Origin of the sequence: Mesorhizobium sp. M0621 (assembly GCF_040320745.1) — a bacterium.
Classification (GTDB): Bacteria; Pseudomonadota; Alphaproteobacteria; order Rhizobiales; family Rhizobiaceae; genus Mesorhizobium.
In genome coordinates this window covers 54,534-112,204 of record NZ_JAMYQF010000017.1, presented here as the reverse complement: position 1 = coordinate 112,204, position 57,671 = coordinate 54,534, and the positions used below count along the sequence as shown (strand labels likewise).

Annotated in this window: 51 protein-coding genes, 1 tRNA gene and 1 riboswitch (2 of these 53 cut by a window edge); of the genes, 25 read left to right on the top strand and 27 right to left on the bottom strand. The window is 63.5% G+C overall.

All coding sequences use genetic code 11. The features are described 5' to 3' along the window. The 5 genes from NKI38_RS14690 to NKI38_RS14670 all read left to right on the top strand — a co-directional run. Positions 1-731: the 3' portion of an ABC transporter substrate-binding protein gene (locus NKI38_RS14690; protein ID WP_352658685.1), read on the top strand. The gene continues 541 nt to the left of window position 1, outside the view; only the last 731 of its 1,272 coding nucleotides appear in the window; its start codon lies beyond the left edge, outside the window; the stop codon is at positions 729-731. 122 nt (positions 732-853) lie between these two features. Beyond that, entirely contained in the window at positions 854-1,738 is an 885-nt protein-coding gene (locus NKI38_RS14685) for a carbohydrate ABC transporter permease (RefSeq protein ID WP_352658683.1), read from the top strand. Continuing rightward, on the top strand, positions 1,738-2,589 hold the full coding sequence (locus NKI38_RS14680) for a carbohydrate ABC transporter permease (protein WP_352658681.1): 852 nt from the start codon (positions 1,738-1,740) through the stop codon (positions 2,587-2,589). The genes NKI38_RS14685 and NKI38_RS14680 overlap by 1 nt, the downstream gene beginning before the upstream one ends. Positions 2,590-2,638: 49 nt before the next feature. Next, positions 2,639-3,784 carry an ABC transporter ATP-binding protein gene (locus NKI38_RS14675; RefSeq protein WP_352658679.1) on the top strand — a complete coding sequence of 382 codons (1,146 nt, stop codon included), beginning with the start codon at positions 2,639-2,641 and terminating at the stop codon, positions 3,782-3,784. A gap of 25 nt (positions 3,785-3,809) precedes the next feature. Then, positions 3,810-5,954 carry a beta-galactosidase gene (locus NKI38_RS14670; protein ID WP_352658677.1) on the top strand — a complete coding sequence of 715 codons (2,145 nt, stop codon included), beginning with the start codon at positions 3,810-3,812 and terminating at the stop codon, positions 5,952-5,954. Positions 5,955-5,996: 42 nt separating this feature from the next. On the opposite strand, the gene NKI38_RS14665 is transcribed toward NKI38_RS14670, so the two are convergent. Together NKI38_RS14665 and mgtE are read right to left on the bottom strand one after the other, a co-directional pair. Further along, positions 5,997-6,383 (bottom strand): MerR family transcriptional regulator, encoded by a 387-nt coding sequence (locus NKI38_RS14665; protein ID WP_006203215.1) that lies wholly within the window; start codon positions 6,381-6,383, stop codon positions 5,997-5,999. A gap of 153 nt (positions 6,384-6,536) precedes the next feature. Further along, the gene (gene mgtE, locus NKI38_RS14660) at positions 6,537-7,955 is read right to left on the bottom strand and encodes a magnesium transporter (protein WP_352658675.1); all 1,419 of its coding nucleotides are present in this window, start codon (positions 7,953-7,955) and stop codon (positions 6,537-6,539) included. A 394-nt stretch (positions 7,956-8,349) separates the two neighbouring features. On the opposite strand from mgtE, the gene NKI38_RS14655 reads away from it, so the two are divergent. The 6 genes from NKI38_RS14655 (at position 8,350) to NKI38_RS14630 (ending at position 15,997) form a co-directional block, all read left to right on the top strand. Next, positions 8,350-9,021 carry a LuxR C-terminal-related transcriptional regulator gene (locus NKI38_RS14655; RefSeq protein WP_352658674.1) on the top strand — a complete coding sequence of 224 codons (672 nt, stop codon included), beginning with the start codon at positions 8,350-8,352 and terminating at the stop codon, positions 9,019-9,021. A gap of 127 nt (positions 9,022-9,148) precedes the next feature. After that, positions 9,149-10,339 (top strand): aminotransferase class V-fold PLP-dependent enzyme, encoded by a 1,191-nt coding sequence (locus NKI38_RS14650; protein ID WP_352658672.1) that lies wholly within the window; start codon positions 9,149-9,151, stop codon positions 10,337-10,339. 13 nt (positions 10,340-10,352) lie between these two features. After that, a complete protein-coding gene (locus tag NKI38_RS14645; RefSeq protein ID WP_352658670.1) occupies positions 10,353-11,315 on the top strand; it encodes an HpcH/HpaI aldolase/citrate lyase family protein in 963 nt (320 codons plus the stop codon). Between the two features lie 19 nt (positions 11,316-11,334). Continuing rightward, entirely contained in the window at positions 11,335-12,519 is a 1,185-nt protein-coding gene (locus NKI38_RS14640; protein WP_352632444.1) for a malate--CoA ligase subunit beta, read from the top strand. A gap of 11 nt (positions 12,520-12,530) precedes the next feature. After that, positions 12,531-13,427, top strand: coding sequence for a succinate--CoA ligase subunit alpha (sucD, locus tag NKI38_RS14635; RefSeq protein WP_352632446.1), 897 nt, complete (start codon positions 12,531-12,533; stop codon positions 13,425-13,427). Between the two features lie 545 nt (positions 13,428-13,972). Next, entirely contained in the window at positions 13,973-15,997 is a 2,025-nt protein-coding gene (locus NKI38_RS14630) for a BTAD domain-containing putative transcriptional regulator (protein WP_352632448.1), read from the top strand. Between the two features lie 54 nt (positions 15,998-16,051). On the opposite strand, the gene NKI38_RS14625 is transcribed toward NKI38_RS14630, so the two are convergent. Continuing rightward, a tRNA-Leu gene (locus tag NKI38_RS14625) sits at positions 16,052-16,136 on the bottom strand. A gap of 274 nt (positions 16,137-16,410) precedes the next feature. On the opposite strand from NKI38_RS14625, the gene lipB reads away from it, so the two are divergent. Beyond that, entirely contained in the window at positions 16,411-17,154 is a 744-nt protein-coding gene (gene lipB, locus NKI38_RS14620; protein ID WP_352632450.1) for a lipoyl(octanoyl) transferase LipB, read from the top strand. Positions 17,155-17,175: 21 nt separating this feature from the next. On the opposite strand, the gene NKI38_RS14615 is transcribed toward lipB, so the two are convergent. From NKI38_RS14615 to NKI38_RS14505, 23 genes are all read right to left on the bottom strand, one after another. Then, positions 17,176-18,426, bottom strand: a complete 1,251-nt coding sequence (locus tag NKI38_RS14615; RefSeq protein ID WP_352658668.1) for a site-2 protease family protein — start codon at positions 18,424-18,426, stop codon at positions 17,176-17,178. A gap of 386 nt (positions 18,427-18,812) precedes the next feature. Beyond that, a complete protein-coding gene (locus NKI38_RS14610) occupies positions 18,813-19,496 on the bottom strand; it encodes an ABC transporter ATP-binding protein (RefSeq protein ID WP_181956525.1) in 684 nt (227 codons plus the stop codon). Beyond that, positions 19,493-20,773, bottom strand: a complete 1,281-nt coding sequence (locus tag NKI38_RS14605) for a lipoprotein-releasing ABC transporter permease subunit (RefSeq protein WP_352658666.1) — start codon at positions 20,771-20,773, stop codon at positions 19,493-19,495. The genes NKI38_RS14610 and NKI38_RS14605 overlap by 4 nt, the downstream gene beginning before the upstream one ends. After that, entirely contained in the window at positions 20,770-22,098 is a 1,329-nt protein-coding gene (proS, locus tag NKI38_RS14600; protein ID WP_352658664.1) for a proline--tRNA ligase, read from the bottom strand. The genes NKI38_RS14605 and proS overlap by 4 nt, the downstream gene beginning before the upstream one ends. 635 nt (positions 22,099-22,733) lie before the next feature. Beyond that, positions 22,734-23,018 (bottom strand): DUF1467 family protein, encoded by a 285-nt coding sequence (locus NKI38_RS14595; protein ID WP_352658662.1) that lies wholly within the window; start codon positions 23,016-23,018, stop codon positions 22,734-22,736. Continuing rightward, entirely contained in the window at positions 23,015-23,419 is a 405-nt protein-coding gene (gene mce, locus NKI38_RS14590; protein ID WP_352658660.1) for a methylmalonyl-CoA epimerase, read from the bottom strand. The genes NKI38_RS14595 and mce overlap by 4 nt, the downstream gene beginning before the upstream one ends. Before the next feature lie 131 nt (positions 23,420-23,550). After that, a complete protein-coding gene (locus tag NKI38_RS14585) occupies positions 23,551-25,221 on the bottom strand; it encodes a ribonuclease J (protein ID WP_352658658.1) in 1,671 nt (556 codons plus the stop codon). Between the two features lie 118 nt (positions 25,222-25,339). Then, positions 25,340-26,161 carry a biotin--[acetyl-CoA-carboxylase] ligase gene (locus tag NKI38_RS14580; protein WP_352658656.1) on the bottom strand — a complete coding sequence of 274 codons (822 nt, stop codon included), beginning with the start codon at positions 26,159-26,161 and terminating at the stop codon, positions 25,340-25,342. 5 nt (positions 26,162-26,166) lie between these two features. Further along, positions 26,167-27,603 carry an NADH-quinone oxidoreductase subunit NuoN gene (nuoN, locus tag NKI38_RS14575; protein WP_352658654.1) on the bottom strand — a complete coding sequence of 479 codons (1,437 nt, stop codon included), beginning with the start codon at positions 27,601-27,603 and terminating at the stop codon, positions 26,167-26,169. An 18-nt stretch (positions 27,604-27,621) separates the two neighbouring features. Further along, positions 27,622-29,127 carry an NADH-quinone oxidoreductase subunit M gene (locus tag NKI38_RS14570; RefSeq protein WP_352658652.1) on the bottom strand — a complete coding sequence of 502 codons (1,506 nt, stop codon included), beginning with the start codon at positions 29,125-29,127 and terminating at the stop codon, positions 27,622-27,624. Continuing rightward, on the bottom strand, positions 29,127-31,100 hold the full coding sequence (gene nuoL, locus NKI38_RS14565) for an NADH-quinone oxidoreductase subunit L (RefSeq protein WP_352658650.1): 1,974 nt from the start codon (positions 31,098-31,100) through the stop codon (positions 29,127-29,129). Before nuoL ends, NKI38_RS14570 begins: the two co-directional genes overlap by 1 nt. A gap of 10 nt (positions 31,101-31,110) precedes the next feature. Further along, entirely contained in the window at positions 31,111-31,419 is a 309-nt protein-coding gene (gene nuoK / locus NKI38_RS14560; protein ID WP_010910101.1) for an NADH-quinone oxidoreductase subunit NuoK, read from the bottom strand. A 1-nt stretch (position 31,420) separates the two neighbouring features. Continuing rightward, positions 31,421-32,041 carry an NADH-quinone oxidoreductase subunit J gene (locus NKI38_RS14555; RefSeq protein WP_352632470.1) on the bottom strand — a complete coding sequence of 207 codons (621 nt, stop codon included), beginning with the start codon at positions 32,039-32,041 and terminating at the stop codon, positions 31,421-31,423. Between the two features lie 240 nt (positions 32,042-32,281). Beyond that, positions 32,282-32,773: an NADH-quinone oxidoreductase subunit NuoI gene (gene nuoI, locus NKI38_RS14550; RefSeq protein ID WP_352632472.1), complete on the bottom strand. Its 492-nt coding sequence runs from the start codon at positions 32,771-32,773 to the stop codon at positions 32,282-32,284. Further along, complete coding sequence (nuoH, locus tag NKI38_RS14545; protein WP_352632474.1) at positions 32,773-33,816, bottom strand: NADH-quinone oxidoreductase subunit NuoH; 1,044 nt, start codon at positions 33,814-33,816, stop codon at positions 32,773-32,775. Before nuoH ends, nuoI begins: the two co-directional genes overlap by 1 nt. 2 nt (positions 33,817-33,818) lie before the next feature. Then, complete coding sequence (gene nuoG / locus NKI38_RS14540) at positions 33,819-35,900, bottom strand: NADH-quinone oxidoreductase subunit NuoG (RefSeq protein WP_352658648.1); 2,082 nt, start codon at positions 35,898-35,900, stop codon at positions 33,819-33,821. 73 nt (positions 35,901-35,973) lie between these two features. After that, positions 35,974-36,669 (bottom strand): helix-hairpin-helix domain-containing protein, encoded by a 696-nt coding sequence (locus NKI38_RS14535; RefSeq protein WP_352658646.1) that lies wholly within the window; start codon positions 36,667-36,669, stop codon positions 35,974-35,976. A gap of 103 nt (positions 36,670-36,772) precedes the next feature. Further along, positions 36,773-38,077: an NADH-quinone oxidoreductase subunit NuoF gene (gene nuoF / locus NKI38_RS14530; RefSeq protein WP_352658644.1), complete on the bottom strand. Its 1,305-nt coding sequence runs from the start codon at positions 38,075-38,077 to the stop codon at positions 36,773-36,775. A 10-nt stretch (positions 38,078-38,087) separates the two neighbouring features. After that, a complete protein-coding gene (locus NKI38_RS14525) occupies positions 38,088-39,377 on the bottom strand; it encodes an NADH-quinone oxidoreductase subunit E (protein ID WP_352658642.1) in 1,290 nt (429 codons plus the stop codon). Further along, entirely contained in the window at positions 39,378-40,568 is a 1,191-nt protein-coding gene (locus tag NKI38_RS14520) for an NADH-quinone oxidoreductase subunit D (RefSeq protein WP_352658640.1), read from the bottom strand. Next, positions 40,569-41,171 carry an NADH-quinone oxidoreductase subunit C gene (locus NKI38_RS14515; protein ID WP_352658638.1) on the bottom strand — a complete coding sequence of 201 codons (603 nt, stop codon included), beginning with the start codon at positions 41,169-41,171 and terminating at the stop codon, positions 40,569-40,571. A gap of 4 nt (positions 41,172-41,175) precedes the next feature. Next, positions 41,176-41,757: a NuoB/complex I 20 kDa subunit family protein gene (locus tag NKI38_RS14510; protein WP_352632488.1), complete on the bottom strand. Its 582-nt coding sequence runs from the start codon at positions 41,755-41,757 to the stop codon at positions 41,176-41,178. Then, positions 41,748-42,113, bottom strand: coding sequence for an NADH-quinone oxidoreductase subunit A (locus NKI38_RS14505; protein WP_010910112.1), 366 nt, complete (start codon positions 42,111-42,113; stop codon positions 41,748-41,750). The genes NKI38_RS14510 and NKI38_RS14505 overlap by 10 nt, the downstream gene beginning before the upstream one ends. 321 nt (positions 42,114-42,434) lie before the next feature. Between NKI38_RS14505 and NKI38_RS14500 the strand changes: the two genes are divergently transcribed. From NKI38_RS14500 to NKI38_RS14465, 8 genes are all read left to right on the top strand, one after another. Continuing rightward, positions 42,435-43,634, top strand: coding sequence for a winged helix-turn-helix domain-containing protein (locus NKI38_RS14500; RefSeq protein ID WP_352658636.1), 1,200 nt, complete (start codon positions 42,435-42,437; stop codon positions 43,632-43,634). A gap of 29 nt (positions 43,635-43,663) precedes the next feature. Further along, a riboswitch (cobalamin riboswitch) is annotated at positions 43,664-43,868 on the top strand. Between the two features lie 39 nt (positions 43,869-43,907). Next, the gene (locus tag NKI38_RS14495) at positions 43,908-44,342 is read left to right on the top strand and encodes a DUF1636 family protein (protein WP_352658634.1); all 435 of its coding nucleotides are present in this window, start codon (positions 43,908-43,910) and stop codon (positions 44,340-44,342) included. Beyond that, positions 44,339-45,391, top strand: a complete 1,053-nt coding sequence (gene cobW, locus NKI38_RS14490; RefSeq protein ID WP_352658632.1) for a cobalamin biosynthesis protein CobW — start codon at positions 44,339-44,341, stop codon at positions 45,389-45,391. The genes NKI38_RS14495 and cobW overlap by 4 nt, the downstream gene beginning before the upstream one ends. Positions 45,392-45,409: 18 nt before the next feature. Then, on the top strand, positions 45,410-49,141 hold the full coding sequence (gene cobN / locus NKI38_RS14485) for a cobaltochelatase subunit CobN (RefSeq protein WP_352658630.1): 3,732 nt from the start codon (positions 45,410-45,412) through the stop codon (positions 49,139-49,141). Then, on the top strand, positions 49,138-50,655 hold the full coding sequence (gene cobG / locus NKI38_RS14480) for a precorrin-3B synthase (RefSeq protein WP_352658628.1): 1,518 nt from the start codon (positions 49,138-49,140) through the stop codon (positions 50,653-50,655). Before cobN ends, cobG begins: the two co-directional genes overlap by 4 nt. Before the next feature lie 2 nt (positions 50,656-50,657). Further along, on the top strand, positions 50,658-51,290 hold the full coding sequence (locus NKI38_RS14475) for a precorrin-8X methylmutase (RefSeq protein WP_352658626.1): 633 nt from the start codon (positions 50,658-50,660) through the stop codon (positions 51,288-51,290). Further along, positions 51,287-52,045 (top strand): precorrin-2 C(20)-methyltransferase, encoded by a 759-nt coding sequence (locus NKI38_RS14470; RefSeq protein WP_352658624.1) that lies wholly within the window; start codon positions 51,287-51,289, stop codon positions 52,043-52,045. Before NKI38_RS14475 ends, NKI38_RS14470 begins: the two co-directional genes overlap by 4 nt. Beyond that, the gene (locus tag NKI38_RS14465) at positions 52,042-52,806 is read left to right on the top strand and encodes a precorrin-3B C(17)-methyltransferase (RefSeq protein ID WP_352658622.1); all 765 of its coding nucleotides are present in this window, start codon (positions 52,042-52,044) and stop codon (positions 52,804-52,806) included. Before NKI38_RS14470 ends, NKI38_RS14465 begins: the two co-directional genes overlap by 4 nt. On the opposite strand, the gene NKI38_RS14460 is transcribed toward NKI38_RS14465, so the two are convergent. After that, positions 52,770-53,552 (bottom strand): cobalt-precorrin-6A reductase, encoded by a 783-nt coding sequence (locus NKI38_RS14460; RefSeq protein WP_352658702.1) that lies wholly within the window; start codon positions 53,550-53,552, stop codon positions 52,770-52,772. The genes NKI38_RS14465 and NKI38_RS14460 overlap by 37 nt on opposite strands. A 1-nt stretch (position 53,553) precedes the next feature. Between NKI38_RS14460 and cbiE the strand changes: the two genes are divergently transcribed. The 5 genes in view from cbiE to NKI38_RS14435 are tightly spaced (each overlapping or abutting the next) and all read left to right on the top strand, a layout consistent with a single transcriptional unit that may run on beyond the window. After that, the gene (cbiE, locus tag NKI38_RS14455; RefSeq protein WP_352658619.1) at positions 53,554-54,795 is read left to right on the top strand and encodes a precorrin-6y C5,15-methyltransferase (decarboxylating) subunit CbiE; all 1,242 of its coding nucleotides are present in this window, start codon (positions 53,554-53,556) and stop codon (positions 54,793-54,795) included. Then, positions 54,792-55,178, top strand: a complete 387-nt coding sequence (locus tag NKI38_RS14450; protein ID WP_352658617.1) for a cobalamin biosynthesis protein — start codon at positions 54,792-54,794, stop codon at positions 55,176-55,178. Before cbiE ends, NKI38_RS14450 begins: the two co-directional genes overlap by 4 nt. Beyond that, positions 55,175-55,939, top strand: a complete 765-nt coding sequence (cobM, locus tag NKI38_RS14445) for a precorrin-4 C(11)-methyltransferase (protein WP_352658615.1) — start codon at positions 55,175-55,177, stop codon at positions 55,937-55,939. The genes NKI38_RS14450 and cobM overlap by 4 nt, the downstream gene beginning before the upstream one ends. Next, positions 55,936-56,754: a uroporphyrinogen-III C-methyltransferase gene (gene cobA, locus NKI38_RS14440; RefSeq protein WP_352658613.1), complete on the top strand. Its 819-nt coding sequence runs from the start codon at positions 55,936-55,938 to the stop codon at positions 56,752-56,754. The genes cobM and cobA overlap by 4 nt, the downstream gene beginning before the upstream one ends. After that, a protein-coding gene (locus NKI38_RS14435) for a cobyrinic acid a,c-diamide synthase CobB (protein ID WP_352658611.1) crosses the window boundary here: on the top strand, positions 56,751-57,671 show its 5' portion. 393 nt of this gene lie beyond the right edge of the window; the window shows 921 of its 1,314 coding nt (coding positions 1-921); its start codon is at positions 56,751-56,753; its stop codon lies off the right edge, out of view. Before cobA ends, NKI38_RS14435 begins: the two co-directional genes overlap by 4 nt.

Here is a 57,671-nt window from a genome sequence, read left to right as displayed (position 1 = left end):
GCGAGGCCGCCAAATCCGCGAGCATGATCCCGATGAGCATGGGCACCAAGGAACTTTGGCCGGCGGGCGGCTGGTTCGACCATATGAACCTGCGCATCAATGGTCTCGACAAGCACATCGCGCTGATGGACGGCAAGGTCCAGTACACCGATCCGATGCTGACGCCCGTCTTCGACAAATGGAACGATCTGATCAAGGCCGGTTTCTTCTCGCCGAACCACAGTTCCTTTGGTTGGGAGCAGGCCGGCGCCGCCCTGGCGCAAAAGAAAGCCGCCATGATGGACCTCGGCGGCTTCGTCAGGTCGGCCTTCTCCGAAGCAGACCTGCCGCAGCTCGCCTACGCGCCATTTCCCGAAATCGTCCCCGGCGTCGCTCGATATGAGGATTTTTCGGTCAACTCCGTCCATGTTCCCGCCAATGCGAAAAACAAGCAAGGCGCGCGCGACTTCCTGGCCTATTTCTACAAGTCGGAAAATCTGGGAGCCTTCCTGGCCGCCGAGGGAGCCATTCCGCCGCGCAACGACTGCCCGCCTAGTAGCGACCCGCTGGTCAACGCCGCCGTCGAAGAGCTGAAGAAGGTGGTCGGCACGTCGCAATACTACGATCGAGACACCGATCCGGACATGGCCCAGGAAGGCATGACCGGGCTTCAGGAGTTCATGGTCAAGCCCGAACGGCGCGATCAGATCCTCGAACGGCTGGAAAAGACCCGAAAGAGAATTTTCGGCTGACATGCCCGAAGCACGCGGCGGCTTTGGGACAACGCGATACATTCGAACGCCGCTTTGGTCCTCCCGGACTTGACGGGACGCCGCCCTGCCCGGCGGCTCCCGTCCCTTTTGGATGAATTTTCATGTCCCGCTTCTGGCGCCGAAATCGTCACTGGTTGACACCGGTTTTGTTCCTTCTGCCGGGCCTCATCCTGTTCAGCGCGGTGATCCTCGCCGCCTCTGTCGAGACGATCTGGATCTCGCTGCACGAATGGGATGGAATGGGCGCCAAGACCTGGGTCGGTATCGCCAACTATGTCGAACTGGCTGAAGACCCGCAATTCTACGTCTCGCTGAAGAACAACGTCATCTGGTTGCTGATGTTCATGCTGGCACCGCCGGCCGGCCTCGCGCTTGCGCTGATCGTCAACCAGCAGATCCGCGGCATGCGCATCCTGAAGTCGCTGTTCTTCGTCCCCCTGGTGCTGGCGACAGTGACAGTGGGCGTCGTCTTCGGCTGGGTCTACGATCCCAATTATGGCCTGCTGCAGCTCATTTTCGGCCTTTTCGGCGGGACCGCGCCAGCGCTGCTTTCCGACGAGAATTTCGTCACTTTCGCGGTTGCGGCCGCGGGCCTTTGGCCGCAGATCGCCTTTTGCATGGTGCTGTTCCTGGCGGGGCTGAACAACCTCGACGAGGACCTGATCGGAGCCGGCCGCGTCGACGGCGCCCGCGGTTGGCGCATGCTGCGCCACGTCATCCTGCCGCAACTCTCGCAAGTCGGGTTCATAGCGGTCGCGGTGACGGTGATCGGCGCGCTGCGCTCCTTCGACATGGTCGCGGTGATGACCACCGGCGGCCCCTATGGCTCCTCAACGGTGCTCGCCTACCAGATGTACGAGGAATCGATCTTTTCCTATCGCTTCGGCTATGGCGCTGCGATCGCCACGGTTCTCTTCGTGATCATGACCGCCTTTATCGCCTGGTATCTGCGTGGCCTCATCAAAGCCGAACGGAGCAACGCCTGATGTATCCGCGCCCCATTCCGGAAGACGCCAAGATCAAGCGTGCGCTTTATGTCGGCGGCGTGATCCTTGTCGTCGCACTTTGGCTGCTGCCACTGCTTGCCGTCATGCTGACGTCGATCCGCTCCAGTGAGGAATTGATGGCGGGCAATTACTGGGGCTGGCCGCAGAAATTCAGCCTGATCGAGAACTACACGGCGGTGTTCCAGCAGACCGCGATGCTGCGCTTCTTCTTCAACAGCCTGCTGATCACCATTCCGGCGGTCATCGGTGTCCTTGTCATGTCGACGTTGACCGGCTTCGTGCTGTCACGGTATCCGTTTCGCGGTTCCAACCTTGTCTTCGCACTTTTCGTCGGCGGCAATTTCCTGCCGGCTCAGATCATGATGATCCCGGTGCGCGACCTGATGGTGAGGCTCGGCCTCTACGACACCATCTATGCGCTGATCGTATTCCACATTGCCTTCCAGACCGGCTTCGCGACGCTTTTCATGCGCAATTTCATCGCCGCCTTGCCCAGCGAACTGTTCCAGGCAGCGCGTGCCGAAGGCGCATCGCCATTCCAGATATTACGCCATGTCGTGGTTCCTCTGGTGCGGCCGGCGCTGGCGGCATTGGCAATCCTCACCTTCACTTTCGTCTGGAACGACTATTTCTGGGCGATCGTCCTGACCCAGAGCGACGCGGTCAAACCTGTCACGGCCGGACTGAACAATCTGCGCGGCGAATGGACGTCCGCCTGGAACATCGTTGCAGCGGCAACGATCTTCGTCGCGTTGCCGCCGGTCGTCATGTTCTTCCTGATGCAGAAGCATTTCATCACCGGCCTCACCATGGGAGCGGTCAAGGGATGATGTCTCAAGCACCTGGACGCATCCAGAAAACATCGAAAGGCGCCTCGTCATGAGCAGCGTGGAATTGCGCAAGGTCGACAAGCACTATGCCGGCTACCACGCCCTGAAGACGATCGACCTTCAGATCGAAAAGGGCGAGTTCGTCGTCATGGTCGGGCCTTCCGGATGCGGAAAATCGACCTTGCTGAAGACGATCGCCGGCCTTGAGAGCATCAACTCCGGCCAGATCGTCATCAACGGCCGCGATGTCACCAGGGAAGAGCCCGGCGACCGCGGCATTGCGATGGTGTTCCAGTCCTATGCGCTCTATCCGCATATGACGGTGGCGGAAAACATGGGTTTCGGCCTGCGCATGGCCAACCGGCCAAAGGCCGAGATCGATGCTGCCGTCAAGCGCGCCGCGCAGATCCTTCGCCTCGAAGAGCAACTCGCAAAGCGTCCAAAACAGCTGTCGGGCGGCCAGCGCCAGCGCGTCGCGATCGGCCGTGCCATCACACGCTCGCCCGAAGTCTTTCTGTTCGACGAACCCTTGTCCAACCTCGACGCCGCGTTGCGCACCCAGATGCGGGTGGAGCTTTCAGGTCTTCACGCGCAGCTCGGATCAACCATGATCTATGTCACCCACGACCAGGTCGAAGCCATGACCATGGCGGATCGCATCGTCGTGCTGAACAAGGGCCAGGTCGAACAGGTCGGCTCCCCTCTCGAACTCTACGCCAACCCAGCGAACATTTTCGTCGCTGGCTTTCTCGGCGCGCCACGCATGAACTTCATCGAAATGACGGTGGAGACAGCCGACGCGACCGGCGTCACGCTGGCAGCCACCGGCATGCCGGCGTTTGCCATGACCGGCATCGACGTGTCCCGGCTCTCCGCCGGAGATACGGCGACAGTCGGCGTCCGGCCGGAACATCTTCATGTTGTCGAGGCAGAGGGTACCGGCCTGATATCCTTTCCAGGCCAGGTGCGGCTCGCCGAACATCTCGGGCGGGAGACCGTTCTCTACCTCGACGCATCCCCGCTTCAGACGACCAATTCCGACAGTGGCACCGGCAATTTCGCGGTCCAGCTCAACAAGATTTCTCCAGCTGGCATCGGCACCCGGTTGAACATCGGCTTCGACATCGGTGACGCCTACCTCTTCGGGCCGGATGGCCAGACGATCACGCCGAAGAAGCCTGTCATCTCGATCTGACCTTCAATCCGAAAGTATCATTCGCATGCATCGCAAGACGCCCGCCCCACTTTCCGTATGGCGACCACTCAATCTCGACCGCTTCCTGATGGGTGCGCCGCATTATCCCGAACATGTCGATGAAAGCAGCTGGCGGCGCGATGCCGAGCGCATGGTTGCGGCCGGCGTCAACACGGTGCGGCTGGGTGAATTCGCCTGGCATATTTTCGAACCATACGAGGGCAAGTTCGACTTCGCGCTTTTCGACAGGGCGATCGATGTCCTTGGCGCGGCAGGGATCGACACCATCCTGTGCACGCCAACCGCGACACCGCCGCGCTGGCTGACAGTCAATTATCCGGAGGTGTTGCGGGTCGACGTCAACGGCCGCCCGACAAGCCACGGATCGCGTCAGCACGCCGACACGACCAGTCCGGTGTTTCGGGCTCACAGCCGGCGCATCACGCGAGCCATGGCCGAGCATTACAGGAACAATCCTCGCATCATTGGCTGGCAGACCGACAACGAGCTCAACACGACCGTTTCAGAATCGTTCGCGCCGGCGACACGGCTGGAATTCCAGAAATTCCTCCAGCACAAATACGGTGCGATCGGCGCGCTGAATTTCGCCTGGGGCGGCCATTTCTGGGCGACAGCCTACGACGATTTCTCGCAGATCGACCTGCCGCGCCCGCTGATGCCGTCCTATCCTAGCCCTGGGCATGTGCAGGACTATCACCGGTTCCTGGCCGCCGCGACAGCGGCGTTCCAGCACGACCAGGTCCAGATCCTGCGTGCCACCAATCCGGACTGGTTCATCTTTCACAATCTTGGCCAGCTCGCCGACATCGATTTCCGCGGCCAGTTCGGACAGGATCTCGACTTCATCGGCTTCGACATCTACCCGATGCTGTATGACGAAATGCGGCGCACGGGCGGCCATGCGGCCACACAGGCGCTCCACCTCGACATCTGCCGCTCCTATACCGGCAATTTCATTGTGCCCGAGCAGGCCTCCGGCTTCGGCAGCCAGCCGGGTTTTTCAACGATGACGCCCGAGCCGGGAGAGATGCGCCGCATGGCGATGACATCCGTGGCGCGCGGCGCCGACGGCATCATGTTTTTCCGCTGGCGTCCTGCCCATTTCGGCGCTGAGATCTACTGGATGGGTGTCATCGATCACGACGATGTGCCGCGCCGCCGCTATGACGAGGCGAGCCGTTTCTTCCATGAGATCGCCGACATCAAGGACCAGATCCTTGGCACGGTCGTGCGCATGGACATCGGCATTGCCGGCGCCGACTTCGACAACCAGGAAGCGCACAAGACCTATCCTATAGGCTTGCCAAGCCCGCTCGACGACGCCACGCTTCTGCACCGCTACTGCTACCAGAAAGGCATAGCCTGCGGCTTCATTCACCCCGAGGACGATCTGTCACGGCTCAAGGCGCTCTATGTTCCGCACTGGGTGATGTGGAAGGATCAATGGAACGACGCCGTCGAAGCGTTTGTCCGCAATGGCGGCACGCTGATCCTGTCGGCGCTGAGCGGGACCAGGGACGATAACAACCACATTATCCCCGAGCAGGCGCCTGGAAGCGCCCTGTCGGCGTTGAGCGGCGTCGGGGTTGTTGAATTCGGCCGCCTGGTTCCGGAGGGCGGCACCGGGCTGTTCCCCCTGTTCCGGCAGGCCGCGATGGGCGCCTACGTGCCTCCGTCACCATTGCCGTCCTCGTCGGCGGAGCGCAAATATCGCTTCACCCTGGGCAACAGGCAGTTCGAGGCAGCCCACCTCTACGAACTGCTCGAGGTCGCGCCGGACGCCGAGGTGCTGGGCACATGGTCGAACCGTTTTTGCGCCGGACAGCCGGCCATCACCTCTCGCCAACTCGGCCAGGGTCGCGTCGTCTATGTCGGCACCTATCTGACGCCCGAGCTTGCCGAAGCAATCGCCGATGTCGTGCTGGCCAAGGCCGGCGTGGTGCCCTTGCTGCCCGAACTGCCGGCCGGGGTGGAGGTGTCCATGCGCGAAACCGACGACCGTCAACTGATGTTCGTTTTGAATACCAGGGATACTTCCATCACCGTCCCGAACGTACCGCCGGGCATCGATCTCTTGACGGGCCGGCCGGTTGGCGGCGCGATTGAACTCGAAGCCTATGGCTGCGCGGTTGTTTCGCTCGCCCTGTGAGAAGACGCAGACTTGCCTGGAACGGCCGCGATCATCGGCCGTTCAGGTGTTGACGCCGAGTTCCACCAGCCGCTCGACGCAGGATTCTTCGGCCTGGTCGAGCTCGGCCAGCGTCTCTTCGAGGTCGCGGCGCTTCTGCCTGAGATCCTCGCGCTTTTCCTCGATGCGCTTGATCATCAGCTTGAGTTGACCGACCTCGCCGGGCGGCTCCTTGTACATCTGGATGATTTCGCGGATCTCGTTGATCGAGAAGCCGAGCCTCTTGCCACGCATGATCTGCCGGATGAGGTGGCGATCGGACGGGCGAAACAGCCGCGTGCGGCCACGCCGCACCGGCTGCACCAGCCCCTCATCCTCATAGAAGCGCAGCGTCCGCGTCGATACGTCGAACTCGCGAGTCAACTCGGTGATCGAATAATATTCCCGCATAGTCACTCCCGCACGCCGGAATCCCGAGCGATCGCCCTGCGGCGTCGCCCTTCTGTCCCGAACCAAACCCATGCCATGCCGGAATCGACAAGGCGCCCCGCCCAAGCCTCGCACGGCGTTTACGTAAAAGTCAATTGAGGCACGACTGTACCTTTAGGGTACACCGAACCACCATGTGGCAATGCCGAGAAACGCAAAGAAGCCGACGACATCCGTGACCGTGGTGACGAAGACAGCCGAAGCAACCGCCGGGTCGACCTTGAAACGGTCGAGCAGCAGCGGGATCAGGATGCCGGCGAGCGCAGCCACGAACATGTTGATGATCATCGCCGCTGCGATGATGCCGCCCAGATTGGGATCACGGAACCAGGCTGCCGCAACGATGCCGATCAGGATGGCGAAGATAATGCCGTTGATGAAGCCAACCCCCATCTCGCGGCGAATGATGCGGCTGGCGTTGTAGATGTCGAGATCCTTGGTCGCCAGCGCCCGCACGGTGACGGTCATGGTCTGCGAGCCGGCATTGCCGCCCATGCCGGCGACGATCGGCATCAGCACCGCCAGTGCCACGATATGTTCGATCGTGCGGTCGAACAGGCTGATCACCGACGCCGCCAGGAACGCGGTCAAAAGGTTGATCAGCAACCACGGAACGCGCGAGCGCGAGGTCGAAAAGATACTGTCGGAGAGCTCTTCGTCGCCGACGCCGCCCATGCGCATCAGATCTTCCTCGGCCTCCTGCTGGATGACGTCGACGACATCGTCGATGGTCAGCACGCCGACCAGCCGTTCGTTCTCGTCGACGACGGCGGCCGACAAAAGGTCGTACTGCTCGAATTCCCGCGCCGCCTCTTCCTGGTCCATGGTGGCGGGAATGGCGTGCCGTGTCTCGTGCATGACCTCCTCGACCTTGACCGAGCGCTTGGTGCGCAGGATCTGATCGAGGTCGATGGCGCCGAGCAGCTTGAAGCTCGGATCGATGACGAAGATCTGGCTGAAGCGGTCGGGAAGGTTGTTGTCCTCGCGCATGTAGTCGATGGTCTGGCCGATCGTCCAGAACGGCGGCACCGCGACGAACTCCGTCTGCATGCGGCGGCCGGCCGTCTCTTCCGGGTAATCGAGCGAGCGGCGCAGCCTGATCCGCTCGGTGAACGGCAGTTGCGACAGGATCTCGTCCTGGTCTTCCTGGTCGAGATCCTCGAGAATGTAGACCGCGTCGTCGGAATCGAGTTCCTGCACCGCCTGGGCAATCTGCGCATTGGGCAGATTGTCCACGATCTCCATGCGGATCGCCTCATCGACCTCGGTCAGCGCTGAGAAGTCGAAATCGGCGCCCAAGAGGTCTACCAGCGCACGGCGCTGGTCGGGGTGCAGCGCCTCGAGCAGGTCGCCGAGTTCCGATTGGTGCAGGTCGTCGACTTCACGCTTCAGCGTGAGCGTGTCGCGATCGGCGATCGCGGCACCGATCTGGGCAAGGAAGGACGAAAGGACGGCGCCGTCCTCGCCATAGATGTCGGCGTGGTGCTCTTCGGCGGCCCTGGCGCCGGTCGTCCGTTCGTCCTGGCCTTCCACCAGCGCCTCCCGCCATCGCAATCCCGGAAAAGGTGCAAATCAGGTCTAGAGCATCGAACCCAAAAGTGGAAACCGGTTTTGGGAAATCCGGCGTCCTGACGGAGATGGACGTCGGCACGATTCGATTTGAGAACTTATCGCTCTAACGCTCGGAATATCAAACGAAATGGGTGCTTTTCCATCTCACCTGCTTCACCAGGAAAAGTATCGCGTATGCTCAACCTGACAATGCCTATCCTGTCAGAAACCAGCAGGGTTCCGTTCAGGACACGCGACAGCGCATGTCGCTGGGGAAAGAGCACCCCAGCGCGATTGGGTCAGAATTGTCCTGGTACAGGCTCCAAGGCGAACACTTGGATCCGCCTGTCTCCGCAACCAGAGCAACCAGACGCCCTTGAAGATAAAGCTGGAGACAACGAAAAAGGCAATCGAAGCGAGGCGCGTCCGCGTCGTCGTCGCCGAACGCAATCCGCTCGTCATTTCGGCGCTTCGCGAAATGCTGGAATGCGACGGGCGTTTCGAGCTTGTGGCCTCCGTACAAAGCGGCAAGCATTTCCTGGACCTGGCGGCGGAGGCCGAGTTCGATGTCGCCATCATCGGCTGGAAGCTCGCCGACATGGATGGCGCCGATGTCCTTGCCGAGGTCCAGAGCCGCAAGTTCGATGTGCGCATCACGGTGTTTTCCAATGACCACGACATCGGCATCCTGAAGCAATGCGTGCGGCTCGGCGCCCAGGGCTACTGCTTCCAGTTCGACGATCCGCCGATCATCTTCGACACGATCCTGGCCGTCGCGCACGGCCGCATCTGCATCCCCTATATCGACATCAACAAGGTCAACGACACGCCGCTATCGCAGCTCACTGTTCGTGAGCGCGAACTGCTGGCGGTGCTGTCCGACGGGTGGACCAATCTTCAGATCGCGACACGGACCGGTATCTCGGAAAATACCGTGAAGTACCACCTCAAGAATCTTTACGACAAGCTGGATGTCCGCAACCGGGCGATGGCCGTCGCGCTCTATTCGAGCGAGAGGCGCCGCAGTCCCAGGCAGCCTTTCGGGTAGGTCGAGCCCACCCGCGCGCGGCGACAATTTACCCGGCAAGGTGTTGTTGCCCAGCGCCGCCGAAACGACACTCACTCCACAAATTCTGGCACTCGCCACGAATTCTGGCACTCGGAGGAGTTCGCGCATGGCTGGGTTCACTCATCTTTTCATTCCAGGACCCACCAACATCCCGGAGCAGGTCCGGCAAGCGATGAACCTCCCGATGGAGGATATGCGCGCCGGATCATTCCCTGATTTCACGTTGCCGCTGTTTGAAGACATCCGACGGGTCTTCAAGAACGAGACCGGCCGCGTCTTCATCTATCCGTCGTCCGGCACCGGCGCCTGGGAAGCGGCGATGACCAATGTTCTCAGCCCCGGCGACCGCGTGCTGATGTCGCGCTTCGGCCAGTTCTCGCATCTGTGGGTCGACATGGCCGAGCGACTCGGTTTCGAGGTGGACGTGATCGACTGCGAATGGGGAACCGGCGTACCGCTCGACCTCTATGCGGAAAAGTTGAATGCGGACAAGGCGCATCGCATCAAAGCGGTCTTCTGCACGCAAAACGAGACCGCGACTGGCGTCACCAGCGACGTCGCCGGCTGTCGCGCCGTGCTCGACGCCGCTGATCACCCTGCCCTGCTCTTTGTCGACGGTGTGTCGTCGATCGGCTCGATCGATTTTCGGCAGGAGGAATGGGGCGTCGACTGCGCCGTCAGCGGTTCGCAGAAAGGCTTCATGCTGCCTGCCGGCCTCGGCTTCCTGTCGGTCAGCAAGAAGGCCCTTGTCGCTTCGAGGAGCGCCACCCACCAGCGCTGCTTCTTCTCCTTCGAGGACATGATCCGCGCCAACGACGCCGGCTATTTCCCCTACACGCCGGCAACACAACTGCTGCGCGGCCTGCGCACCTCGCTCGATCTGATCGCCGACGAAGGGCTCGACAACATCTTCGTCCGTCACCATCGCCTCGCCGAAGGCGTGCGCAAGGCGGTCGACGCCTGGGGCCTGAAGCTTTGCGCGAAGGCGCCGAAATGGCACTCCGACACCGTCAGCGCCATCCTCGTGCCGGAAGGCATCGACAGCGCCGAAATCGTCAAGCGCGCCTACCAGACGTACCGGACGTCGCTCGGCGGCGGTCTCAACAAGGTGTTCGGCAAGGTCTTCCGCATCGGCCATCTCGGTTGGCTGAACGAAGTCATGGTGCTCGCCTCGCTGTCGGCGGCGGAAATGGCGCTCCTCGATTGCGGTGTGCGGCTGGCGCCGGGCTCCGGCGTCGGCGCCGCCATCCAGCATTTTCGGGCCTCGGCCGTAGTGCCGGTCGCCGAAGCCGCATGAGGGGGAGCCGACCATGAGCCACACCATCAACCATCTGAAGAAACTGAGACTGCAGCGCAGCGAACTCGCGGTTCCCGGTTCAAGTCCGGAGATGATCGACAAGGCGGCGAACAGCGCCGCCGACTTCGTCTTCCTCGACATCGAGGACGCGGTGGCTCCGCCGGACAAGGAACGCGCCCGCAAGAACATCATTCAGGCGCTCAACGACATCGACTGGCGCGCCAAGGGCAAGACCGTTTCGGTGCGCATCAACGGCCTCGACACACACTACATGTACCGCGACGTGGTCGACGTGATGGAACAGGCCGGCGATCGGCTGGACACGATCCTCGTGCCGAAGGTCGGTGTACCGGCCGACCTCTACATGGTCGAGGCCATGGTCAACCAGATCGAGATGGCCAAGGGTTTCAAAACACGCGTCGGCCTGGAAGCGCTCATCGAGACGGCACTCGGCATGGCCAATGTCGAGGCGATCGCCGCGACACCAGGCCGCCTGGAGGCAATGCATTTCGGCGTCGCCGACTATGCCGCGAGCTGCAAGGCGCGCACCGTCAACATTGGCGGGCTCAACCCGGACTATCCCGGCGACCAGTGGCATTTCGCTTTGTCGCGGATGACCGTAGCCTGCAGGGCCTACGGCCTGCGCGCCATTGACGGACCATTCGGCGATTTCTCCGATCCGGAAGGTTACATCGCCGGCGCCAAGCGCGCGGCTGCCCTTGGCATCGAAGGCAAATGGGCGATCCACCCCTCGCAGATCGAGCTTGCCAACAGCGTCTTCTCCCCGCCGGAAAAGGAGGTCACCCGCGCCAGGCGCATCCTCGAAGTGCTGAAGGAGGCCGAGGCGCAAGGCAAGGGAGCGGCCGCACTCGACGGCAAGATGATCGATGCCGCGTCGGAGCGCATGGCGAGGAACGTATTGGTGGTCAACGAAGCAATCGAACGCGCCGGCCAATCACGCGTCGCTACGCATTGACTGCTTAGGGAGGACAAAAATGGACATCCACGAGTATCAGGCCAAGGAACTGCTCGCCCGCCACGGGGTTCACGTCCCGCGCGGCGGCCTCGCCTACAGCCCCGAGCAGGCGACCTATCGCGCCCGCGAGATAGGCGGCGGCAAATGGGTGCTGAAGGCGCAGGTCCATTCCGGCGCCCGCGGCAAGGCCGGCGGCATCAAGCTCTGCGCCAATGACGAGGAAATCTCCGACGCGGCCGAAGCCATGCTCGGCCGCAAGCTGGTGACCCAGCAGACCGGCCCGCGCGGCAAGCTGATTTCGCGGCTCTATCTCGAGGAAGCCGTCGACATCGCCCAGGAACTGTATGTCGGCTTCGTCCTCGACCGGAAGGAGGAGCGCGTCATGATTGTGGCGTCGGCCGCCGGCGGCATGGAGATCGAGGATATCGTCGAGAGGGCGCCGGATTCCATCATCCGGACCACGGTCGATCCCGGCGTCGGCATGCAGCGCTTCCAGGCGCGAGAGATCGCCTTCGGGCTTGGCCTGGATCAGAGCCTGATCGGCAAGGCGACCGAAACCATCTTCAGCTGCTACCAGGTGTTCCGCGACTACGATGCCTCGATGCTGGAGATCAATCCGCTGGTGGTGACTCGCGATGGCAACCTCGTCGCGCTCGACGCCAAGATGTCGTTCGACGAGAACGCGTTGTACCGGCGGCCGGAAATCTCCGAACTGCGCGACAAGAGCCAGGAAGACCCGCGCGAAACCTTCGCCAGCGACCGCGGCCTCTCCTATGTCGGCCTCGATGGCAATATCGGCTGCATCATCAACGGCGCCGGCCTCGCCATGGCAACGATGGACATGATCAAGATCGCCGGCGGCGAGCCGGCGAACTTCCTGGACATCGGCGGCGGCGCCTCGCCGGAGCGGGTGGCGAAATCGTTCCGTGCCGTGCTTGGTGACAAGAATGTCGAGACCATCCTGGTCAACATCTTCGCCGGCATCAACCGATGCGACTGGGTCGCCGAGGGCGTCATCAAGGCGATCCGCGAAGTCGGCGTCAACGTACCATTGGTGGTGCGGCTTGCCGGCACCAAGGTCGAGGAAGGGCGCCGCATCCTGGCCGATTCCGGCGAGGCGGTGATCGTTGCCGAAACGCTGGCGGAAGCCGCCGAAAAGGCCGTCGCCGCCTGGCGCGCGGTGTCGCTCAAGAAAGCAAACTGAGGGAGTTCGAAATGGCAATCCTGCTCAACCGCGGTACGCGGGTCATCGTCCAGGGCTTCACCGGCAAGATCGGCAGCTTCCATGCCGAGGACATGAAGCGCTATGGCACCAAGCTCGTCGGCGGCGTGACGCCCGGCAAGGGCGGGCAGACGCATCTCGGCCTGCCCGTTTTCAACACCGTCAAGGGAGCCGTTCGCGAAACCCGCGCCGAGGCCAGCATCGTCTTCGTGCCGCCGCCTTTCGCCGCCGACTCCATCATGGAAGCCGCAGATGCTGGCATTAAGCTGTGCGTCTGCATCACCGACGGCATTCCCTCGCAGGACATGATGCAGGTCAAGCGCTATATGCGCCGCTACCGTTTTGAGGACCGCATGCGGCTGATCGGGCCTAACTGCGCCGGGGTGATTACGCCCGGACAGGCACTGATGGGCATCATGCCGGGCAGCATCTATCTCCCCGGCCGCGTCGGCATCGTCGGGCGCTCGGGCACGCTCGGCTATGAGGCCGCCTCGCAGATGAAGGCGCTTGGCATCGGCGTCTCGACCAGCGTCGGCATCGGCGGCGATCCGATCAACGGCTCGTCTTTCAAGGACATTCTGAAGCTGTTCGAGCAGGACGACGAAACCGACGCCGTGGTGATGATCGGCGAGATCGGCGGACCGCAGGAAGCGGAAGCAGCGATCTGGGCGCGCGACAACATGCGCAAGCCGCTGATCGCCTATATCGCCGGGCTTTCCGCGCCAAAAGGCCGGCGCATGGGCCATGCCGGCGCCATCATCTCGGCCTTCGGCGAATCGGCGCAGGAAAAGGTCGAAATCCTGAAAGAGGCCGGCGTCGCCATTGTGCCGACGCCATCGTCCTTCGGCGAGGTCGTGGCCGATACCCTGGCCCGGAAGAAGGCTGCCTGATTCCGATCGAGCCGGCTTTCGGGCTTACAGCTTAGTCAACAAACGAAACGGCGGCGTGGTCTGAATGACGCGCCGCCGCTGCCGTTTCGAGCCTCGAGAAGGCCGACCGCCGTGACGTGTCGCACCCGATCTCACCTCATCGACATCAAGTTCGTGATCAGACCCGCTTTGATTTCGAGCGTAGGCGCATCGACCACTGGATGGCCGATGTCCCTCAACTGATCGACGGTCAGACCTGCGATTGCTCTGCGTCGTGCAGCGGTACGCCGCCAGTTTCTGAAAGCTGCGATCGTTACTGCTATGCTTTCCGGCAGTGCCCTAAGGAGGCGACCTTTCCTCGGATAGCGACTGGCGCGAGTTCCCGTATGAGCCATTTTGGCCCTCCCATTTCCAGATTACGGCCAGAGCTTGCCATGCCTGTGCTTTGCGGCTGTTCGGCCGCGCGCGAAAAAAAGAGAAAAACCGGCCCGCCGCTGCTAAATCTGCGTTAAATCGACCGACGGAAATGCTATCCAGCCCACTGGGGTCGAAGTCTGGAGCCAATCGTGCGCATTCGGTTGCTTGGCGGTCTCGAAGTTATTTCCCTTGACGACCAGCCCGTCCGCTTCAGCACGCGCAAGTCCTCGCTTCTTTTTGCTGCTCTGGTCTTGGCAGGCCGCCGAGGACTCAGTCGAGAGCCGCTCTCCGAGGTCTTTTGGCCGGGACGGGACGGCGCGCAGGCACGCAACAGTCTACGGCAGGCGCTTGTCGACATCAGGCGGCCGTTTCCAACGCGCAGCGATGCAGCCATCTACATCGAGGGAGACCAGGAATCCGTCGCGCTGACAGCTGGTTCCGACGAAGCGGATATCTGGGTCTTCGAGCAGAAGCTCAAGCAAGGCCAAGTCATTGATCTTGCCGCCGCTGCCGACCTCTATCGCGGCGACGTCCTTGCCGGCGAAGTCATCCCGGACGAACTGGGCGAGTGGTTTGGATCGCATCAGAGCAGATATCAACGCAAAGCACGGCAATTGGTGGAACGGCTGAGCCTCGCGCCGCTCGCACCCGACTCGGCGGAAGAGGCAGCCTGCGAAGGACTTGCGGAAAGGCTGCTCGCTTCGGACCCAACCGCGGAAGAGGCCCATCGGGCGCTGATCCGGATCTATGTACATCGGGGTCACGAAAATGCAGCCCTGCGCCAGTTCGACCTTTGCCGAGCAGCCTTGACAAAGCATCTGGGCGTGGAACCCGAGGCGCAGACAGGTTCCCTTGCAGCTTCGCTGCGATCAAGGGAACGAGTCGAGTATCAGCAGACCAAGGCGGATCTTGAGGTTGCGTCGGTGCTGCAGTCCAACGGCGAGGCCGCGATAACGCTGCCGCCGCTTCCGATGAAACCGTCAGTCGCCGTGCTGCCCTTTCAGAACCTGAGCGGCGACCCCGAGCAAGACTATTTCGCGGACGGTGTCGTGGAGGACATCACCACTGCGCTGGCTCGCTTCCGCCATCTCTTTGTCATCGCGCGGAATTCGAGCTTCGCCTACAAGGGTCGAACCGCGGACGTGAAGCAGATCGGGCGCGAACTCGGCGTGCGCTACGTGGTTGAGGGCAGCGTGCGCCGAGCGGGCGATCGCCTGCGCATTGCCGGGCAGCTCATCGACACTTCGACAGGTGCCCACCTCTGGGCAGATCGCTTCGACGGAACTCTGGCGGATGTGTTCGATCTCCAGGATCAGGTCACGTCCAGCATAGTGGGCGCAATAACACCGAAAGTGGAAGAGGCTGAGATCGAGCGTGCCAAACGCAAGCCGACGGAGAGCCTCGACGCTTACGACTACTATCTCCGCGGGCTATCTGCCTTTGACCGCACGATCACCGACAGATTGGTCATCGACGATGCCTTGCGGCTCTTCATGAAGGCGATCGAGCGTGACCCGGAGTTCGCTCTGGCCCATGCCCGGGCGGCGCGGTGCTACGCCACGCGAAAGAGTAACGGCTGGATGGTCAACCGCGCGGAAGAGATTGCCGAAGCCACTCGACTGGCCAGAAGAGCAGTCGAATTCGGGAGGGACGATGCGATTGTGCTCTCCTACGCTGGATACGTCCTCGGCTACGTAGGCGGCGATCTGGAGGACAGTGCCGCCTGCATCGACCGTGCGCTCACTCTCAGCCCGAACTCGGCCATTGCCTTGGGCGTCAGCAGCTGGGTGAAGGCTTGCTTGGGCGAGCCAGACGAGGCCATCGAGCACGCCGCGCTTGCCATGCGCCTAAGCCCGCTGGATCCACGCCTGTTCGCCTGGCAGTTCAACACCGGGCTCGCTCATTTCTGTGCTGGCCACTACGATGACGCCGTCGCATGGGCGGGAAAATCGTTGCGCCTGCAGCCGAACTACCCGAGCGCTATGCGCGTGGTGGCAGCAGGTCATGCGCTTGCGGGGCGGCTTGCGGAAGCACGGGAAATGACCGCTCGCCTGTGCGAATTCGATGCTGCGCTCCGCCTTTCGAATCTCGCGGATGTGTTGCCGCCATTTCGTCGACAGGACGATCGCGCCAGGTATGTCGAAGCACTTCGGAAAGCAGGACTGCCGGAGTAATCCGGTATCACCGGCAGGCGTGTCGAGTTTGGCGTTGCCCTTGGGGCATCAAATTGGTGCGGTCGAGAAGACTCGAACTTCCACGGGTTGCCCCACAGCGACCTCAACGCTGCGCGTCTACCAATTCCGCCACGACCGCACGTGGTAGAGCCGGAACCGACCGGCTCGCGGCGTGTAGCAAATCGTTTCCGGCGAAACAAGTGCGCGACACGTAATAATCACCAGCCATTTTGGCATAACGGTCAAGAAGCTTGAAACGCCCCTCGAACTGGACGTTTTGCCCGATTGCCGCCATATGAAGGACCAGGCATGTCGTCCAAAAAGGCGCCGAGCGGTTTCGGGACTACGACATGAACAAGACAACACCCGGGGCATGTCGCATTTGAAATGACGCGCCGTGGACGAGAGCCGTGATGACAGAACGCAGCCAGATAGCCACGTCGTTCCTGCCCCTGCCCGGCTCAGCGCCGGTCGAGTGGCTGATCGAGCCCGGCCTCACCGCCTATCCCGATGCGCTTGCCTTCATGGAGGCGCGCGCCGAGGCGGTCCGCAGCGGGGCTGCCGGCGAAATGGTCTGGCTGGTCGAACATCCGCCGCTCTACACGGCCGGCACCAGCGCCCGGAGCGAGGACCTGATCGACGCCAACCGCTTCCCGGTCTTCGCGGCCGGACGCGGCGGCGAATACACCTATCATGGGCCGGGCCAGCGGGTCGCTTATGTCATGCTCGACCTGAAACGGCGGCGCGAGGATGTCCGCGCCTTTGTCGCCGCGCTCGAACAGTGGATCATCGGCACGCTCGCCGCTTTCAACGTGCAAGGCGAGCGTCGCGAGGACCGGGTCGGCGTCTGGGTGGTGCGGCCGGATCGCCCTTCACTGCCGGACGGCTCGCCGGCCGAGGACAAGATCGCGGCAATAGGCATCCGGCTGCGGCGCTGGGTGAGCTTTCACGGCATCGCCATCAATGTCGAGCCGGACCTCGACCATTTCAGCGGCATCGTGCCTTGCGGTGTGCAGGACCACGGCGTCACCAGCCTCGTCGACCTCGGCCTTCCCCTGACAATGGCCGACCTTGATCTCGCGCTGAAATCCGCCTTCGAGGACGTCTTCGGTCCCGCCACGGCCTTGCCTGCCGAAGCCGCGCGTAAGGCCGGTTGATTTCTGCTGATCCGGTACGGCTCAAATTAGCTGAGCGGAGGCCCACAGAACGCCGTAGCCGTGGATGGCGAACACCGCCAGCAACGCTGCCGCCATGGCGAAGCGGTCGACGGTGCGGATCGGCTTCAGCTCATGACGCGGCTTGACCCCGCTGCTCATCGTCAGCAGGCTGAGAATTGAAAACACCGCTCCTGTAGCGAGCAGGAAGTTGGAGGAAAAGCCGGCCTGCCAACCCACCGCCAGGAAGGCCGAGAGCAGGAAGAACGAGGCCAGCGCCAGCGCGACCGGCCCCGGACAGATCTGGCGCAGCACCTGGCCGCCGTCGAACTTCCACACCGGCACCAGATTGGCGATGTTGAACAGGGCGGCGAAGCCCGCCAGTGTCGCCAGCAGCGCCGCCGCCAGCCGATGTCCTTCAGCGCCGGCAAAGGTGCTGGCGGCGATAGTGATCGGCACCAGGAAGGCGGAAAAGCCGGCGCCCATCAGCGCCACGAAGGCGACCTCGAAGCGGCTGTCATAGGGCCGCCCGCCAATGGCGATACCACCGAGCAATGGAATGAAGATCATCCGTGCCCTGTTGTGGCCCATCAGCCGAAATGCGGCCATGTGACCAAGCTCGTGCAGGGCCACAACCGATGTCAGGATCGCGGCCAATGCCAGCCCGCCGAAATGAAGCCCGAAGAACGGCCACAGGATCAGTGCGGAAAGACCAGCGAAGCCGACCTGGCTGAGCGGATGCTCGAACCAGCCGCCCTTGCGATACTGCCCGGTCCGCGCCCAGCGCTGCAGCTTGGAGAGTTCGCGGCGCATGGCGAAATAGCGGAACACCAGGAAGGCAACGCCGCGGTAGCGATCGGTCTGGCTGAGCGTCACCCGCGTACCGTTGCCCTCGGAAACGAGTTCGGTGGTTTCGCCAAAATCCTTCCAGAACGAAGCGTCGAGCGCGGTGTCCTCGAGGACACGCATCGAGAAGCGGCTGCCCTCGACAATGTCTTCAAACCGCGACTTGCGCTCGATCGGCTTGCCGTCGCGTCCTTCCCAGGACAGCATGATGCGGGCCACGCCCTCGCCGTCCGGCGCCTCGGCGGAAAGGATCTCACCGGACCAGCCGGCATCGCTGCCAAGCGGCCACAGCGCCTGCCAGAGGCGCTGTCGGTCCATCGCCACCACACGGGTCAACCGGATCGTGCGCAAACCAAGCGGCACGGTCATCAAGAGAAAGATCAGCCCGAGATTGCTGGCCACGAGAATGGCCGTGACGATGGGCGACACTTGGACGTCGCTCCCTGTCTTCTATGCACCCTAACGTCGCGGCGGCAAGAAAAGCTTAACGCGGGAACGACTTTCGACCGCCAGTCCCCGCAGCGGCGAACGCCGCCAAATCACATGGCTCCGATCCAGATCGCCATGGAAACGAGAAACGTGCTCATGCAAACCAGTGAGATGACATCCTGAACCAGATCGGTCATAACTCTCTCCTGTTGTTGATATGTTCGTATTTTGTTCTAATTTTGTTCAAATGTCAAGGCGCGCAATACGGCTACGTCCGGAATTTTCGGGCGATCAAATCGGCAGGGTTAAGGAAAGGTTGACGGGCGTGCGACGGTTGCCCATCGCCCGTTGAGACTCAGGTCAGACCGGCTGAATATCGGCGTGCGTTAAAGCGGGACGACCTTGCCGTCGGCCAGCGTGACGCGCCGGTCCATGCGCGACGCCAGTTCGTGATTGTGGGTGGCGATCAGCGCCGCGAGGCCCGATTGCTTGACCAGCGCCGCCAGCGCCTCGAACACATAGGAGGCGGTGACCGGGTCGAGATTGCCGGTCGGCTCATCCGCCAGCAGCACCAGCGGCGCGTTGGCGACCGCACGGGCAATGGCGACGCGCTGCTGCTCGCCGCCGGAAAGCTCGGACGGCCGGTGCGACGCGCGCTTGCCGATCTGCATGTAGTCGAGCAGCTGTGCCGCGCGCTCGGCCGCGTCCTTGCGGCTCAGCCCTTTGATGAGCTGCGGCATCATGATGTTTTCCAGCGCCGAGAATTCCGGCAGCAGATGATGGAACTGGTAGACGAAGCCGACATCGTTGCGGCGGATCGCGGTGCGCTCGTCGTCGGAGAGCCGTCCGCAGGCACGGCCGGCGAGGATGACGTCGCCGGCGTCGGGACGCTCCAGCAGGCCGGCAGTGTGCAGCAGCGTCGACTTGCCGGTGCCCGACGGCGCCACCAGCGCCACCATCTCGCCGCGCTTCAGCGAGAAATCCGCGCCGTTGAGAATGGTGAGCTTGCGCGGCCCCTGCACATAGTGCCGCTCGACGCTCTTCAACTCGATAATGGCCTCGGCCATCACTCGTACCTCAAGGCTTCGACCGGATCGAGGCGCGCGGCCCGCCATGCTGGAAACACCGTTGCCAGGAACGACAGGCCGAGCGCCATCAGGATGACATAGGTCGTCTCGCGCGGATCCATCTTCGCCGGCAACTGGCTGAGGAAATAGAGCTCCGGGTTGAACAGCACCTTGCCGGTCATCCAGGAGAAGAACTGGCGGATGGATTCGATGTTGGTGCAGATCAGCACGCCGAGCAGCACGCCGGCGAGCGTGCCGGTCACGCCGATCGCCGCCCCCGTCATCAGGAAGATGCGCAGGATGGCGCCGCGCGACGCGCCCATGGTGCGCAGGATGGCGATGTCGTGGCCCTTGTCCTTCACCAGCATGATCAGGCCGGAGATGATGTTGAGCGCCGCCACCAGCACGATCAGGGTCAGGATCATGAACATGACATTGCGCTCGACCTGCAGGGCGGAGAAGAACGTCTCGTTGCGCTGGCGCCAGTCGACCATGTCGATCGGCCGCTGCGCCGCCGCCTCCACCTTCGGTTTCAGGGCATCGACATCGTCGGGATTGTCGACATAGATCTCGATCGTCTGCGCGCGGCCGTCCATGTTGAAATAAAGCTGCGCTTCGGAGAACGGCATGTAGACGATGGAAGTGTCATATTCCGACATGCCGACTTCGAAGATCGCCGCGATCTTGTAGCCCTTCATGCGCGGCGTCGTGCCGATCGGGGTCACGTCGCCGTCCGGCGAAATCAAAGTGATGGTGTCACCAAGCGTCAAGCCGAGATTCTCGGCCATGCGCTTGCCGATGGCCACGCCCTCGCCGGAGTCGAAATCGGCGATCGAGCCCTGCTTGATGTTGCTGGCAACGATCGAGATCTTGCTGAGATCCTCGCCGCGGATGCCGCGCACCAGCGCTCCGGTTCCGCCGCCGACATTTCCTTGTGCCAGCACCTGACCATCGATCAGCGGTATGGCGTATTTGACGCCTGATACGCCGTTGATGCGGCCGGCGACCTGCGCATAATCCTCAAGCGGCGAATCGAGCGGCTGCACGATGAGATGGCCGTTGACGCCGAGGATGCGCGTCAGCAGCTCCGCGCGGAAGCCGTTCATCACCGCCATCACCACGATCAGCGTGGCGACCCCAAGCATGATGCCGAGGAAGGAGATCGAGGCGATCACCGAGATCACCGTCTCCTTGCGCCGCGAGCGCAAATAGCGCCAGGCGACCATGCGCTCGAAGATGGAAAAAGGCCCGGCGCCCGCCGATCTTGCCGCCTCGCTCATGCAGCGGCACCGAAGCGTTTCTTCACGTCCGCGATCGGCAGCGTCTCGCGCTCGCCGGTCCTGCGATTCTTGATCTCGATCTCGCCGGCAGCCACGCCGCGCGGTCCGACGATCACTTGCCACGGCAGGCCGATCAGGTCGGCGGTGGCGAACTTGCCGCCGGGCCGCTGGTCGGTGTCGTCATAGAGCACGTCCTTGCCTGCGGCGACGAAAGCGGCATGCAGCTCGTCGCAGACGCGATCGCATTCGGCGTCGCCCGCCTTCATGCTGATCAGCCCGATGTCGAACGGAGCCACCGCCTCCGGCCAGATGATGCCGTTGTCGTCGTGGCTGGCTTCGATGATCGCCGCGACAAGGCGCGACGGACCGATGCCGTAGGAGCCGCCGGAGACGAAATGATCCTTCCCGTCGGGCCCGGTCACCTTGGCGCCCATCGGCTTGGAATATTTGTCGCCGAAATGGAAGATGTGGCCGACCTCGATGCCGCGCGCCGAAACCTTGTCGTTGTCGCCGATCTTTTCCCAAGCAGCCTCATCATGCATCTCGTCGGTGGCGGCGTAAGGCGTTGTCCACGTCTTGACGATGTCGCCGATCTCGGCGTCGTTGGCAAAGTCGGTCTTCTCTCCGGGCACATCGAGCGAAAGATAGTCGCGGTGGCAGTAGACCTGGCTCTCGCCGGTGTCGGCCAGGATGATGAATTCATGGCTGAGATCGCCGCCGATCGGTCCGGTGTCGGCCCGCATCGGAATCGCCTGCAGGCCCATGCGCGTAAACGTCCTGAGATAGGACACGAACATCCTGTTGTAGGCCGCCTTGGCGCCCTCGAAGTCGAGGTCGAAGGAATAGGCGTCCTTCATCAGGAATTCCCTGCTGCGCATGACGCCGAAGCGCGGCCGCACCTCGTCGCGGAACTTCCACTGGATGTGGTAGAGATTGAGCGGCAGGTCCTTGTAGGATTTCACATAGGCGCGGACGATCTCGGTGACCACTTCCTCATTGGTCGGGCCGTAGAGCATGTCCCGATCCTGCCGGTCCTTGATGCGCAGCATCTCCTTGCCGTAGTCGTCATAGCGGCCGCTTTCGCGCCACAGATCGGCCGACTGGATGGTCGGCATCAGGATTTCCAGCGCACCGGCGCGATTCTGCTCCTCGCGTATGATGTGGCAGACCTTGTCCAGCACCCGCTTGCCGAGCGGCAGCCAGGAGAAACTGCCCTGCCCCTGCTGGCGGATCATGCCGGCGCGCAGCATCAGCCGGTGCGAGACGATTTCAGCCTCGCGCGGATTTTCTTTGAGGATAGGCAGGAAATAGCGCGACAAACGCATGGACTGGTCCGTGAGTGAGAATGACCGCGCGGGAATCGGCGCGACGCAGGCTTGCTTGCCCCGGCTTCATAGCCATTTCATGGCGGAATGGAAACCCGGACGCACCGGCCCGAAAATCGGAAATTGATTTTCAAAAATACGGAGGTGCAGGGAGTAAAACTGTTGCAGTGTTCCTCGCGGGTCGGGCAAACGCGCGGCGTTCCAAGGCGCCGCGATTGCCCCGCGCGCCTTGCTGGTCGTTTCCCAAGCAACGCCTGCCACACTATTGTGCAGTGCAGCACGAGAATGCCCGTTTCAAGGCAAAATTCTTCGTGACATTTTCATTCGCGTTAGGCTAATGTGCCCCGATAACCGAGAGGGTAGAAAAAAATCTGCTCTCCTACGCGGTCAAAGTCTTGGGAGGATGCGATCTAGGCGCGGTTACTCGCTGCCACCGGAAACCGGAAACAGATCGGACGCGTTTAAATTGCAAGGCCTTGTGCCTTGCATTTTTTTTGTGCAATCATCCGCTTAGCGCAACGAGTTGCCAAACCACCTTACCCTGCGTCAGCGCTCCACCAGCCGCAAAACGGCATGGCATTCCCTTCGGAAGCCGCCCAAGGTTCCAACGGACAAAAACGTCGTTGCGAGACAGTCTATTTGGCTGGCGTCTGGCCGAAATCCGGCACGATGTGCGGGATGTCGTTGAGGCTGTATCCCAGCCCATGCGTCAGGCCATAGAAAATGCCCATGAGGATCGCGGTGGCGACGGTGGTGCGGATCACGGCGCGCAGCATATGCGGCCCGCGCGGCGCGCTCGGAACCGTGCCCAGCGTCACATCGCGATCGTCATCCTGCGTCTTCACACTGAACGGCAGCACGGCAAACAGCACCACCCACCAGGTCGCAAAAAACAGGACGGTGAACGAAACCCAGCTCATGATTGCTCCAGTTCGATCAGCGTGCCGAAGAAGTCCTTCGGATGCAGGAACAGCACCGGCTTGCCGTGCGCGCCGGTTTTCGGGTTGCCGTCTCCCAGCACGCGGGCGCCGGCAGCCTTGAGTTGATCGCGCGCGGCCAGGATGTCTTCGACTTCATAGCAGAGATGGTGCATGCCGCCCGAAGGGTTCTTCTCCAGGAAGGCAGCGATCGGCGACCCCTCGCCCAAGGGCTCCAGAAGTTCGATCTTGGTGTTGCCGACATTGACGAACACCACCGTGACGCCATGCTCCGGCAGCACCTGCGGCTCCGTCACGTCAGCGCCAAGCGTGTTGCGATAGGCGGCGACGGCAGCGGCCAGATCCGGCACGGCAAGCGCGACATGGTTCAGACGTCCGAGCATGCAAAAGCTCCCGCGGTGAATGGTGAATGGTGAATGGTGAATGGTGAATGGTGAATGGTGAATGGTGAATGGCCCAATCTCGATCAGTGCAGGACGTCGAGCACTATTCACTATTCACTATTCACTATTCACTACCTCGTCACAAACACCGTCACCAACGGCTTCTTGCCCCAGGCTTCGTTGGCGGCGCCGCGCACGGCGCGCCGGACTGCTTCCTGCACAAGGTCGAGGTCTTTTCGGCGCTGACGGGGGATTGAGTCCACCGCGCCGATTGCCGCATCGATCATCAGGTCTTCGAGCGTCTCGCCTCGGCCGTCGGCCTCGGCGACGCCGATGGCGACCAGGTCGGGGTCACCGGCCAGCTCATATTTGTCGTCGAGCACGACATTAACCGCGACATGGCCGGCAAAGGATAGCTTGCGCCGGTCGCGGATGCCCATCGCCTGATCGGTGCCGATCAGTCTGCCATCCTTGTAGATGCGGCCGAACGGCACCTGGTCGATGATGGTGGCAGGGCCAGGAGCAAGCCTGAGCATGTCGCCGTCGCGCACCTGCGCCACCTGGCCGATGCCCGACGTCGACATCAGCGATCCTTGCGCCACCAGGTGCGCCGCCTCGCCATGCACTGGAACGCCGATCTGCGGACGCACCCACTCATACATCTTGCGCAATTCGCTGCGCCTCGGATGGCCGGAGACATGCACCAGCGCGTCGCCGTCTTCGATGATCTTGATGCCGAGGTCGATGAGGCGGTTCTTGATCTCGAGGATCGCCTTCTCGTTGCCCGGAATGGTGCGCGAGGAAAACACCACCGTGTCGCCGGCCGTAAATGATACCGATTTCATCTCGTCGCGCGACAGCTTGGCCAATGCGGCAAGCGGCTCACCCTGGCTGCCGGTGCAGATGATGACGAGGTTTTCGCGCGAGATGAAACCAAAATCCTCCTCGGCGATGAATTCCGGCAGACCGTCCATGTAACCGAGTTCGCCCGCCACATCGATCACCCGCTTCAGCGAGCGGCCGAGCACCAGGCACTGACGGCCGGCATCCCGAGCCGCCCTGGCGATCGAAACAATGCGTCCGACATTGGAGGAGAACGTGGTGACGGCGACACGGCCCTTGGCGGCCTGGATGACACCCTTGATGCCTTCGCCGACGGCCACTTCCGAAGGCGACTCGCCTTCCCGCAGCGCATTGGTCGAATCGCAGATCAGTGCCAGAACGCCCTTGTCGCCGTAGGCGCGGAAACGCCCCTCGTCGGTCTTCGGCCCGATCGTCGGCTCCGGGTCGATCTTCCAGTCACCGGTATGGATGACGGTGCCGGCCGGCGAGGTGATCGCCAGCGACATCGGCTCGGGAATGGAGTGCGCCACCGGAATGGCTTCGATCTCGAACGGACCGACGGTGAATTTCTCGCCTGCTCTGTAGATCGTCACCGGTATCTTCGGCGCGCCCTGTTCGCCTTGCCGCTTGGCTTCAAGCAGGCCGGCGCTGAACGGCGTCATCCACACCGGCGCCTTCAGTTTCGGCCAGGTGTCGAGCAACGCGCCATAATGGTCTTCATGCGCATGGGTGATGACGATGCCGCGCAGATTGGCAAGGTTCTCCTCGATGAAGCGCGTATCGGGCAAGATCAGATCGACGCCCGGATGCGCGGCATCGGGGAAGGTCACACCGACATCGATGATGATCCATTCGCGCGCGCTCGGCGGGCCGTAGCCGTAAAGAGCGAAGTTCATACCGATCTCGCCGACGCCGCCGAGTGGCACGAAGACGAGTTCGGCGTTTTCCGCTTTCGCCATGATTTTTCCCTTCCTGGCCCTCAGGCCAAGTCCATAAAGCAATTCCAGGAAAAGTGTCTAACGATTTTCCCACAGGAATTGCATGAAAACAAACACTTAGAGCCGTTAGCGAACGGCTCTAGACGCGGGCAGACGCGACCGCGCCGAAATGCACGTCGCCGGCGGCGATCGTCAGAACCGAACCTTCATCGTCGCGGATCACGAAACGGCAGTCCTCGTCAATGGTTTCAAACACCCCACGCACGACATTACCGTCAATTCTGACAGCAACCTGCCCGCCGAGCCCCGCTGCACGAGCCAACCACCGTCGCCTGACGGCGGCAAGTCCGCGCCCTTCGTCCCATAACCTGGCATTCTCGCTCCAGGCGTCCGACAGCGCCAGAAACAGTGTTTCCGCATCGCATGTCGCGCCCAGAGCGCGCAATGACGTTGCCGGATACGGCAAATCCTCGGGATAAGCCACCACATTGACGCCGATGCCGACCGCCACCGCGAAACGGCCGCCGTCGAGGATCGCCGATTCCAGCAGGATGCCGGCCAGCTTGGCGCCGGAGGCAAGCACGTCGTTCGGCCATTTCAGCTCGAAACGGTTCTTTCCCTCACTGCCGCCGTCGAGGCCGATGGCGATCCGGCCCTTCGGCACCACGGCGTCGAGCGCATCGGCCAGGGCGAGGCCAGCGACGAAGCCCAGCGTTGCGGCAAGGCGAAGCTCGGTATTGGTGATGACGAGCAGCGTCGCCGCCAGATTGCCTTCGGGCGTTGCCCAGACGCGGCCACGTCGTCCGCGCCCGCTTTCCTGTTTTTTGGAAACGACCCACAATTTGCCCGGGTCGCCTGCCCTTGCGTGGTCCAGCGCCAGCGCATTGGTGGAGCCGACGCTGTCATGCGCCTCGAGCCGGAACCCTTCCGACGCCGAGGTTGGAGCCAGCCGAAATGCCATGCCGTCTAGAAAAACGTCTTGGCGGCGGCTTCGGCATAGGTACCGATCGGTCCGCCGATCAGCACATAGAACAGCACGAAGGCGCCGGAGACGCCGAGCACGACACGCAATTCGCTCGCCATCGGCACAAAGCCGCCAACCGGTTCGTCGAACCACATGATCTTGATGATGCGCAGATAATAATAGGCGCCCACCACAGAGGCCAGCACGCCGATGATCGCCAGCGCGTAGAGATTGGCGTTGATGGCGGCGAGGAAGACGTACCATTTCCCCCAGAAGCCGGCGAGCGGCGGGATGCCGGCCAGTGAGAACATCAGGATAGTCAGGATCGTCGCCATGATCGGGTTGGTCGACGACAGGCCGGCCAGATCGCTGATCTGCTCGACATTGCCTTCCTTGCGCCGCATGGCGAGGATGAAGGCAAAGGTGCCGAGCGTCATCACCAGGTAGATCAGCATGTAGATGGCAACGCCGCGCACGCCGGCCTGGCTGTTGGCGGCAAGACCGACCAGCGCGTAGCCCATATGGCCGATCGAGGAATAGGCCATCAGCCGCTTGATGTTGGTCTGCCCGATCGCGGCAAAGGCGCCGAGCGCCATCGAGGCGATCGAGATGAAGACAATGATCTGCTGCCAGTCGGCGGCGATCGGCTTGAACGCGCCCATGGTGACGCGCACGATCAGCGCCATCGCCGCCATCTTGGGTGCGGCCGCCAGGAAGGCCGTCACCGGCGTCGGCGCGCCCTCATAGACGTCGGGCGTCCACATGTGGAACGGCACAGCCGAGATCTTGAAGGCAAGGCCGGCCAGCACGAAGACGAGACCGAAGACGAGGCCAAGCTGGCGCCCGCCGCTGCCCAGCGCCGAAGCGATCTCCTGGAAGCCGGTGTTGCCGGTGTAGCCATAGACCAGGCTGATGCCATACAGCAGCATGCCCGACGACAGCGCGCCAAGGACGAAATATTTGAGGCCGGCTTCGGTCGAACGCAGATTGTCGCGGTTGATCGCGCACAGCACATAGATCGCCAGCGATTGCAGCTCGAGGCCGAGATAGAGCCCGATCATGCCGTTCGCGGAGATCATCAACATCATGCCGAGCGTGCAAAGCAGGATCAGCACCGGGTATTCGAACTTGTCGAACTGTTCCGCCTTGGCAAAGCGCATCGACATAACCAGCGTCACCGCCGAGCCGACTAGCGCCAGCACCTTCATGAAGTGGGCGAAAGTATCCTGGATGAAGGCATTGCCATAGGCACTGCCCTGCCCGGTGTAAAAGATCAGCCAGGCGCCGGCGATCACCAGCACGGCTACCGCAAGGCCGGTCACCGTGTTGGCGGTGTTGGCGCGCGAATAGGCCCCGACCATCAGCAGCGCCAGCGCGCCGACGGCAAGGATCAGCTCTGGCGTCGAGAGCGACAGGCTGGAGAGAAGGTCCGGCGTCATGTTTCGCAAAACCTCTGGTCAGTTCGCCGCCGCGGTCTGCGCGGCGCCGATGGATGCAGTGACATTGGTGACGAGCGACTTGACCGATTCGGCCGTCGCGTCGAAGACGGGTGCGGGATAGACGCCGAAGAAGATGACCAGCACGACCAGCGGGTAGATGATCACCTTCTCGCGCGGCGACAGATCCAGCAGGTTTTTCAGGCTGTCCTTGGTCAGCGCGCCGAAGATCACCCGGCGATAGAGCCAGAGCGCGTAGGCGGCCGACAGGATGACGCCGGTGGCGGCGAAGAACGCCACCCAGGTGTTGACCCGGAACACGCCGAGCATAGTCAGGAACTCGCCGACGAAACCGCTGGTGCCGGGCAAGCCGACATTGGCCATGGTGAAGATCATGAACACGGCGGCATATTTCGGCATGTTGTTGACCAGGCCGCCATAGGCGTCGATTTCACGCGTGTGCATGCGGTCGTAGATGACCCCGACGCACAGGAACAGCGCGCCGGAGACGAGGCCGTGGCTGAGCATCTGGAAGATGGCGCCCTGCACGCCTTCCTGGTTCATGGCGAAGATGCCCATGGTGACGAAGCCCATATGGGCGACGGACGAATAGGCGATCAGCTTCTTCATGTCCTCCTGCATCAGCGCTACCAGCGAGGTGTAGATGATGGCGACGACGGAGAGCACGAAGACCAGCGGCGCGAACATCTCGGACGCCAGCGGGAACATCGGCAAGGAGAAACGCAGGAAGCCGTACCCACCCATCTTCAACAGGATGGCGGCCAGGATGACCGACCCCGCCGTCGGCGCCTCGACGTGCGCGTCCGGCAGCCAGGTGTGCACCGGCCACATCGGCATCTTCACCGCGAAGGAGGCGAAGAAGGCAAGCCATAGCCATGTCTGCATGTTGGCCGGGAAATTGTGCGTCAACAGCGTCGGGATGTCCGTCGTGCCGGACTGGTAGAACATCGCCATGATGGCGAGCAGCATCAGCACCGAGCCGGCCAGCGTATAGAGGAAGAACTTGAACGAGGCGTAGACGCGCCGCTTGCCGCCCCAGACACCGATGATGATGAACATCGGGATCAGGCCGGCTTCGAAGAAGACGTAGAACAGCACGATATCGAGCGCGCAGAACACGCCGATCATCAGCGTTTCGAGCAGCAGGAAGGCGATCATGTAGGCCTTGACGCGCTTCTCGATCGATTCCCACGACGCCAGGATGCAGAGCGGCATCAGGAAGGTCGTCAGGATGACGAACAGCATCGAAATGCCGTCGACGCCCATATGGTAGGAAATGCCGGAGTCGAGCCAGGCGGCCTTCTCGACGAACTGGAAGCCGGACTGCGAATTGTCGAAGCCGGTCCAGATGAACAGCGAGATGATGAACGTGAACGTCGTCGTCAACAGCGCGATGGCGCGGATGTTGCGGCGCGCGTTTTCACTGTCATCGTTGATGAACAGGATGAGCAGCACACCAACCAGCGGCAGGAAGGTGACCAGCGAGAGGATTGGCCAGGCGGTCATCAGAGCATCATCCAGGTGACGAGGGCGGCAACGCCGATCAGCATGGCGAAGGCATAGTGGTAGAGGTAGCCGGTCTGCAGCTTGACGACGCGGTTGGTGACATCGACGACGCGCGCCGAAATACCGTCCGGGCCGAGACCGTCAATGACGGCGCCGTCGCCGGTCTTCCACAGGAAATGGCCGAGACGCTTGGCGGGCCGCACGAACAGGAAATCGTAGAGTTCGTCGAAATACCATTTGTTGAGCAGGAAGGCATAGAGCCCGCGATGGTGGGCAACCAGATTGACGGGCATCTCCGGCGAGCGGATGTAGAACTTCCAGGCCACCGCGAAACCGATCAGCATGGCGATGAACGGCGACAGTTCGACCCACAGCGGCAGTTCGTGGATCTCGTGCAATATGTGGTTGTTCGGCAGCGTGAACAGCGACGCCTTCCAGAACTCGGCATAGCCTTCACCGATGAAGGCGCCGTGGAAGATGACGCCGGCAAACAGCGCGCCGGCGGCCAGGATGAACAGCGGCACCAGCATCACCGGCGGCGATTCATGGACGTGGTGCATCACCTCATGGCTCGCCCGCGGCTGGCCGTGGAACGTCATGAAGATCAGCCGCCAGGAGTAGAAGGAGGTGAAGCAGGCGGCGATGACCAGAAGGATGAAGGCCATGCCGGCAACCGGATTGTGGCTGGCAAAGGCGCTCTCGATGATCGCGTCCTTGGAGAAGAAGCCGGCGGTGCCGATGACCGTCACCGGAATGCCGACGCCAGTCAGCGCCAACGTGCCTATCACCATCATCCAGTAAGTGGTCGGGATCAGCGTCCGCAAGCCGCCCATCTTGCGCATGTCCTGCTCGTCGGAGACGGCATGGATGACCGAGCCCGAGCCGAGGAACAGCAGCGCCTTGAAGAAAGCGTGGGTGAACAGGTGGAAGATCGCCGCGCCATAGGCGCCGACGCCGAGCGCCACGAACATGTAGCCGAGCTGCGAACAGGTCGAATAGGCGATGACGCGCTTGATGTCGTTCTGCACGAGGCCGACCGTCGCCGCGAAAAAGGCGGTGAAGGCGCCGATGAAGGTGACGACCATCAGCGCCGAATGCGACAGTTCGAAAAGCGGCGACAGGCGCGCCAGCATGAACACGCCGGCCGTCACCATGGTGGCGGCATGGATCAGTGCGGAAACCGGCGTCGGGCCTTCCATGGCGTCCGGCAGCCAGGTATGCAGCGGCACCTGCGCCGACTTGCCCATGGCGCCCATGAACAGCAGCAGGCAGACGATCGTCATGGCCGCCTGCTTGTCCAGCGCATAGCCAAGGAAGGTCAGCACGGCGGCCCCCTGCGGCGCGCCTTCGGCCGGAATGAACGTCGCCGCATTGGCGAAGATAGTGCCGAGATTGACCGAGCCGAACAGCACGAACAGGCCGAAGATGCCGAGCGCGAAGCCGAAATCGCCGACGCGGTTGACGACGAAGGCCTTGATCGCCGCGGCGTTGGCCGACGGCTTCTTGTACCAGAAGCCGATCAGCAGGTAGGAGGCGAGACCGACCCCTTCCCAGCCGAAGAACATCTGCACCAGATTGTCCGCCGTCACCAGCATCAGCATGGCGAAGGTGAACAGCGACAGATAGGCGAAGAAGCGCGGCCGGTTCGGATCGTGGTGCATGTAGCCGATCGAATAGATGTGAACCAGCGCCGACACGGTGTTGACCACCACCAGCATCACCACCGTCAGCGTGTCGATGCGCAGCGCCCAGGACGCTTCCAGTCCGCCTGACTGGATCCAGCGCAGCACCGGCACGGTGAACACCTCGCCATGGCCGAAGCCGACGGTGAAGAAAGCGACCCACGACAGCACGGCCGCGATCACCAGGAAACCGGAGGTGATGTATTCGGACGCCTTGGCGCCGAGCGACGTGCCGAACAGGCCGACGATCAGGAAGCCGAGCAGGGGAAGGAAGACGATGGCCTGATACATGGTGGTTCCGTCAACCCTTCATCATGTTCACGTCTTCGACCGCGATCGAGCCGCGGTTGCGGAAGAAGACGACGAGAATGGCAAGTCCGATGGCGGCTTCAGCCGCCGCGACCGTCAGCACGAACAGCGCGAACACCTGGCCGACCAGATCGCCGAGTGCTGCCGAAAAGGCGACGAAGTTGATGTTGACCGCGAGCAGGATCAGCTCGACCGACATCAGGATGACGATGACGTTCTTGCGGTTCAGGAAGATGCCGAACACGCCGAGCGTGAACAGAACAGCCGATACGGTCAGATAATGTGCGATACCGACAACCATCTCAGAGCCCCTCGCCTGTCTTGACCTTGCGGATTTCCATGCCCGTTGCCGGCGTACGGCCGACCTGGGCCGCAATCGACTGCCGCTTGATTCCCGGTTTGTGGCGCAGCGTCAGCACGATGGCGCCGATCATGGCGACCAGCAGGATGAGGCCCGAAATCTGGAAGTAGTAGAGGTAATCGGTATAGAGGATGTCGCCGAGTGCGGCGGTATTTGTCCGCGCAGCGAGATCCGGGATGGGCTTCGAGACCGTCGAGGCAAGCTGCGGCGCGAATGTGTAGCCGCCGAGCACGATGATCAGCTCAGCCGCCAGGATCAGCCCAACCAGCGCGCCGATCGGCGCGTATTGCAAGGCGCCTTCCTTCATCTCGGCGAAATCGACGTCGAGCATCATGACGACGAACAGGAACAGCACCATGACCGCGCCGACATAGACGACGAGCAGGATCATCGCCAGGAACTCGGCGCCGGTCAGCATGAACAGGCCGGCGGCGTTGAAGAAGGTCAGGATCAGGAACAGCACCGAATGCACGGGGTTGCGCGACGAAATGACCATGAACGCCGACGCCACCGCGATAAAGGCGAAGAGGTAGAAAAAGGCCGCCTCTAGTCCACTCAACATGGGGTTCCCCCGGGTTCCTGTACAAACAGGACGAACGTCCTGTTTGTTTGTCTCTGGCTTCGTTCCGCCTCCGGTACCGAAGCCGCGTTGTCCTAGCCCATGTTCCGATCGGGTTGAAAGGCCCGATCGAAAGAAACATGGGCCACTCTGAATTCCGGAGGGCGATCTGGTCCGAAAGGTCTGCAACTTTTCGGGATCATCCTCTGGACGAGGCCCCTCGCCCCGTCCATGCGTCAAATATCAGCGGTAAGGCGAGTCCAGCGCGATGTTGCGCGCCAGTTCGCGCTCCCACCGGTCGCCATTCGCCAACAGCTTGTCCTTGTCGTAGTAGAGTTCCTCGCGCGTCTCCGTCGCGAATTCGAAATTCGGCCCCTCGACGATGGCGTCGACCGGGCAAGCTTCCTGGCAGAAGCCGCAATAAATGCACTTCACCATGTCGATGTCGTAACGCACCGTGCGGCGTGTGCCGTCATTGCGGCGCGGACCGGCCTCGATTGTGATGGCCTGCGCCGGGCAGATCGCCTCGCACAGCTTGCAGGCGATGCAGCGTTCCTCGCCATTGGGATAGCGGCGCAGCGCATGCTCGCCTCGGAAGCGCGGGCTGGTCGGCCCCTTCTCGTGCGGATAATTGATCGTCTCCTTCGGTGCGAAGAACTGGCGCATCGACAGGAAGAAAGCGCTGACGAAATCCTGCAGCAGCAGCGATTTTGCGGCTTGGGAAAGAGCGGACATCACGCAAACCCCGTGATCTTGAGGACGGCGGCGGTGGCGACCACCATGAACAGCGAAATCGGCAGGAACACCTTCCAGCCGAGCCGCATCAGCTGGTCGTAGCGGTAGCGCGGCACGAAGGCCTTCACCATGGAGATGCCGAAGAAGACGAAGCAGACTTTCAGCACGAACCAGATGACACCCGGCACCCAGGTGAACGGCGCAAAGTCGAAGGGCGGCAGCCAGCCGCCGAGGAACAGGATGGTGGCCAGCGCGCACATCAGCACGATGGCGACATACTCGCCGAGGAAGAACAGCAGGAACGGCGTCGACGAGTACTCGACCATGTGGCCGGCGACCAGTTCCGATTCGGCTTCCACCAGATCGAAAGGCGGCCGGTTCGTCTCGGCCAGCGCCGAGATGAAGAAGATGATGAACATCGGGAACAGCGCGAGCCAGTTCCAGTCGAGGAAGGTGTTGGGCAGGCCAAGCCGCGTACCAAGCCCGTCATGCTGCGACAGCACGATGTCGGACAGGTTGAGCGAGCCGGCGGTGAGCAGCACGGTGACGATGACGAAGCCGATCGAGACTTCGTAGGACACCATCTGAGCCGCCGAACGCAGCGCGCCGAGGAACGGGTATTTCGAGTTCGACGCCCAGCCGCCCATGATCACGCCGTAGACCTCGAGCGAAGAGATGGCGAAGACATAGAGGATGCCGACATTGACGTTGGCGATCGCCCAGCCCTGGCTGACCGGGATGACCGCCCAGGCCGAGATCGCCAGCACAGCCGAGACCAGCGGCGCCAGCAGGAAGACGCCCTTGTTGGCGCCTGACGGGATCACCGGTTCCTTGAAGACGAATTTCAGCAGATCGGCGAAGGCCTGCAGCGTGCCCCAGGGGCCGACGACGTTCGGGCCACGGCGCAGCTGCACCGCTGCCCAGATCTTGCGGTCGGCGTAGAGGATGTAGGCGACGAAGATCAAAAGCACGACGATCAGCACGACTGACTTCAACAGGATCAGCAGCGCCGGCAGCACGTAGAAGGAGAAGAAAGTGTCCATGCTTATTCCGCCGCCTGCTTGAAGCCGCTCTTGGCCAGCGCCGAGCATTCCGCCATTACGGCCGATGCCCGCGCGATCGGGTTGGTCAGGTAGAAATCCTTGACCGGCGAGGTGAAGGTGCCCTTGTTCAGCCGCCCGCCGAGCTTCGCCACCCCAGCGATGTCTTCGGCATTGCCGGCCGCGACCTGATCGATGCGGGCCAGATGCGGGTATTCGCCATAGAGCTTGGCGCGCAGCTGCGGCAGCGAATCGAACGGCAGTTTCTTGCCCAGCACATCCGACAGTGCCCGCAGGATAGCCCAGTCCTCGCGGGCATCGCCCGGCGCGAAGCCGGCGCGGTTGGTCTGCTGGACGCGGCCTTCAGTGTTGACATAGGTGGCCGACTTTTCGGTATAGGCAGCCGCCGGCAGGATGACGTTGGCGCGGTGCGCGCCCTGGTCGCCATGCGTGCCGATATAGACGACGAAGGCGCCGCCGGTCTTGGCCATGTCGATCTCGTCGGCGCCGAGCAGGAACAACAGCTCCATGTCGCCCAGCATGCCGGCGACATTCTTGCCGCCCTCACCCGGCACGAAGCCGAGATCGAGACCACCGACGCGTCCGGCCGCATTATGCAGCACGGCAAAGCCGTTCCAGTCCGCGCGAGCAGCGTTCACAGCGGCGGCGAGCTTGGCCGCCTGGCCGAGCACGGCCGCGCCATCGGCGCGCGACAAAGCGCCTTGGCCAACGATGATCAGCGGATGCGTCGCCTTTTTCAGCACCTGGAAGAACTTGCCGTTGCCGTCGGCCAGATCCTTCAGCGAATCCGGTCCGGCACCCAGCTGTTCGTAGTCATAGCGGGTGTCGCCTACATCGCCGATGACGCCGACCGGCAGATTGCCGATCCGCCAGCGCTTGCGGATGCGGGCGTTGAGCACCGAGGCCTCATAGCGCGGGTTGGCGCCGATGATCAGCACCGCATCGGCCTGCTCGATGCCTTCGATGGTCGGGTTGAAGATGTAGCTGGCGCGGCCAAGTGCCGGATCGAGTGCAGCGCCATCCTGGCGGCAGTCGGTATTCTTCGAGCCGAGCGAAGCCATCAGCAGCTTCAGCGCGTAGATTTCCTCGACCGCGGCGAGATCGCCTGAAATGGCACCGATCTTCTCGGGTGCGGCCTTCGACACAGCGTCCTTGATCGCGGCGAACGCCTCGGCCCAGCTTGCCGGAACCAGTTTGCCGTCCTTGCGCACATAGGGGCGGTCGAGGCGCTGCGTGCGCAGACCGTCCCAGATGAAGCGGGTCTTGTCGGAAATCCACTCCTCGTTCACCGCTTCGTTGACGCGCGGCAGGATGCGCATGACTTCGCGGCCACGGCTGTCGACGCGGATCGCCGAGCCGACGGCATCCATCACGTCGATGGATTCGGTCTTGGTCAGCTCCCACGGCCGCGCCTGGAAGGCGAAGGGTTTCGAGGTCAGCGCGCCGACCGGGCAAAGGTCGATGACATTGCCCTGAAGCTCCGAGGTCATTGCGCTTTCGAGATAGGTGGTGATCTCGGCGTCCTCGCCGCGGCCGATCAGGCCGAGCTCGGAAATACCGGCGACTTCCGTGGTGAAGCGGACGCAGCGCGTGCAATGGATGCAACGGTTCATCACCGTCTTGACCAGCGGTCCGATATACTTGTCTTCGACCGCGCGCTTGTTCTCGTGATAGCGCGAGGAATCGACACCGAAGGCCATCGCCTGGTCCTGCAGGTCGCATTCGCCGCCCTGGTCGCAGATCGGGCAATCCAGCGGATGGTTGATCAGCAGGAATTCCATCACGCCTTCCCTGGCCTTCTTGACCATCGGCGTGTTGGTGAAGATTTCCGGCGGCTCGCCATTCGGGCCGGGGCGCAGGTCGCGCACGCCCATGGCACAGGAAGCCTGCGGCTTGGGCGGTCCGCCCTTCACCTCGATCAGGCACATCCGGCAATTGCCGGCGATCGACAGCCGCTCATGGAAGCAGAAGCGCGGCACTTCCGCGCCAGCGTCTTCCGCCGCCTGCAGCAGCGTGTAGTGGTCGGGTACAGTGATCTCTTTCCCGTCGACCTTGAGCTTTGCCATTCGCCTCAAACCCCTGCGGAGTTCCCGCAATCTCTTTTTCCGGACATGGTCGAAACCACGCCGTGCATTTCATTCACTTTTTGACGGCGAGCGCCGCCGCTTGGGCCGTCCAGTCGTCGCGGCCGATACGGCCGCCGAGCGACAGATAGTCCTCGACCCAGGCAACCTCTTGCGGCGTCCATGCCGCGATCTGGGCATACGTCCAGATGCCCAGGCCGTTGAGTACCTTTTCCAGCTTGGGACCGATACCCGATATGGCCTTGAGATCCGCCGGTTTCGCCGGCTTTTCCATCGCCCTGGGCTGCCTGAAATCCTCTGGCATCAGCACATCGGCGGCGTCGCCGGCCGCCGGGACGGCATTCGCCGCCGGTACAGCAGTGGCGGCTTCCTTCGCGGCAATGTCCGTGACTTCCTGGGCAAAGGACTGCGCCTCGGCAATCATGGTCTTCGCCGTCGCGCGCGCCCTGGTGGAGGATGGGCTCGGATCGTCGAACTGCGCGACCCGCGCCTCGAAATCATCGACGATCGGCTGCAGCAGCCGTTGCGAGGCCTCAGTCGCTCCCGAAAGCGCACCCAGCCAGACGCCGAAAGCGTGGTTGGCAAGCCCGAGGCTCAAGGCCGACATCGCCGCGGCACCCGCGACAGGATGCACGAGAAGGTTGACGGCACTGGCCATCTCCTTCGGCATCATCCTGGTCAGATCCTGGTTCATTTTCTCGAGCTGGTCCAAATTGGGCATCAATGGATTGGGTGTCGAATACGGCGCCATAGAGTTCTCCTGGTCGTTTCTTCGTTCGCCCGCCCCGGTTGTCTCAAATCGGGCACTTGCCCGTATTTCAAATCGGGCTTTCGCCCGCATTCAAGAAATTCTTCTATTCCGCCGCCACCATCACCGGCTCTGCCCGGTGCGCGTTGCGCGAAAACTCGTCGATGCGCCGCTCCACCTCGCCGCGGAAATGCCGCATCAGGCCCTGGATCGGCCATGCCGCCGCATCGCCCAGCGCGCAGATCGTGTGGCCCTCGACCTGCTTGGTGACGTCGAGCAGCATATCGATCTCGCGCTTCTGCGCCTCGCCGCGCACCAGCCGCTCCATCACCCGCCACATCCAGCCGGTGCCTTCGCGGCACGGCGTGCACTGGCCGCAGCTTTCGTGCTTGTAGAAGTAGGAAAGCCGCGCGATCGCCTTCACGATATCGGTCGACTTGTCCATGACGATGACAGCCGCCGTGCCGAGACCGGATTTGAGGTCGCGCAGCGCGTCGAAATCCATCGGCGTGTCGATGATCTGCTCGGCCGGCACCAGCGGCACCGAAGCGCCGCCCGGAATGACCGCCAAAAGATTGTCCCAGCCGCCGCGAATGCCGCCGCAATGCGTCTCGATCAGCTCGCGGAACGGGATCGACATCGCCTCTTCGACCGTGCACGGATTGTTGACGTGGCCGGAGATGCAAAACAGCTTGGTGCCGACATTGTTGGGCCGGCCGAAGGACGAGAACCAGGCAGCACCGCGGCGCAGGATGGTCGGCGCGACCGCGATCGATTCGACATTGTTGACCGTGGTCGGGCAGCCATAGAGGCCGACATTGGCCGGGAATGGCGGCTTCAGCCTGGGCTGGCCCTTCTTGCCTTCGAGGCTTTCGAGCAGTGCTGTCTCCTCGCCGCAGATATAGGCGCCGGCGCCGTGGTGCATGTAGATTTCGAAATCATAGCCGGAGGTGTTGTTCTTGCCGATGAGCTTGGCCTCATAGGCCTCGTCGATCGCCCGCTGCAGCGCCTCACGCTCGCGGATGAACTCGCCGCGTACATAGATGTAGGCGGCGATCGCGCCCATGGCGAAGCCGGCGAGGAATGCGCCCTCGACCAGCGTGTGCGGGTCATTGCGCAGGATGTCGCGGTCCTTGCAGGTGCCGGGCTCGGATTCGTCGGCGTTGATGACGAGGTAGCTCGGCCGGCCGTCGCTCTGCTTGGGCATGAACGACCATTTGAGGCCCGTCGGGAAGCCGGCGCCACCGCGGCCGCGCAGGCCGGACGCCTTCATCTCGTTGACGATCCACTCGCGTCCCTTGGCGACGATGCCGGGTGTGTTGTCCCAGGCGCCGCGCGCCTGCGCGCCGGCGAGCGACTTGTCGAACAGGCCGTAGATGTTGGTGAAGATGCGATCTTTGTCCTGAAGCATTTTTCGTCCCTCAGACCGGCTTCTTGCCGAAGACGCGGATGTATTCGGCGACGCCGCCCTTGGCGAGCGCCTTGGCCTGCTTGACCCAGTCGTCGCGATCGATGCGGCCGTGGAAGGCTAGATAGCCGTCCACCCACTCGCGCTCGGCTTTCTTCCACGAAGCGACCTGGGCAAAGGTGAAGATGCCAAGGGAATGCAGGATGCCCTCGATCTTCGGGCCGACACCGGAGATCAGCTTGAGGTCGTCGACCAGCGCCGGCCTGTCGATGCCGGCCGGACGGTTCTTGTCCTCGAGCGACGGTTTGGCCGGCTTGGCGGCCTTCGCCGCCGGCACTTTGACTTCCGGCGATTTGAAGGCAGAAGCCGGTTCGGCCTTGTTCTTGGGGCCGCTGCGCTGCTTGGAAACCTGCTCGACCTCGGGGTCCGCCTTGTTGGCATTGGCGGCCGAATGCAACGGTGCCGGAACGCTCGCCGCCTTTTCAACGGCCGGCGCCACTTTGACCGGCGAAGGCGATTTCAGCGCCGGGCTGGTTTCCGGCGCATCGGTTTTCGGCTTGCTGGCCTTCGAAGGCGCAACCGGAGCGTCGGCCGCTATCGGCGCAACCGTGGCGATGATCGCATCAGGCGCCGCCTTGGCGGCCTTGGCCGCCTCCCTGGCTTCCCTGTCGCGGGTCGACTTGAGGATCGCCTTTTCGCTCTTCAGCGTTGTGAGGCCGAGGGCCGGCTCCGAGCCGGTGCGGCCGTTCTGCGGCCCGGGCGGCACCGAGGCGCCCTTGCCGGCGCCGTAGAGATCGATGATTTCGGCCAGCCGTTCCGGCGTCAGGTCTTCGAAAGTGTCCTTGAAGATCATCACCATCGGCGCGTTGACGCAGGCGCCGAGGCATTCGACCTCCTCCCACGACAAGGTGCCCTTGTCGTTGGTGTGGAACTGGTCGTGGTGGATTTTCGAGCGGCACACATCCATCAGCGCTTCCGAGCCGCGCAGCATGCAGGGCGTGGTGCCGCAGACCTGGATATGGGCCCGCGTACCGACCGGATTCAACTGGTACTGCGTGTAGAAGGTCGCGACCTCGAGCCCACGGATACGGGGCATGCCGAGCATGTCGGAGATCGTCTCGATCGCCGCCTTGGTCACCCAGCCTTCCTGCTCCTGTGCGATCATGAGAAGCGGGATGATCGCCGACTGTTCGCGGCCCTTGGGGTACTTCTTGATCCATTGCTTCGCAGCCGCGGCATTCGCCCGATTGAAGGCGAAGGATGCTGGCTGGACGCTGGCTTCTGCGAGACGGCGGACTGACATTTAGCGATCGACCTCACCAAACACGATGTCGAGGGAGCCGAGAACGGCGGTGACGTCGGCCAGCATGTGGCCACGACAGAGGAAGTCCATCGCTTGCAGATGCGCAAAACCAGGCGCGCGCAGCTTGCAGCGGTAGGGCTTGTTCGAGCCGTCGGAGACCAGATAGACGCCGAATTCACCCTTCGGCGCTTCGACAGCCGCATAGACCTCGCCGGCCGGCACGCGATAGCCCTCGGTGTAGAGCTTGAAGTGGTGGATCAGCGCTTCCATCGAGCGTTTCATCGCCTGGCGCTTGGGCGGCACCACCTTGCCGTCGAGGTTGGACACCGGGCCGGCGCTTTCCTTGCCGAGCAGAAGATCGACGCACTGGCGCATGATCTTCGCCGACTGGCGCATTTCTTCCATCCGCACGAGGTAGCGGTCGAAGCAGTCGCCGTTCTTGCCAATCGGAATGTCGAAATCCATTTCCGAATAGCATTCATAGGGTTGCGATTTGCGCAGGTCCCAGGGCGCGCCCGAGCCGCGCACCATGACGCCGGAAAAGCCCCAGGCCCAGGCGTCGGCCAATGTGACGATGCCGATATCGACATTGCGCTGCTTGAAGATGCGGTTGCCGGTCAGCAGCTGATCGAGGTCGTCGATCGACTTGAGGAACGGGTCGATCCACTTGCCGATATCCTCGACCAGCCTCTGCGGCAGATCCTGATGGACACCGCCGGGACGGAAATAGGCGGCATGCATGCGCGAGCCGGAGGCCCGCTCATAGAACACCATCAGCTTTTCGCGCTCGACGAAGCCCCACAGCGGTGGCGTCAGTGCACCCACGTCCATGGCCTGCGTCGTCACATTGAGGATGTGCGACATGATGCGGCCGATTTCGCAGTAAAGCACGCGGATCAGCTGGCCGCGCTTCGGCACTTCGATGCCGAGCAGGCGCTCGGCCGCCAGCGCGAAGGCGTGCTCCTGGTTCATCGGCGCGCAATAGTCGAGCCGGTCGAGATAGGGGATCGCCTGCAGATAGGTCTTGGCCTCGATCAGCTTTTCCGTGCCGCGATGCAAGAGCCCGATATGCGGATCGACGCGATCGACGACTTCGCCGTCGAGTTCGAGAACCAACCTCAAAACACCATGCGCCGCAGGGTGTTGAGGTCCAAAGTTGATGTTAAAATTGCGGACGGAGGTTTCAGCCATTTACTGCTTTGCCTTCTCGTCACCCGGCAGCACGTAATCAGTACCTTCCCACGGGGACAAAAAATCGAAATTGCGGAATTCCTGTTTGAGCTCGACCGGCTCGTAGATGACGCGCTTGGCTTCGTCGTCGTAGCGCACCTCGACGAAGCCGGTCAGCGGGAAATCCTTGCGCAGCGGATGGCCTTCGAAGCCGTAGTCGGTCAACAGGCGGCGCAGATCGGGATGGCCCGAGAACAGCACGCCGTAGAGATCGTAGGTCTCGCGCTCGAACCAGTCCGCACCAGGGAACACGCCGGTGATCGACGGCACCATGGTTTCCTCGTCGGCCTGCACCTTGACGCGGATGCGCACATTCTGCTTCGGCGACAACAGATGGTAGACGACGTCGAAGCGCTTGGTGCGTGACGGATAGTCGGCGCCGCAGACGTCGATGATCGAGATGAACTGGCAGCGCGCATCGTCGCGCAGGAAGGTCATGACCTCGACCAGATCGCGCGGCTCGACGCCAATGGTAAGCTCGCCATAGGCGATATCAGCGTCATTCACGCGGTCGATCAGCTTCTCGCCGAGATAGGTCGACAGTTCGCTCAGGGATGCGGTCATGGATTTACCGTTCGATCGTGCCGGTGCGGCGGATCTTCTTCTGCAAGAGAAGAATGCCGTAAAGCAGCGCTTCGGCGCTCGGCGGGCAGCCGGGCACATAGATGTCGACCGGCACGATGCGGTCGCAGCCGCGCACCACCGAATAGGAATAATGGTAGTAGCCGCCGCCATTGGCGCAGGAGCCCATCGAGATGACGTAGCGCGGTTCCGGCATCTGGTCGTAGACCTTGCGCAACGCCGGCGCCATCTTGTTGGTCAGCGTGCCGGCGACGATCATGATGTCGGACTGGCGCGGAGACGCGCGCGGCGCGACACCGAAGCGCTCGCTGTCATAGCGCGGCATCGAGGTGTGGATCATCTCGACCGCGCAGCACGCGAGACCGAATGTCATGAACATCAGCGAACCGCTGCGTGCCCAGGTGATCAGCGCCTCTGTCGAGGTGACGAGAAAGCCCTTGTCGGCCAGCTCGTTGTTGATTTCGAGGAAGAAGGGATCGTCCTGCCCCACCGGCCTGCCGGTGTTGGGATCGATGATACCTTTGGGCTTCGGCGCGACGAGGGTGCCTGAACTGTCGTTCAATCCCATTCCAGCGCTCCTTTTTTCCATTCATAGGCAAAGCCGATGGTCAGCACCGCCAAAAACACCATCATCGACCAGAAGCCGAGCATGCCGATCTTCGAGAACGACACCGCCCACGGGAACAGGAAGGCCACTTCCAGGTCGAAGATGATGAACAGGATCGACACCAGGTAGAAGCGGATGTCGAATTTCATGCGGGCGTCGTCGAACGAGTTGAAACCGCACTCGTAGGCGGAAAGCTTTTCGGGATCGGGGTTGCGGTAAGCCACCAGGAAAGGTGCGGCCAGCAGCGCCAGGCCGACAACCAGCGCCACGCCGATGAACAGGACGATGGGCAGATACGAACTTAGAAGTGCGTTCATACTCGGCTTTCCGTTGGCGCCAATCCACGTTGATTACAGCACCGGACCCTAATGCGGAAGCGTGACAGTTTAACCGCTGAACCGTTTTAAGGGCCTATGCTGCAACGCGGCGAGGGTTAGCGCAGCACTTCCAGCGAAGCAAGTCAAACCTTGTTCAAAACACAGTGCTGGACGGCATATCGCGGCAAACTGGTCCGATCCGCTCCTGTTTGATTTCCTTCGCTTTTTACTCCACTTTTCTCTCCTGACATGGTTGCCGCCAAAACCCTGCTAGCATGAACCGGAATCACCCCATCAAATCACCCTCAGAGTGACGCCTGCATGAAGGAAAAGATCTCGCTCCCCATGGCCCGGCGCATTGCGCTTGCCGCCCAAGGGTTTCTCGATCCCCGCCCGATCGGCACACCGAACCGCCGGCACTTCGCCCGTGTATTGGCCCGCACCGGCCTGCTGCAGATCGATTCCGTCAGCGCGGTGGTGCGCGCTCACTATATGCCGCTCTATTCGCGCCTTGGCCCCTACCCACTCGCCTTGCTCGACAACGCGGCCGTCACGCGCAAGCGCACGGTGTTCGAATATTGGGCGCATGAAGCCTCCTTCCTGCCGGTCGAGACGTACCCGCTGATGCGCTGGCGCATGCAACGCGCCGAGCGCGGCGACGAGATGTATCTCGGCCTCGCCAAATGGGGCCGCGAACACGCCGCCTATATCGAGGAGATCTACCGCCAGGTCGCCGAGCGTGGCCCGATCGCCGCCTCCGCGCTTGAGGGCCAGAAGGGCTCCGGAGGCTGGTGGGGCTGGAGCCACGCCAAGCACGCCTTCGAATGGCTGTTTTGGGCCGGGCGCATCACCACGGCGCATCGTCGCGGTTTCGAACGCTTCTACGACCTGCCCGAGCGCGTGCTGCCGCAGGCGATCCTCGATCTGCCGGTTCCCGCCGCCGAGGACGCGCATCGGGAATTGCTGCGCATTTCCGCCCGTGCCCATGGCATCGCGACATCAGGCGATTTGCGCGACTATTTCCGCCTGTCGCCGGCCGATATGAAAGGCCGGCTGGAGGAACTGGTCGAAACAGGCGAACTGTTGCCGGTGCGTGTCGAAGGTTGGGACAAGCCCGCCTATCTTCACAAGGACGCCCGCCTGCCCCGAAAGATCGAGGCCCGTGCCCTGTTGGCGCCGTTCGATCCGGTCGTCTTCGAACGCTCGCGCACGAAGCGGCTGTTCGATTTCCACTACCGCATCGAGATCTACACGCCGGCCGACAAGCGGCAATACGGCTATTATGTCCTGCCGTTCCTGCTCGGCGACCGGATCGTGGCGCGCGTGGACCTCAAGGCGGACCGGCCTGCCGGCATCCTGCGAGTCCATGCGGCCTATGCCGAGCCCAACGCGCCGCCACAGACTGCCGCTCAGCTCTACGAAGAACTGAAGCAGATGCAGGGCTGGCTCGGCCTCGAACGCATCGAAGTGACACCGGCTGGTGACTTGGGTCCGGCGTTGGTCGACCTGACCGTGTCGTAAGCTCGCGTTGACTCCGCCGCCTGCAAAAGCCTAAATCCGATACAGACGGTCTCTTCTCTTCAACGAGAGGAGCCAAGAGGGAATGCGGTGCGGGACGAAATCCCAAATCCGCGGCTGTCCCCGCAACTGTAAGCGAAGAGCCAAGGCCGAAAGCCACTGGGATGATCCCGGGAAGGCGGCTACCCAAGGCGATGACCCGCGAGCCAGGAGACCTGCCGTCTGCGACTATAGAATCCGATCGCCCGGCGGGTTTCCGGGCAAGGAGCGCGATCTTTGGACCACGACAGCAGTTTTTCGGCTGGCACAGCGGATGTTTCGTCCGGCCATGATGATACGTTGGCCGGCGTCACCGTGATCGTCTGCGCCTCCTGTCGCGACGAGACCGGCTCCGACGCCCATCCCCGCGCCGGCGAACTGCTGGCAGACGACACGCGCCGCGCCGCATCTGGCGACAATATTCGCATCCGCAGCGTTGAATGCCTCGGCAATTGCAAGCGTCGTCTCAGCGCCGCCATCCTGCGCGACGGCTGCTGGAGCTACGTCTTTGGCGATCTGACGGCAACCAGCGGCGCCGATCTCGTCACCGGCGCAAAACTCTTCGCCACCTCGACGGACGGACTCATTCCATGGCGCGGCCGTCCCGATAGCCTGAAGCGCGGCCTCGTTGCCCGCATCCCTCCCCTCGACCTGTTGAAGGACTTGAAATGACCGCTCCAGATTCGTCTGCCAACCTCTCCCGTGTTCCCTGTACCGTCGTCACCGGTTTCCTCGGCGCCGGCAAGACGACGCTGGTCCGCCATCTCCTGGAAAACGCCGGCGGCAAGCGCATTGCCATCATCGTCAACGAATTCGGCGACATCGGCATCGATGGCGAGATCCTGAAGGGCTGCGGCATCGACACCTGCCCGGAGGAAAACATCGTCGAACTGGCCAATGGCTGCATCTGCTGCACCGTCGCCGATGATTTCGTGCCGGCGCTCGACCAGATCCTCGCGCTGACTCCGAAGGTCGACCACATCCTGATCGAGACTTCCGGCCTCGCTTTGCCCAAGCCGCTGGTCCAGGCTTTCCAGTGGCCGAGCGTGAAAAGCCGCGTGACCGTTGATGGCGTCATCGCCGTGGTCGACGGGCCGGCATTGGCCGAGGGACGCGTCGCCAACGACATGGACGCCTTGCAGGCGCAGCGCGCTAAGGATGAGACGCTTGATCATGACGATCCGGTAGAAGAAGTGTTCGAGGACCAGATCGCCTGCGCCGACCTGATCATCCTGTCGAAGAGCGACCTGATGGACGCCGCCGGCACCGCCCGCGCCAACGCCATCATTGGCGAACACTCCGCCCGCGCGGTGAAGATCGTGCCGACGTCGCATGGCAAGGTCGATCCCTCCGTACTGCTCGGCCTCGGTCTCGCCGTCGAGGACGACATCGAAAACCGCAAGTCCCATCATGACGGCGCCTTCGACCATGAGCATGATGACTTCGATACGTTCATCGTCGACATTGCCTCGATCGCCCATCCGGACGAATTGGCGAAACGCGTCGCCACGGCTGCCGAGGAAGAGAACGTGCTGCGTGTGAAAGGCTTCGTCGAGGTCGGCGGCAAGCCGATGCGGCTGCTGCTGCAGGCCGTCGGGCCGCGCGTCAACCATTACTATGACCGCGCCTGGACGGCGCAGGACGACCGTCGCTCGCGCCTTGTCGTCATCGGCCTCAAGGGGCTGAACCGACCGGCGATCGAGCGTATACTCGCCGGCTGATTTCGGACCCGGGTTGCGATGCACATCCTCACCACGACATCCGCCTCGCTCGACGATCTCGCCGAGCCGGTCGATCTGCGGCAGACGCCGGCGGATATCGTGGCCTTGTCCTTCACCGACAGCGACCTTGCCGGCCTTGCGGCCGCGTGGAAGGCCGACGCCGGCCGCCTGCCCTCGATGCGGCTGGCCGCCCTGCGTGATCTGCGCCATCCCATGTCCGTCGACCTCTGGGTCGACAGCGTCGCCCGCCACGCCAAGATCATCCTCGTCCGCATCCTCGGCGGCTACGACTGGTGGCGCTACGGCTGCGACCAGCTTGCCTCGATCGCCCGCGAACACGGTATAAAACTGGCTCTGCTGCCCGGCGAATGCCGCGACGAGGACCTAAGGCTGATCGAAGCCTCGACGCTGCAGCGCGAGGAATTGGACGGTCTGCTCGACTATTTCCGCGAGGGCGGCCCGGCGAATATGAGCGCGCTGGTGCACCGGCTGGCGGGACAGGATGAGCCTGTCGTCGAGCCGGTCGCGGTCCCGAAGGCTGGGTTTTACGAGCCCGCACGCGGAGTTGTGGAGAAGCCGGACGCATCGAATGTTGGCGTTCCTTCACACCCCCCTCTGTCCTGCCGGACATCTCCCCCGCAAGGGGGGAGATCGGACTTCATCAAAGCCGGCGCTTCTCTCGCTTCATTGGAAACTGAGGCATCTACAACCTCGACAATTGGCGAAATCATCGATGACAAAGCAATCTCCCCCCTTGCGGGGGAGATGTCCGGCAGGACAGAGGGGGGTGTGACGGAACTCGACGTTGACAACGTCAACGCCCCAGTCGTGCCTATCCTGTTCTACCGTTCGATGCTGCTGGCCGCCGATGTCGCGCCCATCGATGCGCTTTTTGAGGCGCTGCGGCAGCGCGGCATGATTCCCGTGCCTATCTTCGTCTCCAGCCTCAAAGACCCAACGTCACTCGCCTTTGTCGAAACAGCGCTAGCCGCGCTGAAACCCGCCACCATCATCACCGCGACCGCTTTCGCATCCGGCGCGGAGCCCGGCATCGAAACCCTGTTCGACCGCGCCGGCGTGCCCGTCTTCCAGGTCATCGTCGCCACCACCCGCCGCGATATCTGGGAAAACAACCAGCGCGGCCTGGCGCCCGCCGACCTCGCCATGCATGTCGTGCTGCCCGAACTGGACGGCCGCATCCTCGCCGGCGCGATTTCCTTCAAGGGCGAGAGCGAGGTCGATCCGGCACTCGGTCATCGCGCCTTCGCCAACCGGCCGGAACCCGATCGTGTCGCGCAGGTGGCTGACCGCGTCGCGGCCTTTATCCGCCTGCAGCAGACGCCACGTGCCGAGCGCAAGCTCGCCATCCTGATCCCGGATTATCCGAGCGCCCCTGGCCGCACCGGCTACGCCGTCGGCCTCGACGTGCCGTCCAGCGTGCTGGCGATGCTGCATGACCTGAGGGAACAGGGCTATGGGGTTGACGGGATTCCGGAGACACCGCGTGGGTTGCTGGATTTGCTGGCGCGGAGCGGCGAAGGACTGGGGCTGGAAGACTATGTCGGGTTCTCAAAAGAATTACCCGCCGAGGCAATCACAGCCGTAGAAGCCGCTTGGGGCGAGGCCGAAGGCGAGACAGGTTTGCGCGAGGCACCCCCCTCTGTCCTACCGGACATCTCCCCCTCAAGGGGGGAGATTGCGCTGCCATTGCCTGTTTCGCCAACCTCCAATGTTGCGGGAGGGGGCGGAGCGTTGAAACTGCCGATCTCCCCCCTTGAGGGGGAGATGTCCGGTAGGACAGAGGGGGGCGCCTCGCGCCGAAGTTTCCCCTTCCGCGCCGCCATCTTCGGCAACGTCACCGTGGCCCTCGCCCCCGACCGCGGCCGCTCCGCCGACCGCCGCGCCGACTATCACGACCCGACACTGCCGCCGCGCCATGCGCTGATCGCCTTTGGCCTGTGGCTGCGCAAATCGCTCGGCATCCACGCGCTGGTCCATGTCGGCGCGCATGGCACGCTGGAATGGCTGCCTGGCAAGACGGTTGCGCTCAGCCAAAACTGCTTTCCCGAGATCGTCACCGGCGCATTACCCGTCATCTATCCGTTCATCGTCTCCAACCCCGGCGAAGCGGCGCAGGCCAAGCGGCGCATTGCCGCCGTCACCCTTGGCCATCTGCCGCCGCCGCTGACCGGTGCCGGGCTGGACGAGAACCAGCACAAGCTCGAGCGGTTGGTCGACGAATACGCCCAGGCCGACGGGCTCGACCGCCGCCGCCGCGACCGTCTGGCCAAGCTGATCGTCGAAACCGCGCAAAAGACCGGCCTCGCCACCGAAGCCGGCGTCGCCACGACCGACGCGCCCGACGAAGCGTTGCGCCGCATCGATGCCTGGCTCTGCGACCTCAAGGACTTCGCCATCAAGGACGGGCTGCATATCTATGGCCGCGCCCCCGAGAACGAGCCCGACGCCATGCGCCGCCAAAGCGCTGATTCGGAGAAGACGGCGCTGCTCGCCGCGCTCGATGGCCGCCACGTCAAGGCCGGTCCGGCCGGCGCACCCGCGCGCGGACGCTCGGACGTATTGCCCACCGGCCGCAATTTGTTCACGTCGGACCCGCGCACCATGCCGACGCCGACCGCCTATGATCTCGGCAGGGTGGCTGCCGAAGAAGTCGTGCGCGGCTATATGCAGTCGCATGGCGACTGGCCGCGCTCGCTGGTCATCGACCTCTGGGGCTCGGCCTCGCTGCGCACCGGCGGCGAGGAGATCGCGCAAGGGTTGGCGCTGATGGGCTGCCGGCCGCAATGGGATTCGGCGACCGGTCGCATCACCGGCATCGAGGTGCTGCCGCCGGCAGCACTAGGACGGCCACGCGTCGACGTCACCTGGCGTATCTCCGGTCTGTTCCGCGACATGTTCCCGACCCAGATCGCGCTGATCGATGCCGCCGCCAACGCGGTTGCCGCGCGCGACGAGGACGATTCGGAAAACCCGCTCGCGGCGAGGACCCGCACTGACGGCAAGGTCAGCCCGCGAATCTTCGGCACCTCGCCCGGCACCTATGGCGCCGGCGTCGAGCATCTCATGTCCTCCGGCGACTGGGCGGCGCGCGAAGAAATCGGCCGCGCCTATCTCGACGCCACATCGCACGCCTATGGCGGCGCGGAAGGCGAAGGCGTCTCCGCGCCCGGCGCCTTCGAGGGTCGCATCGCCGAGGCCGATCTTCTCGTCCACACCGGCGACGATCCCGGCCGAGACATCCTCGAAGGCTCCGCCGACGTCGCCTTCATCGGCGGCTTTTCGGCAGCCCTGGCGGCCCTCGGCAGAAATGCCGACGTCATCGTGCTCGACACCACGGACCCACAGAGGCCGAAGCCGCGCTCGGTCGGCGAGGCCGTATCGCGGGTGGTTCGCGCCCGCGCCGTCAATCCACGCTTCATTGCAGGCCAGATGCGCCACGGCCCGCGCGGCGCCTCCGAATTCGCCGAAACCGTCGACCGGCTGGTTGGTTTTGCCGAAACCACGCATGCGATATCGGGCACGCTGATCGAGGCCGTGCATGACGCCTATCTCGGCAATCCGGCTGTCCGCGCCTTCATCCTGCGCGAGAACCCCGCCGCTGCGAAAGTCATCGCCGAGCGCTTCCTGTCGGCGCGCCGGCGTGGCCTCTGGCATCCCCTGCGCAATTCCATCGACGACGATCTTACGGCCTTGATTGCCGAGGCAGAAGCGCTTGGGGTGGCGGCATGAACGCCTTCTCACGCCGCGGCGCTTGTCCGGCCCTGTCAGCGCCGATGCAGACCGGCGACGGCCTGCTGGTGCGGCTCAACCCAGTCGCGGGAGATCTATCTTCTGGAGGATTGTCGCCCAAGCTTTTGATCGGGATAGCCGAATCCGCTTTGCGGCATGGCAACGGCATCATGGAAGTGACCGCGCGCGGCAGCCTGCAGATACGCGGCCTGACGGCGGAAAGTGCGAGCGTGCTGGCGGCGGAGGTCGATGCGCTGGGTATCGCGGTGCGCACCGGCGTGCCTGTAGAGACTGGGCCGCTGGCCGGCATCGACCCGCAAGAGATTGCCGATCCCCGGCCTTTGGCGGAATGGATGAGGGTGGCGGTCGAAGAAGCTGGGCTGACGGCAAGGCTGGGGCCGAAGGTTTCGGTTGTCGTGGATGGCGGCGGGCAGCTTGGGCTGGATTCGGTGACGGCCGATATCAGGCTTGTTGCGATGCGGACCGATGCGGGAGTTCGGTGGCGGGTGTCTGTCGCGGGTGACGGGCAGAACGCAAGGCCGCTCGTCATCGTAGAAGACGATGCTGCGCGCGATATCGCTGTGGCTACGCTGAGGATGGTTGCCGAGAAAGGCCGCGACGCTCATGCGAGGGATTTGTCAGAGAGGCAGCTGACATCCTTGGCAGGCTGGCACTCTGTGGCGCCCCCCTCTGTCCTGCCGGACATCTCCCCCACGAGGGGGGAGATGGGCAGCTCCGGCGTCGGCTTTCCCTCTTCAGCCGTGGAAATTGGCGAAAGCAGGCATGAAGGAGCAATCTCCCCCCTCGTGGGGGAGATGTCCGGCAGGACAGAGGGGGGCGTCGTAGAGCGCAATCGCCGGCCAATTGGCCTTTTCGATCTGAGCAACACCGAAGCCCTCGGCATCGCCCTCCCCTATGGCAGCATGCCAGCAGACAAGATCATTGACCTCGCGCAACACGCCCTCACCCTCGGCACAGCCGAAATCCGCCTCGCCCCCGGCCGTGCCCTGCTTTTCCTCGGTCAGCCGACGCGCGCCAACCAACCCCTCCAGCACACCGCCGCCACCCTCGGCTTCGTCACCTCCCCCGCCGACCCGCGCACGCGCATTGCCGCTTGCCCGGGCACACCAGCCTGCGCCTCCGGCCGCATCGCCACGCGCGACATTGCCGAGACGATCGCGGCTGAAATAGCCGACATCCCAGACTTCACCCTGCACATTTCCGGCTGCGCCAAGGGCTGTGCGCACCCTGGCCCGGCGGCGCTAACAATAGTCGGCGGCGAAAACGGAGCCGGACTTGTCGTGAACGCGACGGCAAAGGCTCTTCCTGCCGGCTACAGGCCGGGCTATGACGCCGCGCGCGGCATCAGCCGCGTCGCGGCAATGATCCGCAGCGCACGATATCAAGGCGAAACCGCCGCCGCTTGCCTGACAAGGCTCGGGCCGGCCGGTATCGCCGAGGCTTACCGACAGGCCCGAACTTACCAACAGGCCCGAACTTACCAACAGGAATGAGCATGGCCGCCTACGACTATATCCATGACGGCACGGCGATCTACGAACGCTCCTTCGCCATCATCCGCGCCGAAGCTGATCTGTCGCGCTTCTCCGAAGCCGAGGCCGATGTCGCCGTCCGCATGATCCATGCCTGCGGCCAGGTCGAAGCATCAAGCCATTTCGTCTTCTCCGCCAATTTCGTTGCCGCCGCGCGCGCCGCTTTGGCGGCCGGCGCGCCGATTTTCTGCGACGCGGAAATGGTCTCGCATGGCGTCACCCGCGCCCGGTTGCCGGCCGGCAACGAGGTGATCTGCACCTTGCGCGACCCGCGCACCCACGACATCGCCAAGGAGATCGGCAACACCCGCTCCGCCGCCGCGATCGACCTGTGGGGCGAACGCATGGCCGGTTCGGTGGTCGCCATCGGCAATGCACCGACCGCACTGTTTTATCTCCTGGAAAAACTGCGCGACGGCGCGCCGAAGCCGGCGGCCATCGTCGGCATGCCGGTCGGCTTCGTCGGCGCCGCTGAATCCAAGGATGCTTTGGCCGAGAATTCCTATGGCGTGCCCTACGCCATCGTGCGCGGCCGGCTTGGCGGCAGCGCCATGACCGCCGCAGCGCTCAATTCATTGGCGAGGCCGGGCCTGTGAACGCGCTTGTCAAAGGTCGTCTCTTCGGCGTCGGCACCGGTCCCGGCGACCCCGAACTGCTGACGCTGAAGGCCGCGCGGGCCCTGGCCGAGGCCGATGTCGTGGCCTATTTCGCCAAGCGCGGCAACAACAGCAACGCGCGCGCCATCGTCGAAGCGCAATTCCGGCCCGAAATGACGGAATTGCCGCTGCTCTATCCCGTCACCACCGAAATCGACAAGGATCACGACGACTACCGCTCGCAGATCACGGCTTTCTACGAGGAGTCCGCCGACAAGGTCGCCGAACACCTTCAGGCAGGCAGAATGGTTGCCGTCCTGTCCGAGGGCGACCCGCTTTTCTACGGCTCCTACATGCATCTGCACGTGCGCCTCGCCCATCGTTTTCCCACAGAAGTCATTCCCGGAATCACCGCCATGTCCGGCTGCTGGTCGCAGACTGGTGTTCCGATCGTCCAGGGCGACGACGTGCTGACGGTGCTGCCTGGCACGATGAGCGAGTTCGAGCTGACCCGTCGGCTGGCCGACACCGATGCCGCCGTCATCATGAAGGTCGGCCGCAACCTGCCCAAGATCAGGCGGGCGCTGGAAGCGACCGGCAAGCTGACGCGCGCCGTCTATGTCGAGCGCGGCACCATGGCTGGCAGTGTGTCCATGAAGCTTGCCGACAAACAAGACGACAAGGCCCCCTATTTTGCCATCGTGCTGGTCGCCGGCTGGTCCGGCCGCCCGGTCGCTTTGGGAGGCGAAGCATGAGCGGCCGTCTCACAGTCATTGGCCTCGGCCCTGGCAATGCCGATCAGGTCACGCCGGAAGCCAGCCGCGCTGTCGCCGAGGCCAAATTCTTCTACGGCTACAAACCCTATCTCGACCGGCTCGAGCTACGGCTGGACCAGACCCGCGTCGCTTCCGACAATCGCGAGGAACTCGCCCGCTCCAAGGATGCGTTGATCAAGGCGGCCGAAGGCCACGATGTCGCCGTCGTCTCTGGTGGCGATCCCGGCGTGTTCGCCATGGCGGCTGCCGTCTGCGAGGCGATCGAGGCCGGCCCGGCCGAATGGCGCACGGTCAATGTTGCTGTCGTGCCCGGCATCACCGCAATGCTCGCGGTTGCCGCCCGCATCGGCGCCCCGCTTGGCCATGATTTCTGTGCCATCTCGCTGTCCGACAATCTGAAGCCGTGGGAGCTGATCGAACTGCGCCTGCTGGCAGCGGCCGGCGCCGGCTTCGTCATCGCGCTCTACAACCCGATCAGCAAGGCGCGCCCCTGGCAGCTTGGCCGCGCTTTCGAATGCCTGACCGCGATCCTGCCGGGCACCACGCCGGTGATTTTCGGCCGCGCCGCCGGCCGCCCGGACGAGCGTATCGAGGTCTACCTGCTGGCCGATGTCGAAGCTGAAAAGGCCGACATGGCGACCTGCATCATCATCGGTTCGCCGGAAACCCGGATCATCAGGCGCGCGGAGAAGCCGGCGCTGGTCTACACGCCGCGTTCGGCAGCGGGCTCGACAAAATGATCGACCCCAAATTGATCAACAATGGCGGCGAGCTGTTCGACGGTTTCAGCCGAAGGCACCTCCGGCAGATCAGGCCGTCGGACCATGACCACGTCGAGGCCAAGCGCTCGCGCTGCAGCGATCTTGCCGTAGGTGGCCGCGCCGCCACTGTTCTTGGACACGACGACATCGATGCGATGCTTTTCGAGCAGCGCGCGCTCATCGGGCTCGCGAAACGGGCCACGGGCCAACAGATATTCGGCACCAGGCACGGCCAGCGTGGGCTCGACCGGATCGACACTGCGAATGAGATAGTGGTGCTGGGGCGCGGCTTCAAAGGCGGCGACCTCTTGCCGGCCCAGCGCCAGAAAAACGCGGCGCGGCGCGGATCCAAGCGCTTGCGCGGCATCGCCAAACGTATCGACCAGCGTCCAGCGGTCGCCTTCGACAGGCTCCCAGCCAGGGCGCCGCAGGGCAAGGATCGGCACGCCGGCAACGCGCGCGGCTTGCGCGGCATTGGCGGAGATCTGCGCCGCATAAGGATGCGTGGCATCGATCAGCAGGTCGACGCTCATCTCCCGCAGATAGGCAGCCAGCCCGTCGGCGCCGCCAAAGCCTCCGGTTCGCACCGGCACGCCCTGTGCGACCGGGCTTTCGGTGCGCCCGGCCAGCGACAGCGTGACCGAGCAATCGGCGCGCACGATCAGTTTTCCAGCCAGTTGACGGGCTTCCGTGGTACCGCCGAGGATCAGAATGCGGTGGGTCATCATGCCTGCTAAGGGTCCGCGCGGCGCCAAGCTCACCTCAAGATGGCTCACCATCGTCGGTATCGGCGAGGACGGTTTAGCGGGTCTCGGCGACGAGGCCAAGCAGCGGATTGCGCAGGCGGAGATCATCTTCGGCGGCAAGCGGCACCTGGCGCTTGTCGCTTCCTTCGCCAAGGGCGAAGCGCGCCCATGGCCGGTTCCTTTCGATGCCGAGATGGCCGACGTGCTGGCGCTTGCCGGCAGAAACGTCTGTGTGCTGGCCTCCGGCGATCCGTTCTTCCACGGCGTCGGCGCCACCCTCGCCCGCAAGGTCAAGCCCCGGGAGATGCATGTCATCCCCGCCCCGTCGGCCGTTTCGCTGGCGGCCGCGCGGCTTGGCTGGGCGCTGCAGGATATCGATACCGTCTCGCTGCATGGCCGGCCGCTCGACCTGATCCGGCCGCTATTGCAGCCGAACGCGCGCATCCTGGCGCTGACCTCGGATGCTGAAGCCCCTACGGCAATCGCCCGCCTGCTCACGGAACTCGACTTCGGCGCGTCGCGGCTGACTGTCCTGGAGGCGCTGGGCGGGCCAAACGAGAGTCGGCGCACGGCCCGCGCCGACTCCTTCGACCTCGAAAACATCAATCCACTCAACGTGCTGGCTATCGAGATTGATCCTAGCCCGCAAGCACGCGTGCTGCCACTCACATCAGGCCTTGCCGATCATCTGTTCGACCATGACGGCCAGATCACCAAGCGCGAAATCCGCGCCGTCACCCTGTCGGCACTGGCGCCGAGGCGTGGCGAATTGCTGTGGGACATCGGCGCCGGCTCCGGTTCCATCGGCATCGAATGGATGCTGGCCCACCCCTCGATGCGCGCCATCGCCATCGAGGCCGATCCGATCCGCGCCGCCCGCATTGGCCGCAACGCCACCGCCTGTGGCGTTCCCGGCCTTGTCGTGGTGGAAGGCAGCGCGCCCAAGGTGCTTGCCAGGCTGGACACGCCTGACGCGATTTTCATCGGCGGCGGCGGCAGCGATGCCGGCGTGTTGAACGCCGCCATCAGGGCCTTGCGCGCCGGCGGCCGCCTCGTTGCCAATGCGGTGACGCTGGAGATGGAAGCCCTGCTTCTTGCCCAGCATACGAAGCTCGGCGGCGACCTTACCCGGATCGCCATATCTCGCGCTTCGCCCGTCGGCTCGATGCAGGCATGGCGGCCGGCCATGCCGGTCACCCAATGGAGCTGGGTCAAGCCATGATGGTCGCGGGCATCGGCAGCCGAAAAGGCGTGAGCGTCGGGGACGTGCTTGCCGCGATAGAAACCGCCCTGGAAGCGCATGGGCTGGCGATGACGGCGCTTTCTGCATTGGCGACCGCTGCGCTCAAGAAGGATGAAGAAGCGATCCCTGCCGCTGGCCGCGCGCTGCGTCTTCCGGTCATTGTCGTCGATGACTCAGCACTTCGGGCCGCCTCGCCGGACACGCTCAGCCATTCCGACCTGTCGCAGGATCTGGCCGGCACGCCATCGGTCTCCGAGGCGGCCGCCCTTGCTGTCGCCGGTGCCGGTGCAAAACTGCTCGGCCCCCGCACGGTGCTCGGCTCCGTCACCTGCGCCATCGCTGTCAGCGGAGACGCGCCATGACCGTTTATTTCATCGGCGCCGGTCCAGGTGCCGCCGACCTCATCACGCTGCGCGGCGCGAGGCTCTTGGCAAACTGCCCGGTCTGCCTTCATGCCGGCTCGATTGTCGCGCCCGAATTGCTGCAGCACTGCGCACCCGGAACGAAACTGATCGACACCGCGCCGATGTCACTCGACGAGATCGAGGCCGAGTATGTCGCGGCGCACAAGGCTGGCCATGATGTCGCCCGCCTGCATTCCGGCGACCTGTCGGTGTGGAGCGCCGTGGCCGAGCAGATCCGCCGGCTGGAAAAGCACGGTATTCCCTACACGCTGACGCCGGGCGTGCCGTCCTTCGCCGCCGCCGCCGCCGCACTTCGCCGCGAGCTGACAATTCCCGAAGTCGCGCAAAGCCTGGTGCTGACCCGCATCTCCGGCCGCGCCTCGAAGATGCCGCCCGGCGAAACGCTGGCCGGCTTTGGCCGCACCGGCGCCACGCTCGCCATTCATCTGGCCATCCACGCCATCGACCGCGTCGTCGCCGAACTGACGCCGCATTATGGCGGCGACTGCCCGGTGGCGATCGTCTTCCGCGCCTCCTGGCCGGACGAGCGGGTGCTGACCGGTACGCTGGCGACCATCGAAGCGCTGCTCGCCGCCGACCCGATGGAGCGCACGGCGATCATCTTTGTCGGCCGCTCGCTGGCAGCGGAAGGTTTTGGCGAAAGTTCATTGTACGACGCCCATTACCAGCGGCGTTTTCGCGGACGGGACGGATTGTGAGCGGCAGCACCAAAAACAACGGCGAAAACGCCACGCTCGAAAAAGCCTTGTCCCGGCTGAATTTCAAGCCGCGCCGGCTGGAGCCGGGTCATGTCTGGCTGGCCGGCGCCGGTCCCGGCGACCCCGGCTGCCTTACGCTGGAAGTGCTGGCGGCTTTGGCCGAGGCGGATGCATTGGTCTACGACGCGCTGGTCTCATCGGATGTCGTCGCCGTTGCCGAAAATGCCGAGCTTTTCTTTGCCGGCAAGCGCGGCGGCAAACCGTCGATGAAACAGGACGACATCACCGCGTTGCTGGTGCGGCTGGCGCGCGCTGGCCGTCGCGTCGTCAGGCTGAAGGGCGGCGATCCCTATATTTTTGGCCGTGGCGGTGAAGAGGCTCTGGCGCTGGCGCGGGAAGCCATCCCGTTCCGCGTCCTGCCCGGCCTGACCTCGGGGCTCAGCGCGCTGGCCGCCGCCGGCATCCCGGCCACCATGCGCGGCATCAACAAGGCCGTGATCCTGGCCACCGGCCACGCTGCCGGCACCGATGACGATATCGACTGGGCGGCAATCGCCCGCACCGGCCAACCTGTCGTCGTCTATATGGGCATGGCCAATCTGCCGCTGATAGCAGCCGCACTGCTGGACGGCGGGCTGGCGCCGTCGACACCGGCGGCGGTGATTGTCGCCGCGACGACGCCGCAGGAGCGGACCGTCGTCGCCACGCTCGCCACCATTGCCGAGGAAGCGGCCGCCGCCGGTCTTGCCTCGCCGGCGCTGATCATCGTCGGCGGCATCGTCGCCATGCGCGCGGCACTGGCGGGGGGCGCATGACGGCTCGCGCGATCATCATTGGCGCGCCGCGTTCGGGCTCCGGCAAGACCAGCGTCACCATCGGCATCCTGCGCGCGTTGACCCGGCGCGGCCTGAAAGTGCGCGGTGCCAAATCCGGCCCCGACTATATCGACCCCGGCTTCCACACCGCAGCCACCGGGCTTTCCGGCGTCAATCTCGACAGCTGGGCGATGCCGCCATCGCTGCTCAATGCGCTTGCCGCGCAAGCAGCTGACGATACCGATTTCGTCGTCCTTGAAAGCGCCATGGGCCTGTTCGACGGCATTCCGGCCTCGCCGGGGCGCACCGGTTCGGCAGCCGACCTCGCCCGCCTCTACGGTCTGCCGGTGTTGCTGGTGCTCGACGTGTCCGGCCAGTCGACCACGGCGGCCGCCGTCGCCAAGGGTTTTGCCACCTATGATCCGGATGTGCGCATGGCCGGTGTCGTGCTCAACCGGCTGGGCAGCGAGCGGCACCGCCGGCTGTCCGGCGACGCCATCGAGGCGATCGGCCTGCCGGTCGTCGGCGCCATCCTGCGCGATCCGACCCTGAACCTGCCCGAGCGCCATCTCGGCCTCGTCCAGGCCGGCGAATATGACGACCTGATGGCGCATCTCGACCGGCTTGCCGATATGGCGGAAAAGTCGCTCGATCTCGATGCCATCATGGCCCTGGCGACACCCCTCACCCCGGCGTCGGGCGGCTTCGACGACGCGCTGGCACCGCCCGGTCAACGCATCGCGCTGGCCGAAGATGCCGCCTTCACCTTCCTCTATCCGCATGTCGCCGCCTACTGGCGCAAGGCGGGTACCGAAATTGTCCCGTTCTCGCCGCTCGCCGACGAAGCACCCGATGAGGATTGCGACGTCTGCTGGCTACCCGGCGGCTATCCCGAGCTTCACGCCGGCCGGCTCGCA

Coding starts and splice junctions, on each gene's coding strand:
- NKI38_RS14595 (WP_352658662.1), bottom strand. CDS start 23,018: ATGAGCTGGGTTTCGTTCACCGTCCTGTTTTTTGCGACCTGGTGGGTG.
- NKI38_RS14670 (WP_352658677.1), top strand. CDS start 3,810: ATGCATCGCAAGACGCCCGCCCCACTTTCCGTATGGCGACCACTCAAT.
- NKI38_RS14475 (WP_352658626.1), top strand. CDS start 50,658: ATGGCCGCCTACGACTATATCCATGACGGCACGGCGATCTACGAACGC.
- NKI38_RS14505 (WP_010910112.1), bottom strand. CDS start 42,113: ATGAACGCACTTCTAAGTTCGTATCTGCCCATCGTCCTGTTCATCGGC.
- NKI38_RS14680 (WP_352658681.1), top strand. CDS start 1,738: ATGTATCCGCGCCCCATTCCGGAAGACGCCAAGATCAAGCGTGCGCTT.
- NKI38_RS14510 (WP_352632488.1), bottom strand. CDS start 41,757: ATGGGATTGAACGACAGTTCAGGCACCCTCGTCGCGCCGAAGCCCAAA.
- sucD (WP_352632446.1), top strand. CDS start 12,531: ATGGCAATCCTGCTCAACCGCGGTACGCGGGTCATCGTCCAGGGCTTC.
- NKI38_RS14685 (WP_352658683.1), top strand. CDS start 854: ATGTCCCGCTTCTGGCGCCGAAATCGTCACTGGTTGACACCGGTTTTG.
- NKI38_RS14675 (WP_352658679.1), top strand. CDS start 2,639: ATGAGCAGCGTGGAATTGCGCAAGGTCGACAAGCACTATGCCGGCTAC.
- NKI38_RS14465 (WP_352658622.1), top strand. CDS start 52,042: ATGAGCGGCCGTCTCACAGTCATTGGCCTCGGCCCTGGCAATGCCGAT.
- NKI38_RS14535 (WP_352658646.1), bottom strand. CDS start 36,669: ATGGCGCCGTATTCGACACCCAATCCATTGATGCCCAATTTGGACCAG.
- NKI38_RS14525 (WP_352658642.1), bottom strand. CDS start 39,377: ATGTCAGTCCGCCGTCTCGCAGAAGCCAGCGTCCAGCCAGCATCCTTC.
- cobG (WP_352658628.1), top strand. CDS start 49,138: ATGAACGCCTTCTCACGCCGCGGCGCTTGTCCGGCCCTGTCAGCGCCG.
- nuoG (WP_352658648.1), bottom strand. CDS start 35,900: ATGGCAAAGCTCAAGGTCGACGGGAAAGAGATCACTGTACCCGACCAC.
- mce (WP_352658660.1), bottom strand. CDS start 23,419: ATGCTCGGACGTCTGAACCATGTCGCGCTTGCCGTGCCGGATCTGGCC.
- cobW (WP_352658632.1), top strand. CDS start 44,339: ATGACCGCTCCAGATTCGTCTGCCAACCTCTCCCGTGTTCCCTGTACC.
- nuoF (WP_352658644.1), bottom strand. CDS start 38,077: ATGCTTCAGGACAAAGATCGCATCTTCACCAACATCTACGGCCTGTTC.
- NKI38_RS14640 (WP_352632444.1), top strand. CDS start 11,335: ATGGACATCCACGAGTATCAGGCCAAGGAACTGCTCGCCCGCCACGGG.
- NKI38_RS14605 (WP_352658666.1), bottom strand. CDS start 20,773: ATGAGCGAGGCGGCAAGATCGGCGGGCGCCGGGCCTTTTTCCATCTTC.
- cbiE (WP_352658619.1), top strand. CDS start 53,554: ATGCCTGCTAAGGGTCCGCGCGGCGCCAAGCTCACCTCAAGATGGCTC.
- NKI38_RS14555 (WP_352632470.1), bottom strand. CDS start 32,041: ATGTTGAGTGGACTAGAGGCGGCCTTTTTCTACCTCTTCGCCTTTATC.
- nuoH (WP_352632474.1), bottom strand. CDS start 33,816: ATGGACACTTTCTTCTCCTTCTACGTGCTGCCGGCGCTGCTGATCCTG.
- NKI38_RS14665 (WP_006203215.1), bottom strand. CDS start 6,383: ATGCGGGAATATTATTCGATCACCGAGTTGACTCGCGAGTTCGACGTA.
- nuoI (WP_352632472.1), bottom strand. CDS start 32,773: ATGTCCGCTCTTTCCCAAGCCGCAAAATCGCTGCTGCTGCAGGATTTC.
- nuoL (WP_352658650.1), bottom strand. CDS start 31,100: ATGTATCAGGCCATCGTCTTCCTTCCCCTGCTCGGCTTCCTGATCGTC.
- NKI38_RS14650 (WP_352658672.1), top strand. CDS start 9,149: ATGGCTGGGTTCACTCATCTTTTCATTCCAGGACCCACCAACATCCCG.
- NKI38_RS14520 (WP_352658640.1), bottom strand. CDS start 40,568: ATGGCTGAAACCTCCGTCCGCAATTTTAACATCAACTTTGGACCTCAA.
- NKI38_RS14580 (WP_352658656.1), bottom strand. CDS start 26,161: ATGGCATTTCGGCTGGCTCCAACCTCGGCGTCGGAAGGGTTCCGGCTC.
- NKI38_RS14460 (WP_352658702.1), bottom strand. CDS start 53,552: ATGACCCACCGCATTCTGATCCTCGGCGGTACCACGGAAGCCCGTCAA.
- NKI38_RS14570 (WP_352658652.1), bottom strand. CDS start 29,127: ATGACCGCCTGGCCAATCCTCTCGCTGGTCACCTTCCTGCCGCTGGTT.
- proS (WP_352658664.1), bottom strand. CDS start 22,098: ATGCGTTTGTCGCGCTATTTCCTGCCTATCCTCAAAGAAAATCCGCGC.
- nuoN (WP_352658654.1), bottom strand. CDS start 27,603: ATGACGCCGGACCTTCTCTCCAGCCTGTCGCTCTCGACGCCAGAGCTG.
- NKI38_RS14645 (WP_352658670.1), top strand. CDS start 10,353: ATGAGCCACACCATCAACCATCTGAAGAAACTGAGACTGCAGCGCAGC.
- cobM (WP_352658615.1), top strand. CDS start 55,175: ATGACCGTTTATTTCATCGGCGCCGGTCCAGGTGCCGCCGACCTCATC.
- NKI38_RS14500 (WP_352658636.1), top strand. CDS start 42,435: ATGAAGGAAAAGATCTCGCTCCCCATGGCCCGGCGCATTGCGCTTGCC.
- lipB (WP_352632450.1), top strand. CDS start 16,411: ATGACAGAACGCAGCCAGATAGCCACGTCGTTCCTGCCCCTGCCCGGC.
- NKI38_RS14585 (WP_352658658.1), bottom strand. CDS start 25,221: ATGGCGAAAGCGGAAAACGCCGAACTCGTCTTCGTGCCACTCGGCGGC.
- NKI38_RS14515 (WP_352658638.1), bottom strand. CDS start 41,171: ATGACCGCATCCCTGAGCGAACTGTCGACCTATCTCGGCGAGAAGCTG.
- nuoK (WP_010910101.1), bottom strand. CDS start 31,419: ATGGTTGTCGGTATCGCACATTATCTGACCGTATCGGCTGTTCTGTTC.
- NKI38_RS14450 (WP_352658617.1), top strand. CDS start 54,792: ATGATGGTCGCGGGCATCGGCAGCCGAAAAGGCGTGAGCGTCGGGGAC.
- cobN (WP_352658630.1), top strand. CDS start 45,410: ATGCACATCCTCACCACGACATCCGCCTCGCTCGACGATCTCGCCGAG.